The following is a 57,671-nucleotide window of genomic DNA, read 5'->3' as shown; positions in this document are numbered from 1 at the left end:
GCATTTTTTTGGCAATCCGTTGCATCGCCTCATCCCAGGAAACCCGACGCCATTTGCCGCTACCACGGCCATCCTGAACCATTGGATATTTAATGCGATCGGGGCTGTACACCCGGCGAGGATAAGTCAGTCCTTTCACGCAAGGCGTCCCGTGGGTAAATGTGGACTCCGTAGCCCCTTCCACAAAGGTGATCACATCATCTTTCACCCAGGTTTTCAGGCTGCAGGTGTCGTAGCAGTTACGTGGGCATGCATTGCGGTGAATAGTGTAAGTTTTAGGGTTAAATGGAACTGGCGGTTGCGCGTAAGCACAGCGCGATGACAATAATCCCCCCGGTAAGGCGGCTACAGCACTAAGTGCAGCCAGTCCCTTTAAAAAAGAACGTCTGTTCAGAAGTCCCTGTTCATTGCTCATATGATACTCTCGTTATTAATTCACCAAGCCAATAAGATAATTTTTCCGCTATGTTTTGCAGTGCGGCGGTTTGTGCATTTATTTTGATTTTATCGATATAATCCGGCACCCATTTCGCTATATATTCCATTACATATTGATTAAATACCGGCATATATTCAGCAGATTTTCTGGCATTGGCACTCAGTAAAACTGCCAACTCCAGGACATAAGAAATATGATCATCTGGCATGCTATTTTCTTGATTTGCAGACAATCCGAGTTTTTCCATGAACTCCCGGTGGCACAAGGTGGCTTTTCCCATCACCAGCGCCTCGTCTTCCAGGTACACCGAGGCGTAGGGTGCAGCTTTCAACGCTAACGGGCCGACAAAAAGCGCATTGAAATCGTATTCGATATCCAGCCAGTCCTGACCAGTGAAATTACCCGATTCATCAGCCAGTGAAATATAAGCAGACTTAAGTGAACCCCCGTCATAAGAAATAAAAAAATCACGTAACAACAACCCTGCCGACTCAAATTTCGTCAGAGCTTCATAATTTAAATCCATGAATGAAAAGCCCCTCATTCACATAATGAATATATGTAACAAACAGAGGCGCCATAATATCGAAAGGGCTAAATCATTCTTTGATTAAATAAATCATTCGCTACGTTAAAAACGATGTCTTATCAGATTTATTGTTTCAAGAATTGACAATAGGGGGTGGGGAAAATAAAAAAACCGCCAGTGGGTAACTGACGGTTTTGGTTTTGCAGGTGAGTCTTACTTTTCTTATGCTGTAGTTGTACGAATCAGATAATCAAAGGAGCTCAGCGATGCTTTCGCGCCCTCGCCGGTGGCGATGATAATCTGTTTGTACGGTACGGTAGTGCAGTCGCCAGCCGCGAAAACGCCCTTCACGCTGGTTTCACACTTAGCATCGATGATAATTTCACCCATGCGGTTACGTTCAACGGAGCCTTCCAGCCAGTTGGTATTCGGCAGCAGGCCAATCTGAACAAAAATACCTGACAATTCGACATTGTGGACATCGCCACTGACGCGATCGCGATATTCCAGACCGGTAACCTTGCTGCCATCGCCTTTCACTTCGGTTGTTTGTGCATTCAGAATGATATCGACATTTTTCAGGCTGCGAACTTTATTCTGCAGAACCTGGTCAGCCTTCATTTCCGGAGCAAACTCCAGCAAAGTCACATGCTCAACAATACCAGCCAGATCGATAGCCGCTTCAACGCCAGAGTTACCACCGCCAATGACTGCTACGCGTTTACCTTTAAACAGCGGGCCGTCACAGTGTGGGCAATAGGTAACGCCTTTGGTGCGATACTGGTCTTCGCCTGGAACGTTCATGTTGCGCCACTTAGCACCGGTCGCAATGATTATACTGCGCGCTTTCAGTACCGCGCCGGAAGCGGTTTCAATCTGATGCAAGCCACCTTCCGTCGCCGCCGGAACCAGTTTGCTGGCGCTCTGGCTATCAATGACATCAACATCATAATCATCAACGTGTGCTTTCAGTGCGCCTGCCAGTTTCTGCCCCTCGGTTTTCGGCACCGAGATATAGTTTTCGATATCAACGGTATCAAGTACCTGACCACCAAAGCGTTCGCCCATCAGGCCGGTTCGAATACCTTTACGCGCAGAATAAACTGCAGCAGCAGCCCCAGCAGGACCAGAACCGACGATCAGCACATCGTAAACGTCACGCTTATTTAGCTCTTCTGCTGCACGTTTCTCTGCGCCAGTGTCCACTTTTGCCACGATTTCAGTCAGCGTCATACGGCCCTGACCAAACTCTTTACCGTTCATATACACCGCCGGAACGCCCATCACGTTACGATCGGTAATCTCATTCTGGAATGTGCCGCCATCAATCGCCGTATGTTTGATACGCGGATTCAGAACCGCCATCAGGTTCAGTGCCTGCACCACGTCCGGGCAGTTATGGCAGGACAGAGAGTAATAGGTTTCAAACTCAAAATCCCCGTCGAGGGCGCTGATCTGCTCCAGCAGAGACTGCGCCTCTTTAGACGGATGACCACCGGTCCACAACAGTGCCAGTACCAGTGAGGTAAACTCGTGGCCCAATGGGGAACCGGCAAAACGCGGCCCCTGGCTGGAGCCCGGATTCGTAATCAGGAACGAGGGCTTACGTACTGCCAGAGTGTTGTCTTCTTTGAAGGTGACTTTCTCTGAAAGCTCAGCAATTTCAGTCAGCAGTTCCTTGATTTCTGCCGATTTAGCGCTGTCATCCAGCGTTGCAATCAGCTCAACAGGTTTGGTCAGTTTCTCAAGATAAGCCTTGAGCTGGGTTTTCATATTTGTGTCGAGCATTGTTCTTCCCTCTCTGAAAACATCATCATGCAAGCCGACTTCGCGGGACTGCATTAATGCAACTTGCGTCATGGTGCTGGAATGAAACAGGCGCAAATTTGCGCCTGTGGAATGCCGGATGCACTGCGTTTATCCGGCCTACAAATTATGCGACTTAAATCTTACCAACCAGGTCCAGAGATGGAGCTAATGTCGCTTCGCCTTCTTTCCATTTCGCCGGGCAAACTTCGCCTGGGTGAGAAGCAACGTACTGAGCTGCTTTAATTTTACGCAGCAGGTCAGACGCATCACGGCCGATACCTTCAGCGGTAACTTCGATTGCCTGAATGATGCCCTGCGGGTCAACAACGAAAGTTGCGCGGTCAGCCAGACCTTCATCTTCACGCATGTTGTCAAAGTTACGGGTCAGGGCGCCAGTCGGGTCACCGATCATCGCATATTTGATTTTGGCGATGGTTTCAGAGCTGCTGTGCCATGCTTTGTGAGTAAAGTGGGTGTCGGTAGAAACAGAGTAAACGTCTACGCCCAGCTTCTGCAGTTCTTCATAATGGTCTGCAACGTCACCCAGTTCGGTCGGGCAAACGAAAGTAAAGTCAGCCGGGTAGAAGAAGAAGACACTCCAACGACCTTCGGTATCTTTCTCGGTTACTTCGATGAACTCACCGTTTTTGAACGCCTGGTTTTTGAAAGGTTTAATTTTTGTATTAATCAAAGACATCTGTACTTCCTCCGTGTTTTCGTTGAGGGATAAGTTAACGAAAATCTCTTCTCAGGGCTAATGCGTTTCCTTTATCAAATCAATAAGCGTTAACTAACAACCGACTCAACCCATTTTGATAACTCTAAGCCAAAAGTAAAAAAGGCCCCCTTTGCAGGGAGCCCCATTACCCGAGTTACCCGCAGATAACTTCAGTGCCAGCAGTGCTGGCTAAGTGTTGCGCTCTACATTACCTTAACAAAGGTTGTAACAGCGATTGGGATTACATCACCCAGCGAACGAAAGGGCAATCGACAGACTGTCGGTCTTACCTATGGCTGTGATAGGTTTTACAACTCAGCCCCCTTTCCTTCTGATTTTATAAGGAAAATCAATGTTCAAACGTACATTACTCTTAGCCCTGTTACCTGCCGTCGTACACGCCGAAGACCTCCCGGACGCCGTTAAAGCGATTGAGAAACAAGGCATTACAATCCTGAAGCCGTTTGACGCGCCGGGTGGAATGAAAGGCTACCTGGGAAAATACCAGGACATGGGCGTGACTATCTATGTCACACCAGACGGAAAACATGCTATCTCCGGCTATATGTATAACGAAAAAGGCGAAAACCTCAGTAATGAGCTGATAGAAAAAGAAATCTATGCACCTGCAGGACGCGAAATGTGGCAGCGTATGGAAAAAGCACACTGGATCCTGGACGGCAAAAAAGAGGCTCCGGTTATCGTCTATGTATTTGCCGACCCTTTCTGCCCGTACTGCAAACAGTTCTGGCAGCAAGCGCGTCCATGGGTTGAATCTGGTAAAGTTCAGTTACGAACGCTGCTGGTAGGCGTGATTAAACCCGAAAGCCCGGCTACTGCGGCGGCAATTCTGGCAACCAAAGATCCGGCTAAGACCTGGCACGACTATGAGGCCTCCAGCGGTAAAATGAAACTGGACATGCCGGCATCTCCCCCTTCAGAGCAACTGAAGGCACTGAATATCAATCAAAAATTAATGGACGATTTGGGCGCTAACGTGACACCGGCAATCTATTACATGAGTAAAGACAATACATTGCAACAGGAAGTAGGTTTGCCAGATAAGGAAAAATTGAACATCATTATGGGCACTGAATAAAGATAATACGATGAGTGATTATTATCATTTTCATATCGATCGCTCATCACACTTTTTCCTCGTACAATTAACACAGGCTGTGCTACTTTAGTTTTAGTTAACTGTTCATTAAGATTTAAATGGATATGTGCTAAGAATGATTAATAACTTAGACATAATGAAACGGAATATTTCAGAGCAAAGCTAAGACAGGAATGGATATATGGCTAACCTTTACGACCTCAAAAAATTCGATCTCAACCTGCTGGTTATTTTTGAATGCATCTATCAACATTTAAGTATTAGCAAGGCAGCTGAAACGCTGTACATTACGCCATCCGCAGTCAGCCAGTCGCTACATAGATTACGCACTCAGTTTAATGACCCTCTGTTTATCCGCTCCGGAAAGGGAATTACCCCTACCGTGACAGGGATAAACCTGCATCACCATCTCGAAAATAATCTCAATAGTCTGGAGCAGACAATAAATATAATGAATAACTCCACTCTGAAGAAGAAATTTATCATTTACAGTCCGCAAATTATTACCACCACAGGCGTGATGAAGTTAGTTCAATATCTCAGAGAGGATTCGAACGTTGAAATTGAGCATCGGGATATCTTAATGTCTGCAGAAACAGCTGAAGATTTATTGGCTTACCGAAAAGCTGATCTGATAATCACGCTGTCACAGATTGCTAATCGCTCAATTATATGCACCCCATTCAAAACCATCGAAAACGTGTTAATCTGCAGCGGAAATCACCCAAGGATCAATCAATCCAGTACACTTGAACAAATACTGGAAGAGCAATTTACATTATTTCTCTCCGATGACTCAGGCATTAAAGAATTTCAATCAAGAGCGAGTTCTTTTTTAACCAATCGTAAAATCGGTTTCTACAGTGACTCTTTAATTTCCATAACTAATATCATAGCCACTACCGATATTATTGGTCTGGTACCGCGAGAGGCTTACGACTTTTATGCAGCACCGCTTAATCTTAAACAGATTAAAATTGATGTGGCATTACCCAAAGTACAGCTTTTTTTAATGTACAACCGAGCATCACTTAATAATCAGGGATTCGCTAATACCATTAAAAAAATAACGGATAGTGGAATGTGATTTGATACAACAGGTTTTTACACAATACATTCATGGAGAAAATGTCATTACGTAACAAATACAACATTTGAATATTTATATATAAAGATTGCACGATACGCAAAATAGCATATCTTATTACGAGCATTTATTATGAATATCACCCGTAATATCTCATATGGATTTGATATGTCTGTTTACAAAATCCCGCTTAAACAAAACGTACTTGAAGCGGCCCAGGAACGCATATCCTGGACGCTAGAGACTTTACCTCGCATATGTGTTTCGTTATCAGGAGGTAAGGATTCCGGGCTAATGCTGCATTTAACAGCAATGCTTGCACGCCAGTTACATAAAAAAATCAGCGTCTTGTTTATCGACTGGGAGGCACAATTTTCATGCACAATCAATCATATAGAGGAGTTACGCGAACTTTATTCTGATGTTATCGAAGCGTTTTATTGGGTGGCGTTACCGCTAACAACACAAAATTCACTCTCACAGTATCAACCCGAATGGCAGTGCTGGGAACCGAATGCACAGTGGGTTCGTCAACCTCCCGCAGATGCTATTACCGATCCGTCTTATTTTCCCTTCTATCAATCCGGCATGACCTTTGAGCAATTTGTTCGCGAATTTGCTGATTGGTTTTCTGAAAAACGCCCAGCAGCCATGATGGTAGGTATACGTTCAGATGAGTCATATAACCGCTTTGTAGCGATAGCTAACTCGCGAAAACAGCGCTTTGCCGATGATAAACCCTGGACCACCTCAGCGCCTGGGGGGCATACCTGGTATATCTATCCCATTTATGACTGGAAAACTGCTGACATCTGGACGTGGTTCGCTAAAACGCAAAAGCCGTGTAATCCCTTGTATAACCTGATGTATCAGGCTGGCGTTCCTACACGTTACATGCGTATTTGTGAACCGTTTGGACCGGAACAACGCCAGGGGCTATGGCTGTATCATGTTATAGAGCCTGAGCGCTGGGCAGCCATGTGCGCCCGCGTTAGCGGCGTGAAAAGTGGTGGTATTTATGCCGGGCAGGACAACCATTTTTACGGTCACCGGAAAATATTGAAGCCAGAGCACTTAGACTGGAAAGAGTATGCCCTGTTACTGTTGAACAGCATGCCAGTGCCAACGGCAGAACATTACCGCAACAAAATTGCGGTCTACTTACAGTGGTACAGGAATAAGGGAATAGATGACATTCCTCTGATGCAAGAGGGTGATATCGGTTCAAAAGATATTCCGTCGTGGCGGCGTATTTGCAAAGTGCTCCTGAATAATGACTACTGGTGCCGCGCCCTTTCATTTAGTCCCACTAAACCTAAAAACTACCAACGTTATAGCGATCGTATGAAAGCAAAACGTCACGAATGGGGACTCTTATGCAACATCGATTAACTCAGGAACTTACCGGGTTTCTTTCTGGTTTGTCAGAAGAAGAACGAATTGATGCCATCAATGAATTCAGAATGGCAATTCACAGCGTCAGTCCATTTCGTAATGAACCGGTAGATTGCGTGTTATGGATAAAAAACGAACATATCTCTCCAAATGATTACAACCCGAACAACGTTGCTCCTCCGGAGAAAAAACTGCTACTGAAATCCATTGAGGCAGATGGATTCACACAACCTATTGTCGTCGTTGAATCAAGCGCAGAAGAGTATGAGATTGTCGATGGTTTTCACCGCCATGAAATAGGCAAAAACAAACCTTCCCTGAAAGCACGGTTAAAAGGTTATCTTCCCGTCACCTGTTTACATCGTGAACGCCATGAACGTATGGCGGCGACAATCCGCCATAACCGTGCCCGCGGGCGGCATCAAATTCACGCCATGTCTGAAATCGTGAGAGAGTTGTCGCAACTGGGTTGGAGCGAAGAGAAAATAAGCACAGAGTTGGGAATGGATAATGACGAGGTGTTGCGACTGAAACAAATCAACGGCCTGCAAGAGTTATTTACCGACCGTCGATTTTCCAAAGCCTGGACTGTGAAATAGCTACAGCGAAGACAGGCGTTCTGCCGCCGCCAACAGCGTCGATTCTTGCTTGGCAAAACACAGACGAATCAGTTTATGTGGGAAAGGATCGGCGCAGAAAACGGACAGCGGGATTGCCGCGACACCTACCTCTTTGGTCAGCCACTGGCAAAACTCAACATCGTTGAGTTCAGAGACTGCACTGTAATCGATCAGCAGAAAATAAGTCCCTTCACAGGGCAAAATTTCCAGCCGACTGTCACGCAGCGCATCCACCAGAACATCACGTTTTTTCTGATAAAACGTCGGCAGGTCACGATAATGCGCTGGATCTGCCCGCAGCATATCCGCCAGCGCCAGCTGTGCCGGCGTGTTGACTGAAAAGGTCAAATACTGATGCACTTTGCGTAACTCTGCGCTGATGGCCTGTGGCGCAACGCAGTACCCGACCTTCCAGCCGGTCATATGATAGGTTTTTCCAAACGACGAAACGGCGACAGCTCGCTCCCGCAACTGCGGATGCGCCAGCACGCTGGAGTGCCCGTGCGCGGCAAAGCAGATATGTTCATAGACTTCATCGCTAACGACAAAAATCTCATGCCCTTTAATCGCCTGCCACAGCGCGTCGAAATCCGCATTGCACCAGACTGTCGCGGAAGGATTATGCGGCGTATTGAGAATAACCAAGCGGGTACGATCGCTGAGTAACCCGGCAAACTCCTGCCAGTCCACACGAAAATGCGGCGGTTGCAACGCAATGCGTTTCACTACGCCACCGGATAACGCCACTGCAGGCGCATAGCTATCGTAGCTGGGATCAAAACAGATAACCTCATCTCCGGGTCGAACCAAAGCTGTAATAGCGGCATACAGCGCTTCTGTCGCACCTGCGGTGATCGTAACTTCGCTATCAGCATCTGGCTTGTAGCCGTACAACCCGGCGGTTTTGTCAGCGATGGCTTCGCGAAGCGGCTGTACACCCGTCATCGGCGCATACTGGTTCGCGCCCTGCGCCACATGATATGCCAGGCGTTGTTGTAAATAGTGCGGGCCGTCAAAATCAGGAAAACCCTGGGAGAGGTTAATCGCCTGATGAGCCTGCGCCAGCGCGCTCATTTGCGTGAATATAGTGGTACCTAAATTTGGCAGTTTGCTATGCACAATCAGCGGGTTATTACTCATTATTGTTATCCCAGCGGGTGATGTTGTTGTTGAAGCCACTATAACACGATGCTAGTATTTGGCAATCAAGACGTTCAGACGTCTATATAAAAATAACCTGCCTCGACAGGACAGCCAAAAGGACAACACAACATGAGTAATACCGAGATTCGCGTCGTCACCGGCCCGGCCAATTATTTTTCCCATACCGGTAGCCTTTCCAGGCTGGAAGATTTTTTCTCTGCCGGGCAACTCGCGCGCGTCGTCTGGGTTTATGGCGAACGGGCCATCGCCGCTGCCCGTCCCTGGCTGCCCGAGGCGTTTAATCTCACCGGTGCAAAGCATCTGCTCTTTACCGGACATTGCAGTGAAACAGATGTGTGCCAACTGGCAAAAGATGCGGGAGATGACCGCAGCATAGTGATTGGCGTGGGCGGCGGAGCACTGCTCGACACGGCTAAAGCGCTGGCTCGTCGGTTGAATTTACCTTTCGTGGCAATCCCAACCATTGCCGCCACCTGCGCGGCCTGGACTCCCCTCTCTGTCTGGTATAACGATGCCGGTCAGGCACTGCATTTCGAAATATTCGATGATGCCAATTTCCTGGTGCTGGTGGAGCCGAGGATCCTACTCAATGCACCGGAGGAGTATTTACTGGCGGGTATCGGTGACACGCTGGCGAAGTGGTATGAAGCCGTCGTACTTGCGCCACAACCCGAAACCTTGCCACTAACCGTACGTCTTGGGCTCAACGGCGCACTGGCGATCCGCGACGTCCTGCTCGAAAGCAGCGAACAGGCGCTGGCAGATAAACAGCGTGGCGAACTGACCCAGGCTTTTTGCGATGTGGTGGATGCGATTATTGCTGGTGGTGGAATGGTTGGTGGTCTGGGTGAGCGTTACACTCGCGTGGCAGCAGCACATTCGGTACATAATGGCCTGACCGTGCTCCCACAGACGGAGAAATTTTTACATGGCACCAAAGTGGCGTACGGCATACTGGTGCAGAGCGCGCTGCTGGGACAAGACGATGTGCTGGCGCAATTGATTGCCGCTTATCAGCGCTTCAATTTACCTACCCGGCTGGCCCAGTTAGAAGTAGATATCACTAACCACGCCGAGATCGATAAAGTGATTGCGCATACTCTGCGCCCGGTGGAATCTATTCACGCGCTGCCGGTGACATTAACACCAGCAACCCTGCGTGCCGCATTTGAAAAGGTGGAGTCGTTTAGCGTGTGAGATGAAGAGCATTAACAGCAGCGTGCGCCGCCTTTCCCACCATAGCGCGCATCCTGCCGCTCACGGAAGAATTCCTCATAGCTCATAGGTGCCTGGTCCGGATGTGTGACGCGCATATGCTCAACATAATTGTCGTAATCTGGCACGCCAATCATTAATCGGGCGGTTTGGCCTAAATATTTGCCGGCTTTTGAGAGCGTTTCAAACATAGTAATTCCCTGTCGTACAAACGCCCTCCCCGTTCAGGAGAGGGCTTATTGGTTAAGAGAATTTTAGTGCGCGCCTTTCGCCTGCGCCACAATCTCTTCAACATTCTCTGGCATCGGTTCGTACGGTGTTTCTTTCGATGTTGGTTTGTCCTCTTTCAGTGCTGCCAGCGCTGTTTTGATGGAGAACAGACCCAGTACCACCACGACAACCATGAAGAAGACAGTCAGCCCGGCGTCAAGACGGTTGTTAAACACCAGTTGCGTGAGCTGTGACTGAGTATACTGCGCCGGAATGTTACCGCTGTCGATCATAGCCTGGAACTTGTTAGCGATAGCCAGGAAACCAATTTTCGCATCAGGGCTAAACGCTTTCTGCCAGCCAGCGGTCAGCGTACAAATCAGCAGCCACGCCGTTGGTACCAGGGCTACCCATGCGTAACGCTGGCGCTTCATCTTGAACAAGACCACGGCACACAGCATCAGCGCCATACCTGCCAACATCTGGTTGGCGATACCAAACAGTGGCCACAAAGTGTTGATACCACCTAATGGATCCACCACGCCCTGGTGCAGGAAGTAACCCCAGGCCAGTACGCATAGCGCTGTCGCCAGCAGGTTAGCAGGCAGCGAGTCGGTACGCTTCAGGCTCGGCGACACCACGCCCAGCAAGTCTTGCAGCATAAAGCGCGCGGCTCGTGTACCGGCATCAACCGCCGTCAGAATAAACAACGCCTCAAACAAAATGGCGAAGTGATACCAGAACGCAACATCCATCATGCCACCCAGCGCACCGTGCAGAATGTACGCCATCCCCACAGCCAGCGTTGGTGCACCACCTGCGCGGGAAATAATGGATTGCTCCCCGACCTCATTGGCGATTTGATGCAGAGTATCCGGGGTGATCGCAAAGCCCCAACTGCTCACTACCTGTGCTGCAGAAGCCACCACATCTACTGTACCCGCCGGAGCCAGCACCGCCATCGGGCTGTTCATCGCAAAGTAAACGCCCGGATCGATGATACAGGCGGAGACCAGCGCCATAATGGCGACAAAGGACTCCATCAACATCCCACCGTAGCCGATAAAACAGGCCTGCCCTTCATTCGCCAGCATCTTCGGCGTAGTACCGGAAGCGATCAGCGCATGGAAGCCAGACACCGCCCCGCAGGCAATAGTAATAAACAGGAACGGGAACAGGTTACCTGTCCACACCGGACCGGTACCGTCAACGAACTTGGTTAACGCAGGCATGGTCAGCGTCGGGCGCATGATCAAAATACCCACCGCCAGGCCAACAATCGTCCCGATTTTCAGGAAGGTAGAGAGGTAATCACGCGGAGCCAGCAGCAGCCATACCGGAAGCACGGCTGCCACAAAACCGTAGCCCACCAGCATCCAGGTCAGTTGCACGCCGGTAAAGTCAAAGTACGGTGCCCAGGTCGGGCTTTCAGCAACCCAACCGCCGGAAATAATGGCAAATACCAGGAACACCAGGCCAATGACTGACACTTCACCAATGCGACCTGGACGCAGATAGCGCAGATAAACGCCCATAAAGATCGCCAGCGGGATGGTGAACGCCACGGTGTAGGTTCCCCACGGGCTGTGAGTCAGCGCTTTGACGACGATCATCGCCAGTACCGCGAGGATAATCACCATAATCATGAAGCATGCCACCAGCGCAATAACGCCTGCCGTCGGCCCCATCTCTTCTTTCACCAGTTCGCCAAGGGAACGGCCATCGCGACGGGTTGAAACGAACAGCACCATAAAGTCCTGCACCGCGCCCGCCAGAACTACCCCGGCCAGCAGCCAGATCATCCCCGGCAGATAGCCCATCTGCGCCGCCAGCACCGGACCGACTAACGGACCTGCCCCGGCGATTGCCGCAAAATGGTGACCAAACAGCACTTTTTTATCGGTGGGAACATAATCCAGACCGTCGTTATGGCGCACGGCTGGCGTCATACGCGTCGGGTCAAGCGCCAGTACATTTTTAGCGATGTACAGGCCATAAAAACGATAGGCAATAAGATAGACACAGACCGACGCTACCACTATCCACAGCGCGTTGATCTGTTCACCACGGTTTAACGCAATATATCCCAGGGCAAATGCTCCCATGACGGAGAGCAATGTCCAGACGAGGTATTTCCCTGATTTGTTCATAGTTGTTATCCGTTTGCGTGTTCCAGAAAGATGTTACATTTTGTTTCTATAACATCTTTTCCGGATTTAACAACCTGACAACCACATAAACCCGAGACACTACTGACTATTTACATTGCATTGTTAACTAGATCACTTCATTTACCTGTTAACAATGCAATTTCATTTTACTCTGTCGGCAACTTCACCCCATCACCGCAGTTCCTAAACGACAGGTACAGCAGCGGCGTCCCTGCTCATCGAAAATCACGATTTCCCAGCTTTGGTTTTGACGACCGAGATGCAACGGCTGGCAAACACCACGCACTTTTCCCTGCGAAACCGCGCGATGGTGCGTCGCGTTCAACTCCGTGCCCACCACACATTGTCCGTCGCGAGTCATCAGGTAGCCCGCCATCGATCCCAGCGTTTCCGCCAGCGCCGCCGACGCGCCACCATGCAGCAGACCAAACGGCTGATGGGTACGAGCATCCACCGGCATTTCGGCTTCCAGTACATCATCACCCAGTCGGGTATAGTTGATACCTAAATGCGCAACCAGCGTGTTCTGACTGGTTGCATTCAGTTCATCAAGGGTTAAATGTCGTTTCCAGATCATCGTCATGCTCCCAGCGTAGAGCCGCCGTCCACCACGATATCCTGCAAAGTAATATGGCTGGCCAGATCGGAGGCGAGGAATAAAATGGTGTTGGCAATTTCCTGCGGACGGGCGATTTTCCCTAACGGAATACCGAGCTTAAACTGCTCGCCAAACCCACGAATACGCTGCTGTTCGGCGTCATCACTGACCCACAACGTACGCTGCATATCAGTATCGGTCGATCCAGGAGAAACCACATTACAGCGCACACCGCTGCCTGCCAGTTCCAGACCGACAGTCAGTGCCAGGCTTTTCAGCGCGGCTTTTGACGCCCCATAAGCACTCATACCGATCCGCGGCGTGTGCGCTGCATCAGAAGCTACGGTCACTATCGCCCCGCCCTGCTGGCGACGAAACTGCGCCATCGTCTGCTGAAACAGATTAAACGCGCCACCGACATTGACAGCAAACGTCTGCTGCCAGTCTTCCTGGCTCAGTGCGTCGGTTGGCCCCATACGCAAAATCCCAGCGGCATTGACCAGCACATCCAGCCGCTCACTCTTTTGCAACACGCGCTGACACACCTCAGCCACCTGCCCGGCATTTGCCACATCCAACACTTCAGTAGCAAACGGGTACACATCCTGAGAAAACTCACGATCAAACCCTGTTACCCGCGCACCGGCGTCAACAAACGCCAGTGCCGTGGTGTAACCAATACCTTTACCTGCGCCAGTCACCCAGACAGTTTTACCTGCGAAATCAAACCCGGCCATTACTTCACCTCGCGGGAAAGCAGTTTCCACCAGGCGTCAATCGTCGGATTTTTCGCCAGCATCACGAAGTCGATATCGCTATGCACTTTACGCCAGCGTGCCGCCAGCGCCATCATACGCACTGAATCCAGACCGTAGTCGATTAGATTTTCATCATCCATCGGCTCATCGGATTCATCCAGCAGCGGCAGAATAACGCTGCGTAGTGCCTCTTTACTGGTGGGAACAGGTGCCGGCAATAACTCCTGCGTCATCACCACGCGACCGGAACGCCCTGCCACATATTTCAGCGACATCATGTGTTCGTCACGACTAAAGTCCGCCAGCGCATCGGCCACCATAAACGGCTTGATATCGCGCATAAAGGCATCCGTTGCCGTAGTCATACACCCGATATGGGCATAAACGCCGGTAATAATCAGCTGATTACGTCCGGTCTCTTTCAGCATCTGTTCCAGCGGAGAGCGATGGAATGCGCTGTAACGCCATTTCACCAGAATGGTATCCGCTTCGTCCGGCGCCAGCGCATCAACGATTTTTTGCTGCTCAGGCGAGCGTGTCAGACCCGGTCCCCACATATCATTAAGCAGGGCCCGATCTTCATCGCTCTGATCTTTCGGCTGTGCGGTGTAATAGACGGGGATATTGTGTTCTTTGCAGTACTGGCGCAGCGCGGCGATGTTCGCCACCACCTGCTTCATCATCGGGCAATTTTCGCCCCAGAAGCTGATAAAGTAATCCTGCATATCGTGTACCAACAGCGCAGCACGCTCTGGTTCAAACGCCCAGTCGACTTTGTTCACCGGAACATCAAGCGCTGTGGGCAGTGCATAAGCCTGCAGTTTAGGAATCGCCATCTTTTATTCTCCTTCAGGCCAGTGAGCGTGATGCCAGCCACTGACGTAATTGTTTTTTATCCACTTTACCGACCGGGGTCAGCGGCAATGACTCAACGCACTCCACACGGTCCGGTAATTTGAACTCCGCCACGCCCTGCTCGCGCAGAAAACGACGTACCTGTACCGCACGCAGCGGCTCTTTAACCACCAGCCAGGCACAGCTTTTCTCACCCATCAGCTCATCATCCATACTGACCAACGCAGCGTGGATCACCGCCGGATGACGCAGTAACAGGTTTTCAATCTCTTCCGCGGCGATCTTCTCCCCACCCCGGTTGATCTGATCTTTCTCACGCCCTTGCACGGTGATGTAACCATCCTGATCGATAGAGATCAGATCGCCGGAGCAATAAAACCCGTTAGCATCAAACGCGCTGGCATTGTGCTCGGGGCTTTTGAAATAACCACGAAAAGTGTACGGGCCACGCGTCATCAGGCGTCCTGTTTCGCCCTGTGGTAAAGGGTTACCATCAGCATCCGCTACCCAGACTTCATCATCCGGACACATTGGCCGCCCCTGGGTATTGATGATGCGTTCCGGGCTGTCGTCCAGACGGGTGTAGTTCACCAGCCCTTCTGCCATACCAAAGACCTGCTGCAACTGGCAGCCAATTTCCGCCGGGATACGTGCCGCCAGCGTTGCGGAAAGTCGCGCCCCCCCCACCTGAAGCAGCGTCAGGGAAGCCAGTTGCGCATTGCTGCCCCACTCTCCAATCGCCTGTAGCCAAAGACTCACCGCAGGCGGCACCAGCGCCGTAACGTTAACCTGATGCTTTTCGATCAGCGGGAAGCACAGCGTCGCGCTCGGATCGGCCGCCAGTACCACGGTTCCACCCGCCAGGAATACGCCCAGCGAACCTGGTGAACTCATGGCGTAGTTATGCGCCGCCGGAATAGCGCACAAATAGCGCGTTTGCTCAGTAAAATGGCAAATCTCATTACTGCGACGCACGCTGTAGTAGTAATCGTTATGAGTGCGCGGGATCAGCTTTGGTGTGCCGGTGGTACCACCGGAAAGCTGGAAATACGCCACTTCATCGGCAGGCGACGGCGTGGCGCGAAAATCAGCAGCAGGCTGGCTTATCGCATTTTGCAGGTTGTGCTCACCCTCATCATTGAGCAACAGCACCACGCGCACGGAGTTGTGCTGCGCTACAAACGTGTTCAGAAAATCGTCACCGGCGAACAGCGCGTGCTGGCGATCGGCAATCAGCAGCGCTGGCTCAATTTGTGTCGCATAAGCATTAAGCTCAGTTCTCTGATGGCTGAATAATGCAAAAACGGGCGCAACACCCAGCTTAAGCAGCGCAAAGAAAGTGATATACAACTCGGCCACATTGCCCAACTGCACCAGCGCAGTTTCTCCGGGTTTGATCCCCTGACGACGCAGACTGCAGGCGAGATTGTCAGCCGCCTGGTTAAGCTGGCGGTAACTAAGATGGCGTTCCCCATCAATGACTGCCGTGTGATCGCTGTCGGCATGGCGGGTTAAAATGTCAGTCAGTGGCAGATCCTGCCAGTAGCCTTTTTCACGGTAGCGACGGGCAAATTCTTCCGGCCAACGGGTGAAAGGAATACTCATCATCACTCCTTAGAGCCTGTCAATAAGGCGTATATTGTTGCAGCCAGTTTGCCCCTGGGCAGTGCTCACAATCTTCACGTACTACAAGTACGATCCGGTTGCTCCGCGCTGTCCGTGTCCAAACTGGCAAATAAAATAACCTGATGGACCAGGCTCTTAATGCAGTCCAAAAACATTCAACATAGTCGAAAGCTTGGCGCCAGTTTCGCGCCACTCCGCAACAGGAGATGAGGCAGGGACAATTCCGGCACCAGCGAAGAAACGCACCTGATTGCGCAGCAGTTTCGCGCAACGGATCGTGACCACCCATTCGCCATTACCTTCGGCATCACACCAACCGACGATGCCGCCAAACAGTTCACGGTCAAATGGCTCCAGTTCAGCGATCAATTTCGTGGCGACCTGATGCGGGAAGCCGCTCAGCGCAGGTGTTGGGTGCAGCAGGCATGCCAGCGTCAGCGCATTCTCCTGGGCGTTGGCTTTACCTTCAAACGGTGTACCGAGGTGCCAAAGCGTTGGTGTCGTCACCAGTTGAGGAGATGACGGGAGTTGCAGTTCACTACTGCGTTCGCGCAGAACCGTTTTCATCGCCTGCGTCACCAGTTCATGTTCATGTCGGTCTTTCTCGGAGGCCAGCAGGCGGATACCCGCTTCCCGATCCAGTACATCATCCGGCTGACGACGAGCAGAACCCGCCAGCGGCAGTGAGCTAAAATGTTCGCCTTCTTTACGTAACAGCAATTCAGGGCTGGCACCGAGCAGGACGCCACCATCTTCTAATGGCACATGGAAGTTGTAGCTCGCCGGATTTTGCGCCACCAGACGTTCCAGCAGCGCACCGCTGTCAATGACAGCATCCGTCTCGATATCGATCAGGCGTGACAGCACCACTTTGTCAACTTCCGGAGTTGCCGTCAGCGCTGCCGCCCGGGAAACCATCTGTTCAAAAAAGTCCTGTTCCGGGATCGATTTACGCTCAATGACGCTCAGTGACTGATGCGCGGTAAAGTAACGTGATGATTTTTGCTTCTCCGTGCGGGAGAAAGTCTGCCATGACTCAGGAATAAACAGTGATGACGGCTGGCGGGTGTCAAAAGGAATAGCTCCAACCATGATGGGGTTTGCGATACCGTGCGATTTAGCATCGGCAAACAGTGCGTGCATTTTCTGTTGGAAAGGGCTGTCTGGCGAATCGCCATCAATTGCCGGTTCCGCATAGCGGGCAAAGCATCCTGACGTCGTAAAGCTACGATACGGCGACATAAAGAAAAAATTGTCGGGAGCGAGAGTTGCCATAGTCTGCGTTTTTTCCTCGGCCAGTGACGTATCCATATCATCCTCCAAAAAATGATAAAGGTTTTAATAATGATTATCATTTATATTTTCGGTCGCTAACCTAAAAGCAAAGCGACAGCATGTCAACTCTTGCGGTAGCACAATGTGCGACTTAGGCTTGCATACCTGTCCCGTAACAATGAAAATGAGAAGCATTAACTACATTGATAACAGGAAGCTTATTTGTGAGACTCCCCGCTTTTTACCGCACTGCGCTCTTACTGGTTGGACTGTCTATTTCAGGAATTTCTTTAAGTCATGCCGCTGACTGGCCGCGTCAGGTTACCGACAGCCGGGGGACGCACACGCTGGAACAAAAGCCTCAACGTATTGTTTCCACCAGCGTCACTCTGACTGGCTCTCTGCTGGCCATTGATGCGCCCATCATCGCCAGCGGCGCTACCACGCCAAACAATCGCATTGGTGACGCTCAGGGATTTTTACGCCAGTGGAGTGACGTGGCAAAAGCCCGCAAGCTGAGCCGCCTGTATATTGGTGAACCGAGCGCCGAAGCCGTCGCGGCACAAATGCCCGACCTGATTCTGATCAGCGCCACCGGAGGAGATTCCGCCCTCGCGCTCTACGATCAACTTTCCACCATTGCCCCAACGCTTATCATTAACTACGACGACAAAAGCTGGCAGTCACTGCTGACGCAGTTAGGTGAAATCACCGGTCATGAGGAACAGGCAGCGGCGCGTATTGCCGAGTTTGATAAACAACTGCTGGCGGTCAAACAGCGTATTACCCTGCCGCCGCAGCCTGTTAGCGCACTGGTGTATACCGCTGCCGCGCATAGCGCCAATCTGTGGACACCAGAGTCTGCGCAGGGCAAGCTGATGGAACAATTGGGATTCACGCTGGCACCACTGCCTGCCGGACTGCACACCAGCCAGAGCCAGGGTAAACGTCACGATATCATCCAGCTTGGTGGTGAAAACCTGGCGACAGGTCTGAACGGTGAAGCGCTGTTTCTGTTTGCGGGAGACAGCAAAGACGCTGACGCCATTTACGCGAATCCCCTGCTTGCACACCTGCCTGCAGTGCAAAATAAACGCGTTTACGCGCTGGGAACCGAAACGTTCCGTCTGGATTACTACAGCGCCACACTGTTACTACAACGTCTCGCTGGACTGTTTAGTTAAGTCGAAGCAGATTGACATCATTGCCGGGTGAAGGCTTTGCCTTACCCGGCTTAGGGCACAGGTCAGATAAACCCTCAGGCGATATCGGGTTCTGGCGGTGCCTGACGGAATCGACGTAGTTCCCCCAGTAACAGCAGCAATAACAGGCCAACAATTACCAGACCAAATCCACTGACGCTCGCCGATGCTACCGGCGTCATCATCGCGCCCAGGCCGCCTAACAGCGCCGCACCAATGGCATCTCCGGTCACATTTTGCGCGGTCCACAAACCGTTAATTCTCCCGAGCATCGCTTCCGGCGTCTGCGTCTGTAACATCGTGTACTGCAACAGAGAACTGACCGCGCTCAGCCAGCCGAACAGCGCGAGGCAGATAACGCCCAGCGCCCAGACCGGCATCAACGCAAACAATCCGATGGCGAAGAAAGAGGCCACAGTAGAGGCCAGCATAATTAAACCAGGGCGAACGCTGTGCGCCAGTTGCCCACTGGTCAATGCCCCCACTGCGGCACCCAGCGGAATGGCGGCATACAGCAGACCAATCTGTGCGGCAGACATCTGCCAGCCGATGGCCAGAGCGGGGTATAGGACACGCACCGCACTGGCCATCGTCAGAAGGCCGCCAAGCAACGCAATGCCGCCGATCAGCGGGCTGGCGAGCAGAAAGCGAAACGCCGCCAGCAGCGATTTGAGCGGGTGTTCACGTGGTTGCGGTGGCGGTGGCAATGCAGGAAGACTGAGCAGCGGTAGCAAGGTAATAAAGGTTCCCGCGGCTGCCAAACCATAGTTCCACTCAACGCCGCCGGTGGCGAGTAATACCCCGCCAATCATCGGTGAAATAACCGATCCCAGACGTACCGTCAGCATGGTAATCGCCCCGGCCTGCATCAGATTTTCACGCCCAACCAGCGCTGGAGTCGCCGCCAGCAGCGCCGTCACACCCAGCGAGGCAAAAAAACCGTCCCATAAGCCCAGAATATAAATAGCCAGCAGTGAAGGCTCCGGGAGTAGCGCATTCAGGCACAGACCAATAAACCCGATACCACAGGTTCCGCGTGCCAGCAGGATCACCTTTTTGCGCTCATAACGATCGGCCAGTACACCACCAACCATCAGACCAATAAACATTGCGCTACCGGTTAACGTCACCGACAGACCGACCTGCCAGGTAGACTGGGTCATCATCTGGATCTGTACCGGAACCGCGACACCGAGTAGCCCCAGAGAGACGATGGAAATAAAACGGGCAAGGAAGACTGCGCGAAATGCAGGATGAGTCTTTAACAGGCTGAGATTCAGCAGCCAGGGTTTTCTATTCATTACAAAGCCTTAAGATACATGCTCTCATTGAGGTCGCAGCCTGAAGAATGAGGTGCATACCTGTTTTTTTAAATATCCATTCTGTGGCTGCACATGCTAACATACCCAAATAAGATCGATAACGATAATTACTATCATTATCAGGGAAGTTGATATGTCATGCTCTGTTTCCGTGACACGCGCCTTTGCCGTGCCCGGACTATTGTTATTACTTGTTCTCTCCACCGCATTAAGTCTGGTTATTGGCGCCAGGTCGATACCCGCGTCTGTGGTTCTGGATGCGCTGACCGGCACCTGTCAAAGTGCTGATTGCACCATCGTGCTGGATGCGCGACTTCCGCGCACGCTGGCAGGACTCCTTGCAGGCGGTGCGCTGGGATTGGCTGGCGCATTAATGCAGACGCTCACACGTAACCCACTTGCCGATCCAGGCATTCTCGGTGTCAATTCCGGGGCCAGCTTTGCCATTGTGCTGGGTGCATCGCTGTTCGGTTTTTCCTCCCCGCAAGAGCAGTTGCTGATGGCCTTTTCCGGAGCGCTGGCCGCGTCGCTGATTGTGGCATTTACCGGCAGTCAGGGTGGAGGACAGTTAAGCCCGGTGCGTCTGACGCTGGCAGGTGTCGCGCTGGGGGCAGTGCTGGAGGGATTATCCAGCGGTATCGCCCTGCTCAACCCGGACGTCTATGATCAGCTGCGTTTCTGGCAGGCGGGATCGCTGGATATTCGTAGCCTGCAAACGTTGAAAGTGGTGCTGGCTCCGGTGCTTATTGCCGGTGCTGTCGCGTTGTTTCTGAGCCGTTCCCTGAACAGCCTGAGCCTGGGAAGCGACACCGCTACCGCGCTGGGTAGCAAAGTCGCCCGCACCCAACTTATTGGTCTGTTGGTGATTACCGTGCTGTGCGGTAGCGCAACCGCTATTGTCGGTCCTATCGCCTTTATCGGCCTGATGATGCCACATATGGCACGCTGGCTGGTGGGAGCCGATCATCGCTGGTCGCTACCAGTGACCCTACTGGCAACCCCCTCTTTGCTGCTGATTGCCGATATCATCGGTCGTCTGATTGTCCCCGGCGAATTGCGCGTCTCCGTAGTCAGCGCGTTTATCGGCGCACCGGTACTGATCTTCCTGGTCCGGCGTAAACAACGCGGAGGTGGTGCATGATGCATTTTCCCCGCAGATTGCTTATCAGTTGTCTGCTGCTCATTGTGGGCTGCCTCGCCGTCGGATTGTGGAGCCTACGTAGCGGCGTCGTAACGCTGGAAACCCAACAGATTATTGCCGCTCTGCTGGGCGATGCGCCGCGCAGCATTACACTGGTTGTGACCGAATGGCGTTTACCGCGCGTATTGATGGCGCTGTTGATTGGTGCGGCCCTGGGCGTTAGCGGCGCGATATTCCAGTCGCTGATGCGTAACCCACTGGGCAGTCCGGACGTAATGGGCTTCAATACCGGAGCCTGGAGCGGTGTTCTGGTAGCAATGGTGTTATTTGGTCAGCATCTTACCGCTATCGCGCTGGCGGCGATGCTCGGCGGGATCCTGACCTCACTGGTGGTCTGGGCGCTGGCATGGCGTAATGGTATCGACACTTTCCGACTTATCATTATCGGTATCGGCATTCGTGCCATGCTGGTGGCGTTTAATACCTGGCTGCTGCTGAAGGCGTCTTTAGAAACCGCGTTGACGGCTGGATTGTGGAACGCCGGATCGCTCAACGGTCTGACCTGGGCTAAAACCTGGCCTTCTGCACCGCTGATTATCGTGATGTTGGTATGTGCCGCACTGCTGGTGCGCCGTCTGCGCTTGTTAGAAATGGGCGATGACAGCGCCTGCGCGCTGGGAGTCAGCGTAGAACGCTCGCGTCTGATGATGATGCTGGTTGCGGTTGTTCTGACCGCTGCAGCCACTGCGCTGGCTGGCCCAATTTCTTTTATTGCACTTGTCGCACCGCATATTGCCCGCCGGCTTAGCGGCACGGCACGTTGGGGATTAACCCAGTCAGCACTGTGCGGAGCGTTGCTACTGCTGATGGCCGATTTATGCGCCCAACAGCTATTTATGCCTTATCAGCTTCCGGTTGGCGTTGTCACCGTAAGCCTCGGCGGTATTTATCTTATCGTCTTGTTAATTCAGGAGTCCCGCAAAAAATGACCGAATCAGTAGCCCGTTTGCGTGGCGACCAGTTAACGCTGGGTTATGGCAAATTTACCGTGGCAGAAAACCTTAATGTATCAATTCCCGACGGCCACTTTACCGCAATAATTGGCCCTAACGGCTGCGGTAAGTCGACGCTGTTACGCACGTTAAGCCGCCTGATGACGCCTGAACACGGCAAGGTCTGGCTGGACGGGGAGCATATTCAGCACTACGCCAGTAAAGAGGTCGCGCGCAGAATTGGTCTGTTAGCACAAAACGCCACCACGCCTGGCGATATTACCGTACAGGAGCTGGTTGCCCGCGGTCGCTACCCGCATCAGCCGTTATTTACCCGTTGGCGCCAAGAAGATGAAAACGCAGTGGCAAATGCTATGCAAGCCACGGGCATCACCCACCTGGCGGCACAAAGCGTGGATACCCTTTCCGGTGGACAGCGTCAGCGCGCATGGATAGCGATGGTGCTGGCACAGGAAACATCCATTATGTTGCTTGATGAGCCAACCACCTGGCTGGATATCAGCCATCAGATCGATCTGCTGGAACTGCTGAGCGAGCTAAATCGTGAGAAAGGATATACGCTGGCCGCTGTTCTGCACGACCTTAATCAGGCCTGTCGCTATGCCACGCACCTGATTGCACTTCGTGATGGAAAAATCATTGCCGAGGGTGCGCCAAAAGAGATTGTCACGGCGGAACTCATCGAAAAAATCTATGGATTGCGTTGTATGATTATTGATGATCCCGTTGCAGGAACACCGTTAGTAGTGCCGCTTGGGCGCAAGAAATAACGGGATGTAGTGTATGGCGACATTTCTGCCGCCATACAAAATCACTCACACCAACGACTGCCCCAGGAATTCTGCATTGTGTTTACGATGCATCATGGCATGGCTCAGCAACACCCCACCGCACGCTATCATTCCACCAAGCAAAGCTGCCAGAATAATGATCATCGATTTAGCCGGTCCATCTTTTTTCACCGGTAGTGAAGGTGAACGTTGATATTTAAACGGCGTAAAATTGACGTCATTCACATTCGTCGATAACAGCTGTTCAACGTGATATTGGCGATTACGTAATTCACCGTTAATTTCCGCAACATCTGTTACCGATTTTTCTATTTCTAATTTACGCGTAATGCCATCAGCACCCAATGAAATAGAGAAATCAGGGTCATCCTTCACCGCCTGGCCATTGCTGTAAACGGGTTTTTTAATTCCCGCAGCATTAGCAATCTCCAGCGAGTAGTTTAGTCGCTGAATATTCGCTTCCAGTTGATTCTTGAGCCTTACCCGATCCATTTCGAGTCTTTCTTTCTCAAAGCTGGTTTTAATGGCCAGTTTGTTGCGAATATCCTCAAGCGTTTCTTTCTCAGTAAGATCGGAAATGTACTGGATATAGCCGGTCAGTACCGCCTGTGCTTCTTCTGCTAATGGTGCAGTAAAACTCAACGTCCATGCGGTATAGAGCGCGGTTTCATTTTTTTTACTCAAATTGCTGTCAACCGCTGTCATTTTTTCACTGAGCCTTACGATCGCCCGATGAAGATCCATTTCGTCGAAATCGGCACCCTTCAATTGTTCTAATACATAGGGTGAAGAGCGCAGATATTCTTCCAAAAGTAATGGAGACTGGAATTTTTTGATAAACAGGTTAAACACATCCCCACGGCTGACGCTAATGTCCATGTCGAGCACACGTAATTTGGTTAACGTATTCTCAAGTTCCTGCCACTGAACAGGTTCTGCTGGCGTTACAACCGCCTCGCTGGTCCATTTTTGAGGAAGCAGAAAAGACACCAGAAGGCCTATGCAGGCAAATGCGAAAACGGTAGCGATGATTTTCGTCCTGGCTCGCCATAAAATCTCGATCAGGCCCACTAAATCAATTTCATTTCCATTTACTGTGGTTTGAGGATAAGCAGTGAATTCCGAATCTCTATCTTGCTTTATATTGAGTGATGACATTCTGTATAACCTGAAATCTTTGCCAAAAGAAAAATACTTCCTTAGCCGGAGTCTAACAGCTACTCAGAATTATCTGAAACAATCTTTACACGTAAATGCCTACCAAATGTTGTATTAGAAATTAATATCCTTTCCATTTACGTTTGAGACAAACAAAAAAACACACAAATTAATAACATATTTTTTACATTATGAGTTTATTCAAATATCTCCCCCCAAAATTATTCGAGTTGCTTGAAGCCAGCAACTTATCGAACCCCAGTCACTTACCTGATAAGTGACTGGGGTAACCAACACCCAAACAACTTGAAGTATGACGGGTATCTATCGCAATGCTGATTTGTTTACCGCTTATTGATCAACGCATTTATAACGGGACCTATCCTTTCAAATGCTGTCGGGGAAATAATATCGACATGCGCACAATCCTGGCTATATACCGCTAACTCCCCAACCCACGGAGCCCAGGCTGTTTGCGGATCGGCCTGGCGCGTTTTCTCGGCGACAAATAACGTTGCTCTGCCATCAAATTTTGCGCTGTGTGCCGTAGTTAACAAACGAACCGCATCGGCGTAATTACCTTCGATAGCGCTGAATAATGCCTCCGAAGCATTCCCTTGTTGTGCAGCAAGAAAGGCCTCACGCTCACGATCGATTTCCGCCAGCACGGCAGGATCCAATCCATTAGCCTCTTTTTCCTGCCAGTTTTGCGTCTCCGGTGGCCAGGTATCCAGCAGACCAAGGAACGCGACGGTTTCCCCCCGGGCTCGCAAACGCGCCGCAATACCCTGCGCCAGCGTGCCACCCAACGAGTAGCCCAACAAATAGTAGGGACCATGAGGCTGTTGGCGCAGTAGCGTTGCCAGATGATGTTCACAGACCTCGTCGAGGTTTTCCGCCGTCTGCATTGGCCCATTCGGTCGCGGCGACTGGATGCCAATAATTGACCACTGCGACGTGAGATAACGCGACAGCACGCTAAATTGCCAGGCAAAGCCCGATGCCGGATGGAAGCAAAACAGCGTCGGACCATGACTCTCGCGCAACGGTAGCAACGCTTCAAACCCCAGGCGCTGCGACTGTTCGTCATCAGCGCCGTCCAGCAATGCGCTCAGTTGTCCGACTGTGGAGGCAACCATAATCTGCCCCGGCGTAACCTGACGCGCAAAGAGCTGGCTCAGTTGCGCTGCCAGCTTCATTGCCAGCAACGAATGGCCACCAAGCGCAAAGAAGTCAGCGTCAACATCATTGACCTCACAGGCCAGCAACGCTGAGAAGGCTTGGGCAATCATTGATTCCGTGCCAGGCTGCGGCGCGCGTCCTGGCGTACGAGCCGCTAACTGCGGCATTGGCAGCGCTTTACGATCCAGCTTACCGTTAGCGCTAAGCGGCAATTCAGCCAGTTGTAACAGGACCGTCGGCACCATATGCGCAGGCAGTTTCTCGCGCAGACGCTCCTGCAAGGCAGGAATATCTAATGGTAAACCCGATTGAGACACCAGATATCCCACCAATTGTCGCGCATCGCCACCTGTCGCCGCTGCCTGGTTGAACACGCAGGCATGGGCAACAGCATGTTCAACATCGGGTAGCATCTGCATCACCCGGTCAATCTCGCCCAGCTCAATGCGCTGCCCGCGAATTTTTAGCTGGTCATCACTACGCCCAAGATACTCAACCGCTCCAGACTCAAGCCAGCGCGCCACGTCACCGGTACGATACATACGTTCACCCGGCGCAAACGGATCGGCGATAAAACGGCTCGCCGTCAGATCTGGTCGCCCCAGATACCCTTGCGCCAGTTGGATCCCCGTCAGATACAGATCCCCCGCTACGCCGACAGGCACCGGGCGCATCATGGCGTCGAGGATCCGCAAGCCGGTGTTCCAGACCGGATAGCCAATCGGCACGCTGTTGCCAGTCACTGCGGCGAGTTCTTCACCCCAGGCCGGATACCAGCTCACATCGACTGCTGCTTCAGTTGGACCGTACAAATTGTGCAGCGGAGCATGCGTCAGTTGTTCCCACTCGCGGCATAACTCTGCCGGCAGGGCTTCACCGCTGCAGAATACCTGTTTCAGCGTGGCGCAGCTCTCCCGCGCCGTTTCCGGCGTCAGCGAAGCGACAAAAGCCGCCAGCATTGACGGCACAAAGTGCGTTGTCGTTATGCCATATTGCGCAAAGAAATGTTGCATCGCTATCGGGTCACGGTGAGCCTCAGGCTCAGCCATCACCAGTTTTGCACCGGCAATAAATGGCCAGAAAAACTCCCATACCGAAACATCAAAACTGCATGGCGTTTTTTGCGCCACCACATCGTCTGCCGTCAGCGGATAGTGATTTTGCATCCATAGCAGGCGGTTAACGATAGCGGTCTGCCCTACCATCACGCCTTTTGGTCTGCCCGTCGATCCGGAGGTGAAAATGATATAGGCCGTATGGTCTGGTTGTGATAACGCCAATGGCGTGCAATCGCGTGCTGGCAGAGGCGCGTTGTAGCACAGGCTTTCCAGCCCAGGAATATCGCTAAAGCGCGCCAGCTGTTCATCGGTAGTAATTAACAGCGTGGGTTTAGCGTCTTCCAGCATCATCCGCAGACGATCGTCCGGGTATCCGGTATCAAGCGGTAGCCAGGCGGCTCCTGCTTCGACAATACCGTGCAGCGCCAGCGTAAGGAAAACGGAACGTGGTAAGGCCACCGCCACGCTGTCTCCCGGCCGCACGCCGTGTTCGCGCAGAAGTTTTGCCAGCGCAACCACCTGCTGGCGCATTTCGCGATAGCTGAACTGATAGCGGGCATCGGCCAGCGCCGGGGCATCCGGTGTTTTATCGCTTTGTGTCGCAATCAGCGCACTTAGCGTAGTGGACGGGATCTCAACTTCAGTATCGTTAATCTTCGCCAGCTGTGCGTGTTCTGTCGGCAGCAGCATCTCTGCCTCGCCGCAGCACAGCGCCGGATTTTCAGCAAACTGGTCGATAAGACCTGCTAAACGCGAGGCATGCTGTGTCAGCGTGGCTTCATCGTAACGCTGTTTATTTGCCAGGATTTCAATGCTCAGGCCACCATTTTCATCCGGAAATAGCGCCAGTTCGAGATCGTTAACCGGCCCCGTCGCCAGCGTATGGGTTTGCGCCTGTACACCGGGAATGTCTAACTGATAGTCGAAAATTTTCACGTTCAGTACAGGACCAAACAACGGCTCCTCACCGGCGGCTCGCCCGCTGTCACGCACAATTTGCTCCGCATCGTAGCGCTGATGTCGGCGCATTTTCTTTAGCTGCCCGGCAAGGCGTTTCGCCAGTTCAGGCAGGCTTTCCGCCGCATCAAGACTGACGCCGAATGGCAGAACATTCAGTACCGGACCGGTTGCCGTTAACGCTGCTGACCCCATGCGTCGCATGAAGATAAACCCGGCGGCATAATCCATCCGGCTGCATAAACGTCCCAGCCATAATGCAACCAGAGCCAGTGCTAAATCCGCGCGCTGAACGTCGGGCATACGAGCGGCAAGCTGACGGAATGAGCCGTCATGTGCTGACAATTTCATGCGAATAATATCCGCAGTGGTCGCCCGTCCCGGCAGCGGTTTACTTGACAGCGATGCCGGCGGCGGTAACTGCCGTCTCTGCTCGTTCCAGAAAGCGCCATCGCGTAGATACGCGTCACTGTCGCGATATTGTTGATACTCTTCCACCACTTCGACAAATGGCGTAAAAGGCGAGTCAGGCGTCTTTTCGCCACGCTGCCATGCGCTGTAGATTGCGACTATATGGCGGGTAATTGCCGGGAAACTGAAGCCATCGACCAGCAAGTGATGGTAACGCTGATACCAATACCAGCGGTTATCTTCCACCTGAATGAGCTGATGAAAGACCAGCGATTTCCCACTATCGACGCGTAAGTCCTGCTGCAGATCGGCCTGCATTAACGCGCATGCAGCCTCATGCGGAGCGGATTTTCCGCGCAGATCGATAATCTCAGGTTCGGCAAAAGTCAGAGCAGGATCAACCCATTGCCAAACATCACCGTTATCTTCAGTAAAGCGCATGCGTAGAGTATCGGCATGCTGCTGTCCCGCAACTACGGCCTTCGCCAGCAACGGCGCATTCAGTTCCCCGGTTAATTCTGCGTAGTGCGCTACGCTCCATGCCGAGGGTAATGTGGAGAGTTTTTCTGCCATCCAGATACCCGGCTGAGCCGCAACTAACGGTAAACGCTGAGTCATTCTGCCTCCTGTCGATCGGCATAATTTGCAGGCGTCAGCGTGGTCCAGTGCGCCTCCAGCCATTGTTGACATACTTCCTGAGATTGCGGTTCGCATATAACCTGCCAGCCAACAGGAAGTGAGCACTGCTGCGGCCAAAGGCTAAACTGACGTTGTGGGTTTTGCAGAATGTAAAACTGCCCCTGCGGGTTATCGAAGGGATTACTGAATTCCATACTCAACTCCTGTCGTGGAACATCGTCCGGTTAAATCGTGTCGATAAGCGGTTGCCAGAGCGTCATCAGCCCCTGCATCAATCCGCCGCGCCAGCAAAGCGCATCGTGTCCACCATCAACCTGACGCCAGAAAAAAGACCGTGAATCGGGAGGGAACTGGGCGTAAAGCCTCTGATTCGCGCGAAAAATAATCGGTTCGCGAGTACCGGCTTCCAGAACAATACGCAGGCCCCGAGCGCTTAACACTCCCGCCTTTAGTTGTTCAATAATCACCCCATCCTGATGACTATCACGATGAGGCCACCAGTAGGAGCCGGACTGGCTGAGCACGCAGCCAAAACGTTCGGGCCAGGTCAATCCAGCGTACATCGATGACAATCCGCCAAAACTTTGCCCGGCCACCACGGTGCGCTGCGGGTCATCGCTGAACGCGGTAGTCGCCTTCACCAGTGGCAGCAACTCCTGCTGTACTGCCAACCAAAAATCCGCATTACACGGCAACTCATGGCTGCGATGAGACGTGTCGATGGCATCGATCAGGAGATAAACGGCAGCTGGAAGCTGATTGCGGTGAGTAAGTGAAGTCAGTGCTGGCCAGACGGGCATACTTTGCGCCCAAAACTGGCCATCCAGCAGAATAGCGAGCGGGCGATCCTCAGGGCTGGCCTCGCCAGTGGTAAATACCCACACGCGTCGCGTATTACCCAGCCGTGCGCTACGCCATTGCAGGCATATCGCGGGTGTGTCAGGGGTTTCAGGATAATCCCAGCCTGGCTGGACGGGCGCATCAGGCATTTCCAGCGCCGAAACCGCATGACCACGCCCGCCTTGCCAGCTTTGGGGATTGAGGGGATCGGCAATCGCCTGCGGCAACAGTTGGCGCCAACCTTCCCGAAGAGTCGCTCTGTCTGGCGTATCACCAACAGATAACGCGGCAAAAATATCGTTTCGTTCAGAGGGGATAAAGCAGTAGCTACCGCGCCAGTGAGCGCTCATAGTGGTGCTCCAGCACCAAACATTTGTACCATCAATGCGTTGCATCGACTGGGGAATGGCATTTTGATGGTGATCGGTCACACCGGTAATGTAAACCCACACATGACGAATTGCCGACGTTTTCTCCGTTCCCTGCGGATCACGCCACCAAAAGGTCACACGGTAATCACCGCTATCCTCGCGCACCCACTCAGGGCCTTGTTTTGACTGCCACCACGCTTCGCTTCCCATCATTAACGTCGTCACCGTCATAACCCCATGTTTATTGTGCAATTTTTTATTTAGGCGTGAAATATATTGATAATATTATTGATAACTATTTGCATTTGCAATAGCGTATTACCGCGCTGTGGGAAGCGCGCGCATTATTTCACCACTTATAAACCGACCTGGCGCTGCGAACTTTTCTGGAATGGATAGTTTTCGCAGATGCGGGCGACATCAGGCCTGGTGCTTCAAAACGGCACATTGGTACTCGTGGCTAAAAGAAAGCAGGACATACAATGAACAACAAGATTCATTCACTGGCCTTATTGGTCAATTTAGGTATTTACGGGGTAGCACTGCCAGCAATGGCAGAAGATAACACCGACAGCGCCGCCGTCTCTCATGAAGACACCATCGTCGTCACTGCCGCCCAACAGAACCTGCAGGCGCCAGGCGTTTCAACCATCACTGCTGATGAAATCCGTAAGAATCCTCCCGCTCGCGATGTCTCGGAAATCATCCGTACCATGCCTGGTGTTAACCTGACCGGTAACTCAACCAGCGGTCAGCGAGGTAACAACCGTCAGATCGATATTCGCGGTATGGGACCAGAAAACACCCTGATCCTGATCGACGGTAAGCCGGTCACCAGCCGTAACTCCGTACGTCAGGGCTGGCGCGGCGAGCGCGATACCCGTGGTGATACCTCCTGGGTACCCCCGGAAATGATTGAGCGCATTGAAGTACTGCGTGGCCCTGCTGCTGCACGCTACGGCAACGGTGCGGCGGGCGGCGTGGTGAATATCATCACCAAAAAAGGCAGCAACGAATGGCACGGTTCCTGGGATACCTATTTCAACGCCCCGGAACACAAAGACGAAGGCTCGACCAAACGTACCACCTTTAGCCTTAATGGCCCGATGGGTGGGGATTTCAGCTTCCGCCTGTACGGTAATCTCGATAAAACCCAGGCCGACGCATGGGATATCAACCAGGGACATCAGTCAGAGCGTACCGGCACCTATGCCAACACGTTACCTGCCGGTCGCGAAGGTGTGATCAACAAAGACATCAACGGCGTTGTACGCTGGGATTTCGCTCCACTCCAGTCACTGGAACTTGAAGCCGGTTATAGCCGCCAGGGCAACCTGTACGCTGGCGACACCCAAAACACCAACACCAACCAACTGGTGAAAGATAACTACGGTAAAGAGACCAATCGTCTGTACCGTCAAAACTACTCCCTGACCTGGAACGGCGGCTGGGATAACGGCGTTACCACCAGCAACTGGGTGCAGTATGAACATACGCGTAACTCCCGTACGCCGGAAGGTTTAGCCGGGGGTACAGAAGGGATCTTTGACCCGAACGCATCGCAAAAATATGTTGATGCCGATCTGAACGATGTCATGCTGCACAGTGAAATCAGTATTCCGCTGGATCTGCTGGTTAACCAAAATCTGACGCTCGGTACCGAATGGAACCAACAGCGTATGAAAGACATGCTGTCCAACTCGCAAACCTTTATGGGCGGCAACATCCCTGGCTTCAACAGCACCGATCGTAGCCCGTATTCCAAAGCGGAAATTTTCTCCCTGTTTGCTGAAAACAATATGGAGCTGACCGACAGCACCATGCTGACACCGGGCCTGCGTTTCGACCATCACAGCATTGTGGGCGATAACTGGAGTCCTTCTCTGAACCTGTCACAAGGTCTGGGTGATGACTTTACCCTGAAAATGGGGATCGCTCGCGCCTACAAAGCACCAAGCCTGTACCAGCTCAACCCGAACTATATTCTGTACAGTAAAGGTCAGGGTTGCTATGCCACCGGAGCCGCCAGCGGCATTGGTTGCTATATGATGGGCAACGATGATCTAAAAGCAGAAACCAGTATCAACAAAGAGATTGGCCTGGAGTTCAAGCGCGATGGCTGGCTGGCCGGCGTAACCTGGTTCCGCAACGATTACCGTAACAAGATCGAAGCCGGTACCACGCCATTTGACAGAACGTCCATCACCAATAAAGGCAAGACAACTTACACCGATATCTATCAGTGGGAGAACGTGCCTAAAGCTGTGGTCGAAGGTCTGGAAGGGACGTTGAACGTACCAGTGAGCGAAACCGTTAACTGGACGAACAACATCACTTACATGCTGCAAAGCAAGAATAAAGAGACCGGCGAGCGCCTGTCGATTATTCCAGAATATACGCTGAACTCTACCTTAAGCTGGCAGGCTCGCGAAGATTTGTCATTGCAGTCTACCTTCACCTGGTATGGCAAACAGCAGCCGAAAAAATACGATTACCAGGGTAAACCGGTTACCGGCAGCTCCGCAAATGAGGTGAGTCCGTACAGCATTGTCGGCCTGAGCGCGACCTGGGATGTGATGAAAAATGTCAGCCTGACCGGCGGCGTGGATAACGTCTTCGACAAACGTTTGTGGCGTGCAGGTAATGCCCAAACCACTGGCAGCACGACCGACGTTTCTTATATGGCTGGCGCAGGTGCGTACACCTATAACGAACCGGGTCGTACGTGGTACATGAGCGTTAACACGCGCTTCTGATAATATTTTTCCCTCTCCTCCTGGTGAGGAGAGGGAATTTGTCAAAGACAATGCGCACAACACACGCACCACTTCCCTTTGCAGACCACACGCTGCATCTTGTCGAATTTGAGCCCGACAGCTTTCACGAGCACGATTTACTCTGGCTCCCCCATCACGCACAGCTAATCTCTGCCGGACGGAAGCGAAAATCAGAACACCTGGCGGGGCGTATTGCCGCAGTCCATGCCCTGCGTGAATATGGCATCAAAAACATCCCCGGCATCGGCGACCGTCGCCAGCCCCTGTGGCCAGAAAGTTTGTTTGGCAGTATCAGTCATTGCGAACACACGGCGCTTGCCGTCGTATCTTCATATCCGGTTGGCGTGGATATGGAACGCATTTTTACGCCACAAACCGCAGCGGAGCTGGCAAGCAGCATAGTGACTGATGAAGAAAAAGCATGGATGGTAGAGAGTGGACTGCCCTTTGAACAGGCGCTCACACTGGCTTTTTCCGCCAAAGAGAGCGCCTTCAAAGCGACCCCAGCTTTACAACAGGTAAACGCCGGGTTTTTGCAATATCAAATTGTCAGCGTTCAGAAACAGCAGTTGCTCCTGCTGACACCCGCCCGGACATACCGTGTGCAGTGGCTGTTTTCAGACAGCCACGTTATCTCCCTGGCGACAGATTAGTATTCAAAGTATTTCACGTGCCAGAGTGGCAATCGCCTGCGCGTCAAATCCGTGGTACTGACGCAGCCAGCCACGATCGGCTGCTGCAGCATACTCACCATCAGGGATCCCTAACCGCCTCAGAACCGCTCCCTCCCCTGCTTCTGCCAACACTTCTGCCACCAGACTTCCCAGACCACCATTAACGTTATGCTCTTCCACGGTAATCACCGCTTTACAGCCCTGTAATGCAGATAAAAGCGCTTTCGTATCACACGGTCGAATTGAAGGTACACTGACCACCGTCGCCTGAATACCGGAATCAGCCAACAGCGCGGCAGCATCAACGATTTCATGCACTGTCGAACCTGTCGCCACCAGCGCTACATTGCCTCCTTCACGCAGCGTCACCACCGCCCCTGGAACAAAACGATAACTCTCGTCATGGAGCTCCGGAAGTGCTTTCCCGTCAAGACGGATATAAACCGGCCCCTGATAACCGATGGCGTAGTCGATAACCTGACGACATTCACGCGGCGAAGATGGGGCAAAAATCTGAATGTTGCCGAAGCCGCGCATAATGGCAATATCATCAATCGAGTGGTGAGTACTCGCCAGCGGACCATAGCTGGCACCTGCGTTAAGACCAAATAACTTCACATTAGTATTGTTGTAACAAACGTCGACCTTAATTTGCTCATTGGCACGTGAGATCAGGAATGGCGCGGCATTACAAGTGACAGCCACCTTACCGCCGAGGGCCAAACCAGCCGCCGTTCCAACCATGCTTTGTTCGGCAATACCCACATTCACCAAACGCCCTGGAAACTGCTTAATGAAGGGGGCGATTTTTGCGGTTGATGTAGAGTCGGCGACTACCGGCACCAGATCGACACCACGTTCTACTGCGTCAATAAATGCCTGGACCATAACGTTTGCGAGGTGCTCTGCATTACTCATCTTTCAGTTCCTCCAGTGCCAGTTCAATCTCTTCACCTTTCGGTACGCGGTGGTGCCATTCGGGACGCCCCTGAATAAAGGAGATACCTGCGCCTTTCGTGGTATTGGCAATAATGACATTAGGTTTCCCCTCCTGCTTCAGGCCATCCAGCGCAGCGACAACAGACGTCATGTCATTCCCCTGACATTCCATAACATTCATGCCAAAAGCCAACCATTTATCTGCCAGAGGATCGGTATTCATAATTTCTCGGGTCGGCCCAGCCAACTGGAGATTATTTTTGTCGTTGATAATGATTAGATTATCCAGACCATAATGAGCCGCAGCCAGTGCCGCCTCCCAGTTACTTCCCTCAGCTAGTTCACCGTCACCGGTAATTAAAAAGATACGGCGGGTGCTGTTGCTCTTCTTCGCTGCTAACGCCAATCCGACCGCAACAGGTAAACCATGGCCCAACGCGCCTGTATTCAGTTCAATGCCCGGTGTTTTCTGGCGAACGGGGTGTCCGGGGAGATGGGAATTGGCATGTTGATACGTTTCCAGCCAATCGATGGGGAAATAACCCGCCTCCGCCAGGACACAGTAGTAACACCCTACCGCATGCCCTTTAGACTGGATATAAACGTCGCGCTCTTCATCATTGATACGATCCGGGGCAACATTAAGAATTCGGAAATAGAGCGCTGTCAGCAGTTCGACCTGAGAGAGGTCTGCGCCAGTATGTCCCCCTGCAGGGCTGTTAGCATTCAGTCTAACGATGTGGCGGCGTACAGCTCGCGCTTTGCGCTCAAGTGTCTGGACATCATAGTTGTAGGGATTCATTTAATACCTCTGAATTTATTTTCAATATGGAATATTTATTCCATCAGGAACTAAAAAAACCAGAAATCCCCAGGCGTTGCATCACAAGGCTTGCGCGCTGCGTCATACTCAGGAACATTCTGCCTCCTTACCGCATGCAAACTGATGCCGGGTAATATTCAGTTGACCTGAAATCATCATGAATATATATTCACAGATGACTCTTTATTCAATTATGCGACCAATTTTCCATTTTTGTCCATAGCTGTTTTTGAGTATTGGTTAAAGTTAGAGCTTTATCACACTTAACTGTCTTCATTTTTCGCGTATGATAAAACACTCTAAGATAATGGCGGTACGTAAATGATTTTCGGGGAAATATATGGCTAAGCAGGATGAACAACGGCTATTGGTTAAAATCGCAACCCTTTACTATCTTGAGGGACGCAAACAATCCGATATTGCTCAGCTTCTCTCGCTTTCTCAGTCGTTTATATCCCGAGCCATCACTCGCTGCCAAAAAGAAGGTGTGGTAAAAATCAGCGTCGTCCAGCCCTCAAATATCTTCCTGAATCTTGAGAAAGGCATCGAAGAACGCTACGGGCTGAAGCAGGCAATTGTGGTGGATACGGAAGAGGATGCCAGTGATTACACCATCAAGCGGGCCATCGGCTCTGCCGCTGCACACTACCTGGAAACACGCTTGCGGCCCAAAGATCTGGTAGGGGTGTCTTCATGGAGTTCAACAATTCGCGCCATGGTTGATGAAGTCCACACCCAAAATCTTAAAGCAGGCGGCGTTATTCAACTACTGGGTGGTGTAGGACCTAACGGTAACGTACAGGCTACCATTCTGACACAGACACTTGCTCAACATTTGAACTGTGAAGCCTGGTTACTTCCATCACAAAGCATCGAAGGCTCGGTCGAAGAGAAAAATCGCCTCATCGCCAGTAAAGACGTCGCTGACGTCATTTCTCGCTTCGATAATGTCGATATCGCTATTGTTGGTGTCGGTATTCTGGAACCTTCTCAGTTACTGAAAACCTCAGGTAACTACTATCACGAAGATATGCTGCAAGTCCTGGCCGATCGCGGTGCCGTTGGCGATATTTGTCTGCACTACTATGACAAAAATGGTCAACCGGTATTAACGGATGATGAAGATCCGGTTATCGGTATGGCCCTCGACAAAGTGAAAAAATGTCCGAATGTGGTGGCACTGGCAGGAGGAACGGATAAGGTTGCCGCGATTAAGGGTGCGCTGAATGGCGGCTATATCGACGTTCTGATCACCGACTATCCTACCGCCCGCATGTTGATAACAGGCTAATCTTAACTTCCAACCAGGCCTGTGTGTTGTGAGCACCTGACACAAAGGCCATCATAAAACTCTTTAATTTCAATAAACTGAAAGGATTCACCTTCTCATAATTTTTGCTGCGAGTGGGTATTCCCTGGTCAGGCTAAGTGTGATTACCAGCACAATTGATGATTTTTTCTGTAGCTCAACAGCCAGATTGTGGCTAAGGTATTAAATAAATAATCAATACCGAATATATATTCACAAGTTAAAGATTCGATATGTCACAACTGAACCTGATGAAGTAATGACGCGACAATGAGGGAGAATTTCCCTACAACGCCGGGACGCAATGTGACTCAGGAGATAATCTATGTGTGCAGCGAAGAAAGAGTTCATTATTGCGCTGGATGAAGGCACGACCAATGCGAAAGCAATAGCGCTTGATGATCAGGGCAATGTCGTCGCAAAGTTTTCCCAACCACTGGCCATTCATACTCCGCGAGAAGGTTGGGTTGAACAATCCGGCGAAATGTTGATTGACGCTTCTATTGACGTCATTGCCAAAGCGGTGAATCACGTTGGGGCAGAAAACGTGGCGGCACTGGCGATCAGTAATCAGCGAGAAACCGCGATTGGCTGGTATCGTCATACAGGTAAACCACTGAATTCAGCCATCACCTGGCAATGTACCCGCAGTGCAGCTTACTGCGAGGCACTGCGCCAGGATAATAAAGAGCAGTTGATTAAAACAACGACAGGCCTGCCAATAGCCCCATTGTTCTCAGCATCTAAAATGCGCTGGCTGCTGGAATCGGTGACTGATGGCCCACTGCTCGCGAAACAGGGACTAATTTGTCTTGGAACAATCGATAGCTGGCTGCTGTGGAACTTAACCGGCGGTGAAGCTTTCTCCTGCGACTATTCCAATGCTGCACGCACACAGTTACTCAATCTGCACACCGGAGAGTGGGATGACACAATGCTGTCATTGTTCCATATTCCTCGCGCCGCATTGCCGGAAATCAAACCATCGAGCGGGTTATTTGGTCACACCCGTGGACTGAATGGGATCCCGGACGGCATTCCGGTGATGTCGATGGTCGGTGACTCACACGCCGCTTTGTTCGGCCATGCTCTCGGTGAGATGGGATGCGTTAAGGCCACGTACGGCACAGGTTCTTCTGTAATGGCTCCGGTGAAATCCGCGCAGAGTGATATTGGTGCGCTGGCTACCACTATCGCCTGGCACGATGGCGACAGCATCATTTACGGCCTTGAAGGAAATATTCCACACACCGGCGATGCAGTTGCGTGGATGGCGGAAAGCACCGGACTCAGCGAACTGCCTGACGCCGAACTAACTCACGAGTTGAATACCCTTCCAGAGTCTGTTGAATCAACGCTCGGCGTGTACTTTGTCCCTGCCCTCACCGGGCTAGGCGCGCCCTGGTGGAATGACAGCGCCCGCGGCGTTATCTGCGGACTCAGTCGGGGTGTAAAGCGGGCGCATTTAATTCGCGCCGCGCTCGAGTCGATTACTTACCAAATCGCCGACGTCGTGGTCACTATGCAACAGCATAATGATTTTAGCCTGTCAGCATTGATGGTTGATGGCGGACCAACCAGGAATGACTGGTTAATGCAATATCAGGCAGATCTATTGGGTTGCCCTGTGATGCGCAGCGATGTACCGGAACTTTCGGCCATTGGCGCAGCATTACTGGCGCGTAAAGCACTTCACCCTGGATCGCTCACTGATTTAAAAGCCTTTTTAACCGTACACAGCAAATTTCAGCCCGACATGGCCCGTCATCACCGTCTGCAAAAAAGGTGGCAAGAATGGCGTCATGCGGTAGACAGAACATTATGGAAACCGGCCTCGTCCGTCTGACGCCTTACCAGGGAAAATACGTGACGATTTTTTACCAACGATAAAAGGAGAACTCCGGCCCATAAAAGAATTAAGGCTTTACGTTGTTTCACCGTACCCGACAATAACAACACAGAGAGAACATTGTCATGAAATTACGTTTAACGCTGCTAACCGCTGCAACCCTGACTGCTTTGTCTTTTACTGCCCATGCCGCAGATAAAGGGACAATCATGATTATGGTTAACTCACTGGATAACCCTTATTACGCCTCTGAGGCAAAAGGTGCCAGTGAAAAAGCGCAAGAGTTAGGTTACAAAACCACGATTCTTTCGCACAGTGAAGATGTTAAAAAACAGAATGAATTAATCGATACCGCCATCGGCAAAAAAGTCCAGGGTATTGTGCTGGATAATGCAGACTCAACCGCCAGTGTTGCGGCAATTGAAAAAGCAAAAAAAGCAGGTATTCCTGTCATATTAATCAACAGGGAAATTCCGGTTGATGATGTTGCGCTTGTACAAATCACCCATAATAACTTCCAGGCTGGTTCTGAAGTGGCCAACGTATTTGTTGAGAAGATGGGCGAAAAAGGCAAATATGCCGAATTGACCTGTAACCTGGCTGATAATAACTGCGTTACTCGCTCTAAGTCCTTCCACCAGGTTATTGATCAGTTCCCGGACATGACCAGCGTCGCCAAACAGGATGCAAAAGGTACGCTTATCGACGGTAAACGTATTATGGACAGCATTCTGCAGGCACATCCGGACGTTAAAGGTGTCATCTGCGGTAACGGTCCTGTAGCGCTTGGCGCCATCGCCGCGCTCAAAGCTGCCAACCGTAACGACGTTATTGTCGTTGGCATTGATGGCAGCAACGACGAACGCGATGCGGTAAAAGCAGGAACACTACAAGCCACGGTGATGCTTCAGGCTCAGGCGATCGCTGCACAGGGCGTCACGGACCTGGATAACTACCTGCAAAATGGCGTAAAACCAACTAAACAACGCGTCATGTTCCGCGGCATTCTCATCACTAAAGATAACGCAGATAAAGTACAGGATTTCAATATCAAATCCTGATCTCGGGTTATTGCGCCTCTCGCGAGGCGCAAAGGAGAATATTATGACTAAAAAAGCCTGGCTGGCGCTGGCCGTATTGACCGTCGGAGGATGTCGCATCGTCTCTCAGCAAGAGCTGGCGGATCTCAAATCTCCACCAAACCCAAATATGGCGAATATAGACCAAACGTGGCAAAGCAAAATTGTCCCACAAATTGTTGGACAGGCTCGTCCGGTAGCTGAATTAATGGCCGCGTTGCAAACCGAGCCAGACATTGATAGCGCCTGTAAAAATCTTGGCTACCGTTCCCAGGAAGAAAACCCCTGTATCTTTTACGTGAAAGTAGAGGGGCCAATTAGTCATCTTGATACCACTTCCCGCAGTGGAAAAATGACTATCACGGATAAAAGCGGCAGCAATATTATCGTACAGATAGGCCCAACCCTGCGTGGTACGCAATTACGCGATGCCTATAAAGGTGCCAGCTATGGCGACTTCAACGACCAGGTATTATTTGGCGAATATGGTCGGGCCATTAACGAACAAGCGATAAAGATGATTCAAGCGTCGCAACTTAAAACTGGTGAATTAACACAAGTCTATGGTGTTTTTTCTTCATGGGATATTCCGCAAACGCTCCCGGATATTACACCGGCAAAAATAGAAAAGATGAGGGGACAGTAAAATGCAACAGCAAGATATCGTCGCTCCCCATCCAGTCGAATCAGAAGTTATTATCGAAACCCGCGATCTGTCACGCGTCTACCCTGGGGTAGTCGCATTAGATAGCGTTAATTACCGGGTATATCGTAATAAAGTAAACGTGCTGATCGGAGAAAATGGTGCCGGTAAATCCACCATGATGAAAATGCTTGCTGGTGTTGAAAGCCCATCGTCCGGTCAAATCTTTCTGGACGGTAAGCCAGTTTCCCTGAACTCAACTCATCAGGCTGAAAAACAGGGTATTAGCATTATTTTCCAGGAATTGAATCTATTCCCAAATATGAACGTCATGGACAACATCTTCATGGCTAATGAGTTCTTTCAGAAAGGGAGAATTAACGAAAAGTACCAGTATGCATTGGCTAAATCTTTACTGGAAAGACTTGAGCTGGAAGTTGATCCGTATACGCCCCTGGATGAACTCGGGATTGGCCACCAGCAACTGGTTGAGATTGCCCGTGCCCTTTCAAAAGATACGCGCGTTCTAATTATGGACGAACCAACGTCAGCCCTCAGCCAGTCTGAGGTAAAGGTGTTGTTCAATGTGATTGAGCAACTCAAGCGGCGTGGCGTTACCATCATCTATATATCTCATCGTCTTGAAGAACTGATGGAAATTGGTGACTACATCACTATCTTCCGTGATGGTCGATTTATCAGTGAAAGAACGGTCAGCGATGCCAGCATTCCATGGATCATTGAGCAAATGGTTGGCGATAAGAAAAAACATTTCGATTATCAGCCTGCACCAAAAGGTGACACGATCCTTTCTGTTCAGGGACTCACAGCGCTCCATCCCAGCGGCGGCTATAAGCTCAATGACGTAACATTTAGCTTAAGTAAAGGTGAAGTGATTGGAATCTACGGTCTGCTGGGCGCAGGACGTACAGAACTGTTCAAAGGCCTGGTTGGACTGATGCCTTGCCAGAGTGGGAATGTTCAGCTCAACGGTGAATGCATTAATAAAGCCCACTTTCAGTCCCGACTGAAAAAAGGGCTGGCGCTGGTACCAGAAGACAGACAGGGCGAAGGAGTCATTCAGATGATGTCAATTCAGTCCAACATGACGCTGTCTGACTTCAGCCTGAAAGGATTTCGCCGTGCCTGGAAATGGCTCAACCCGCATAAAGAACAGGCCAGCGTGAAGAATATGATCCAGCAGTTGGCCATCAAAGTCAGCGATCCCGAGCTGCCTATCACCTCATTGAGTGGAGGCAACCAGCAAAAGGTTGTGCTCGGCAAAGCATTAATGACGCAACCACAAGTGGTCTTCCTCGATGAACCTACTCGCGGCATCGATGTAGGCGCCAAAACTGACGTATATCACCTTATCGGCAAAATGGCTCAGCAAGGGCTGGCGGTGATGTTCTCCTCATCAGAGCTGGACGAAGTGATGGCGCTGGCGGACCGCATTCTGGTGATGGCCGATGGCCGCATTACCGCAGATGTCCCTCGCCATGCGGTCACTCGCGAGAAATTGATCGCAGCTTCTACACCTCAAGATTAATCAGGCTGGAATCCATCATGAACCAGAAATATATGATTTATATGTACCTGCTGAAGGCCAGAACGTTTATCGCTCTGCTGCTGGTGATCGCATTCTTCAGCGTGATGGTACCGAATTTCCTGACCACATCTAACCTGCTGATTATGACCCAGCATGTTGCGATCACCGGGTTACTGGCGATTGGTATGACGCTGGTGATCCTGACAGGAGGCATTGATCTGTCAGTCGGAGCCGTCGCCGGGATCTGCGGCATGGTCGCCGGAGCCTTGCTTACCAATGGACTGCCCATCTGGGGCGGCAATATCCTCTTTTTCAACGTGCCAGAAGTTATTCTCTTTGTCGCTATCTTCGGCATCATTGTTGGATTTGTTAACGGCGCGGTAATCACTCGCTTCGGAGTTGCACCCTTTATCTGTACCCTCGGCATGATGTACGTCGCCAGGGGGTCCGCCTTGCTGTTTAATGACGGTAGCACCTACCCCAACCTTAACGGTATAGAAGCACTGGGTAACACGGGCTTTGCCACGCTGGGTTCAGGCACGCTACTGGGGATTTATCTGCCCATCTGGTTGATGATTGCTTTCCTGATATTGGGCTATTGGATCACCACCAAAACCCCGCTTGGTCGCTATATCTACGCTATCGGGGGGAACGAATCTGCTGCGCGCCTGGCTGGCGTACCTATCGTAAAAGCGAAAATCTTCGTGTACGCCTTCTCCGGGTTGTGTGCCGCTTTTGTCGGTCTGATTGTGGCATCGCAACTGCAAACTGCACATCCCATGACCGGAAACATGTTTGAAATGGATGCCATTGGAGCCACCGTCCTGGGCGGAACCGCTCTTGCTGGCGGACGCGGACGGGTATCTGGCTCCATTATCGGTGCCTTTGTAATCGTCTTTCTGGCGGATGGCATGGTGATGATGGGTGTCAGCGATTTCTGGCAAATGGTGATTAAAGGCGTTGTTATCGTCACTGCTGTGGTCGTCGACCAGTTCCAGCAAAAGCTACAGAACAAGGTCATTCTGATGCGTCGCCATGAAGAAAAGCAGACGGCGGCACCCTCGGCAAACACGATATCCAGCTAATCAGCATCATTCCGCCGGGCATCTGATGCCCGGCTTATACAGGGGAAAGAAATATGCAACGTGATTTTCATGGTAAGACAATCGTCATCACAGGCGCATGCCGGGGAATTGGAGCCGGTATCGCCGAACGTTTCGCCCGAGACGGCGCAAATCTGGTGATGGTATCCAATGCCGAACGTGTCCACGAAACGGCTGAACAACTGCGTCATCGTTACCAGGCCGACATTCTGTCTTTGCAGGTTGATGTCACCAATGAGGCGCAGGTGCAATCACTGTATGAACAGGCCGCCGCGCGCTTTGGCACCATTGATGTATCCATCCAGAACGCAGGTGTTATCACTATCGATTATTTCGACCGCATGCCGAAAGCGGATTTCGAAAAGGTCCTCGCCGTAAACACTACCGGTGTGTGGCTCTGCTGCAGGGAAGCCGCAAAATATATGGTTAAACAAAACCAGGGCTGCCTGATTAACACGTCCTCCGGTCAGGGACGCCAGGGTTTTATCTACACCCCGCATTATGCCGCCAGCAAGATGGGCGTGATCGGTATTACTCAAAGTCTGGCGCATGAGCTGGCACCGTGGAATATCACCGTCAATGCTTTCTGCCCGGGAATTATCGAAAGTGAAATGTGGGATTACAACGACCGCGTATGGGGAGAGATCCTTAGTACCGATGAAAAACGCTATGGTAAAGGTGAACTGATGGCGGAATGGGTTGAAGGCATTCCCATGAAACGAGCGGGCAAACCTGAGGATGTCGCCGGACTGGTCGCTTTCCTGGCCTCTGACGATGCTCGTTATCTCACCGGACAAACCATCAATATCGATGGCGGCCTGATTATGTCGTAACGCCCGCAAGGGTATTCGCAGGGAGAGTCATCACTATGATCGCAAAAGATTTTGCTCAACAACTGTTTAACCTTGAAGGGCGCGTCGCTTTCGTGACCGGCGCAGGCAGCGGTATTGGTCAGACTATCGCGTATGCCCTCGCCAGTGCGGGTGCTCGCGTAGTTTGCTTTGACTTGCGCGAAGACGGCGGACTAAAAGAGACCGTCAATAATATCGAAGCAATTGGCGGGCAGGCTGCACTCTATTCGGGCGATGTCCGGCAGCTTAACGACCTGCGCGCCGCAGTTGCGCTGGCGAAAAAGCAATTCGGTCGTCTGGATATTGCAGTGAATGCGGCAGGTATCGCTAACGCCAATCCCGCGCTGGAAATGGAGAGCGAGCAGTGGCAACGCGTAATTGACATCAATCTCACCGGTGTATGGAACTCCTGTAAAGCCGAAGCAGAATTGATGATTGAATCCGGCGGCGGTTCGATCATCAACATCGCTTCCATGTCCGGGATTATCGTTAACCGGGGACTTGAACAGGCGCATTACAACAGTTCCAAAGCAGGCGTCATTCATCTCTCAAAAAGCCTGGCGATGGAGTGGATTGAAAAAGGTATTCGCGTGAACTCAATCAGCCCAGGCTATACCGCCACACCGATGAATACCCGTCCGGAGATGGTTCATCAGACACGGGAATTTGAAAGCCAGACGCCCATTCAGCGAATGGCTAAGGTGGAAGAAATGGCAGGCCCGGCGTTATTTCTTGCCAGCGATGCCGCCTCATTTTGCACCGGTGTAGATCTGGTGGTGGACGGCGGCTTTATCTGTTGGTAAATGCCAATTCGCCCGCAGATATCACAAACTGCGGGCGTTAACTTAAATCGCTCTACATGCCACCAGCGTTTTTCGCTGTCGCCCTTTTTCGTCAAAGTTTTCCGGGGCCAGCCAGCGCTGCAAAACGGCGTCACATTGCGGCCACTCGCCGTCAATCATCGATAGCCAGTCGCTGTCGCGATTGCGTCCCTTACGCACAATTTTCTGGCGAAAGCGTCCTTCGTGAACAAACCCTAAACGCTCCGCCGCCCGACGGGACGCGACATTCAGCGAGTCACATTTCCACTCCACGCGACGGTAGCCCATAGCAAATGCCTGGTTCAGCAACAGCCAGATGGTTTCGGTGCCCAGCACCGTATTTTTCATGCGTGGCGACCATGTCACATGACCAATTTCCACCGAGCCGTTTACAAGATCGATCGCCATAAAACACACCAGACCCACGGCACGTCCTGAGCGTAAATCAATCACCGCATAGGGAACCAGCGACGCATCTGTTGATTTCCCCATAATCCAGCGCACGGTCTCCTCAACGTTCGATGGACGTGTGCTGGCAAGCCAGGTCCAGTCACGCTCATCAGGAGCCTGCGCGTAGGCGTCAAACAGATCGGCTGCATGGCTGTCGGCATCCAAAGGCTCAAGACGGCAATAATGCCCTTCCAGCAAAATCCGAGTCAGTGCTGACGCGCCATTCCAGTCTGGAAGTGCGTCTCCTACCGTCTGCCCATAAACATTTATTTCCGGCACAGTTCACCCCTGTATAAAAAGTAAAAAACAGTTATAGCATCGGCCATTTTACGGTCAAAGCGCAGGTGCGCGATTTCTGACACTGAACGAAGAACCCCCTGCCCTTCTATACTGATTAAAAATCAACGCAGAAGGGAAAGCGCTATGTCACTACCCGATTTTCACGTCTCCGAACCGTTTACGTTAGGGATTGAACTGGAAATGCAGGTGGTCAACCCTCCAGGTTTCGATCTGAGTCAGGACTCTTCTCGGCTGATCGACGATGTTAAACCACAACTCACCGCCGGAGAGGTGAAACACGATATCACCGAAAGTATGCTGGAGATGGCGACCGGCGTCTGTCGCAACATTGATCAGGCAGCGGCGGAATTTTCCACTATGCAGCAGGTCATTATGCGATCTGCCGGTAAATACCACCTCGAAATTTGCGGCGGGGGTACACATCCCTTTCAAAAGTGGCAGCGCCAGGAAGTGTGTGATGACGAGCGCTACCGGCGTAACCTGGAAAACTTTGGCTATCTCATTCAGCAGGCGACAGTGTTTGGCCAGCATGTCCACGTTGGCTGTGAAAACGGTGATGACGCGATTTACCTCCTGCACGGCCTGTCGCGGTTTGTTCCCCATTTTATTGCACTCTCAGCCGCCTCACCTTACATGCAGGAAGCCGACACACGATTTGCCTGCGCGCGCCTTAATATTTTCTCCGGATTTCCCGATAACGGCCCCATGCCATGGGTTAAAACCTGGCAGGAATTTGAAGGACTGTTTCGCCGACTGTCCTGGACCAGCATGATTGACAGCATTAAAGATCTGCACTGGGATATCCGCCCAAGCCCGCACTTTGGCACAGTAGAAGTTCGGGTGATGGACACCCCACTGACCCTTAACCATGCCGTTAATATGGCAGGATTAATTCAGGCCACCTCCCACTGGTTATTAACCGAACGTCCGTTCAAACACCAGGAGCGTGATTACCTGCTTTACAAATTTAATCGTTTTCAGGCCTGCCGTTTTGGTATGGATGGGGTATTAACCGATGTGAACACCGGGGATCATCATCGTCTGGCGGATGACACGCTACGGCTGCTGGAAAACGTTGCATCCTCGGCGAAAAAAGTGGGCGCTACCAGCGCGATTACCGCCCTACGACAGCAGGTGAAAAATGGTCATAATGAAGCGCAACAGATGCGTGATTTCGTCGCGAAAGGCGGGTCATTAAGCGGTCTGGTGAAGAAACATTGTGAGATCTGGTCTGGGCTTTAAGCAGGGTTTGCGTTAGCGGAAGATATCCCGGACAATGGGTTTTTAACTCAAGTTTAACAATGTTATGAAACACCCGCTTGAATCACTAATGACCGCCGCCGGGATCCTGCTGATGGCGTTTCTTTCCTGCCTGCTGCTACCTGCGCCCTCGCTCGGCCTGGTGCTGGCACAAAAGTTCGTCGCCGCCTTTCATTTAATGGATCTCAATCAGTTTTATACTTTGCTGTTTTGTCTGTGGTTTTTACTGCTGGGGGTGATTGAGTATTTTGTTCTGCGCTTCATCTGGCGACGCTGGTTCTCGCTGGCAGATTAATCCCGCGAGAACCCTTGCTGCGCTAGTGGGTGCGACTGTGATTTTCTTTACGATAAGCGCCGGGCGGCTGGCTAAACGTACGAGTGAAAATCCGTGTAAAAGTCTGTTGTGAATCGAAGCCATACTTCAGACAAATATCGTACACCTTCTGGTCGGTATCACGCAGGTCACGCGCCGCCAGTAATAGCTTACGTTCACGGATGTAACGCCCGAGGCTTTCACCTTTGTACTGCATAAACAAACGCTGCAAGTGCCATTTTGAATATCCCGCGTGGCGGGCAATATCATCAATGCGCAATGGTTGATTTAAATTATCATCAATCCATTCGACAATTGTTTCGATAACCTGAGCAGAAATCGTCATCGTCATCTCCCTGTGTTCATTGGGCCGTTTGCTGCCACCAGGCCGTAAACTGTTGGTCTGGTTCGGACAGTACTACCTGCTCACCCAGCATAGGCGTCAGCAAACGGTAATCTTTGAGGCGACTGGCAAGCGCCAGGCGTTTGTAGGGATCGTCCCAGGTGTGTTTTGCCAGAACGAAGCGACCGGCATGTCCCGGTAAAACGGCTTTCGCATGGAGATCCGCTGCCGCCTGCGCAGTCTCTTCCGGCATCATGTGGATAAACTTCCAGTCCTGGTCATATTGACCATTTTCCATGATGGCTAAATCGACCGTACCAAACTGCTCGCCAATCGCTTTAAAATGCGGTCCGTAGCCGGAGTCTCCGCTGTAATAAACGTTCTGTTCTGGCGTTTCAAACATGAAACTTGCCCACAGCGTTTGATTACGTTTAATGCCTCTACCCGAAAAATGGCGCGCCGGCAGTACATGGACAATCAGTGAATCAGTCACTCTGACGGACTGATTCCAGTCACGCTCCTCTATTATCTCGCTGTTCATCCCCCAGTAACGCAGGTGTGAACCAACGCCAAGCGGGGTAATCACCCGTTTAATCTTTGGCATCAACGCCTTGATGGTTGCATGATCCAGATGGTCATAGTGGTCATGTGAGATGATCAGCAAATCGATTTCCGGCATGTTCTGCGCCGTCCACGGGTAATCCCCGACAAAGGCTTTATTCAGAAACGAAAACGGCGCTGCGTAATTGCTGAACACCGGATCAATAAGGATGCGTTGGCCAGCCAACTGTAAGTACCACGAGGAGTGGCCCAGCCAGACCAGGGTATCTTGCTCCGGTAATAAACTCGCGAGATGGGTCGCCACCAGCGGTAGCGGCTGTGCAGGCCGCGCATTTTCACGTTTAGCAACCAGAAACTCCCACCACGCCGCCAGCATACTTTTGTTGCCGGTATAGCCCGGTGTAGGCACCTGGTTATGAAACTGTCCATCACGATAGTGTGGCGACTGTTCAACCTGGCTTAGTTGTGCCCCTTGCGGCGCCTGACCAAATCCAGCATTGAGTACGAATGGTAAACTTGCAGTAGCGGCAATGAGCATAATAACAACCACACAAACTGTGAGACGCTTCATATCCTGACCTTAAACGCGCCTCCTTTCCGTTGGTTTGCGCGACTGACTCTTGATTATGAGTGAGTAAGCACTCATTATAGAAATCGAAAGTTCGCCGTCAAGATGATTTTCAATCTTTGACATTCGCCGTTGCGGTACTGCAAAGGCCGTGATTCAATCGTGTTTTTTACAGACTTAAGGGTAAAGTGTAGTGGCTCGTCCGAAGAGTGAAGACAAAAAAATGGCATTACTGGAAGCTGCAACCACAGCATTTGCACAATCTGGCATTGCGGCCTCTACCGCCGTCATTGCCCGTAATGCTGGGGTTGCGGAGGGAACGTTGTTTCGCTATTTCGCGACAAAAGATGATCTCATCAACGAGCTTTATCTCTATCTAAAGCACGATCTCTGTCAGTCGATGATGGCTAATCTGGACCGTTCGGTGACCGATGCCAAAACTATGACTCACTACATCTGGAACAGCTACATTAGCTGGGGTTTGAATCACACTACCGGGCACCGTACCATTCGCCAGCTTGCCGTCAGCGAGAAAATCTCCAAAGAAACCGAACAACAGGCTGACGATATGTTCCCGGAACTACGCGATCTTTGTCATCGCTCCGTGCGGCCCGAGTTCATGTCTGACGAGTATCGCGCCTTCGGTGACGGGCTTTTTCTGTCGCTGGCGGAAACAACAATGGAATTCGCCGCCCGCGATCCTGCCCGTGCAAATGAATACATTGCTATGGGATTTGAAGCTATGTGGCGTGCGCTCACTCGCGAGGAAAAATAATGGACGGTCAGACATTACACGCTTGTGCGAAACGTGTTGCGCTTGAACTCCCTTTTACCGAGCTCTGCTGGCCATTCGGCCCTGAGTTTGACGTCTTTAAGGTCGGCGGCAAGATTTTTATGATTGTCTCCGAGCAACGCGGACGCCCTCTGGTCAACCTGAAGTCTGAACCGCAAAAATCGCTGTTAAATCAGCAGATTTACCGCAGCATCGAGCCAGGCTATCACATGAATAAAAAGCACTGGATCTCGGTCTATCCTGGTGACGATATTAGCGAGTCATTACTAACAGAGCTGGTGAATGACTCATGGCATCGGGTTGTTGACGGTCTTCCTAAACGGGATCAAAAACGCCTGCGCCCCACCTGATTTATCGTTAGCGCCGATAAGTGTTTTTGCATTTTTCCGTCTTATCTTTTTTTCGCTAACCCTGTACCCTGCTGAAACTAAAACGCACCCGCAGGGTACGAAAAACCACCAGGAGTTTTTATGGATATTGTTTCTGTCGCCTTAAAACGTTACTCCACTAAGGCATTCGATCCGAGTAAAAAACTGACCGCTGAGCAGGCAGAAAAATTAAAAACGCTGCTGCAGTTCAGTCCGTCCAGCACCAACTCCCAGCCGTGGCATTTCATCGTTGCCAGCACTGACGAAGGGAAAGCGCGCGTAGCAAAATCCGCCGCCGGTAACTTTGTGTTCAACGAGCGTAAAATGCTTGATGCTTCTCACGTCGTGGTGTTCTGCGCCAAAACAGCTATGGACGACGCGTGGCTGGAGCGTGTCGTGGATCAAGAAGAGATCGATGGTCGTTTTGCGACCCCGGAAGCCAAGGCGGCTAACCACAAAGGGCGCACATTCTTTGCTGACATGCACCGCAAAGAGCTCAAAGATGACAACCACTGGATGGCAAAACAGGTGTACCTGAACGTAGGTAACTTCCTGTTGGGCGTTGCGGCGATGGGCCTGGATGCCGTGCCGATCGAAGGTTTTGATGCCGCTGTTCTCGACGCAGAGTTTGGCCTGAAAGAAAAAGGCTACACCAGCGTGGTTATCGTCCCGGTGGGCCACCACAGCGTAGAGGACTTCAACGCCGCACTGCCAAAATCACGCCTGCCACAGGAAACGACGCTGACGGAAGTCTGATTTCCCCATACAGCCCGGGAGGCTTACGCCATCGGGCTTTTTACTGCTTATCCAGCCACGCTAATGCTTGCTCCCCGGCTGCATCCATCGGTAAATAAACCAGCAGTCGCGAACCGTTACGAGGTGCTGAATACCAGTACATCTGCTGCAAACTAAAACGCCCCAACTGCGGATGGTGAAAGTTTTTCACCTGATTTTCCACGCCCCGAACCTCATAACGCTGATGCCACAACGCTTCGAACTCAGAAGACGCGGCAAAAAAACGCGCCAATTTATTCTCCCAGATCGGATCGCCCCGATGCTCCGCCATTGCTGCACGAAAGTACGAGACAAACGTCGGTAATACATCGCAATTTTCGATACGGCTTCGCCAGGTTTCATTGGTGAGATAGAGGTAAATACAGTTGCGGTCTTCGTCCGGAAGCGTAGCAAAATCAATCCCCATTAAGCGGCAAAAACTGTCATTCCACGCCACAATGTCAAAACTGGGTTTCTGGATGCTGGCAGGCTGCGGCATCAGACTGTCTAGCATCCGCCGGGCGCCTGGACTGATGCCTTCACACACCGTAGCCGCCGTCGATTCCGGCGGTGTCAATCCTACCAGCACAAACAGGTGACGGGTTTCCAGAGGGCTGCATTGCAGTGCATTCGCCACGCTCAGCAGTACCGTTTGCGACGGGTTCACCTCGCGCCCCTGCTCCAGCCAGGTGTACCAGGTTACACCAACATTAGCCAGCATCGCGACCTCTTCGCGGCGCAGGCCGGGTGTTCGCCGCCGCCCGATTCTCGGCAGCCCCAGTCGTTGCGGGTCAAGGCTTTCTCGTCGCACACGCAAAAACGCACCGAGCTGTTTGCGGCTGTCATCAGGAAGGATAGCCACAGATTCAGGTTGTGCCATTACCGCCATATACACTCCAGCATGGTAGTACCAATACCCGTATAACCAGGAACTGGTACCCGTTTAATTATTCAGTGATGCTACGTCCATCTGCTGAATGACGCAATGGAGTTACCATGAATACCTCAGTTGTTTCACCCGGTCGCGTAGGGTTACTGCTGTTACTCACAGGCCAAATGCTGCCGCTTATTGATACATCAATTACCAATGTCGCGTTGGATTCCATTACGCAGTCGCTACAGGCTACCACGACCCAGCTTGAGTTGATTGTTGCCTTATACGGTGTGACCTTCGCCGTCTGTCTGGCGTTAGGAAGCAAACTCGGCGATAACTACGGTCGCCGCCGCCTGTTTATGTGGGGCGTCGTCGTGTTTGGGTTAGCATCCCTGTTTTGCGGTTTGGCAAACTCCATAGACATGTTACTGAGTGCCCGTGTTTTACAAGGTGCGGGGGCTGCGCTAATCGTACCGCAGATTCTCGCCACCCTTCACGTCACGTTGAAAGGTACAGCACATGCGCGAGCCATCAGTTTGTACGGGGGTATTGGCGGTATCGCTTTTATCGTAGGCCAGATGGGTGGGGGATGGTTAGTTTCAGCAGATATTGCCGGACTGGGCTGGCGCAACGCGTTTTTTATTAATGTCCCGATCTGCCTGTTGGTGCTGATTTTCAGCCGCCGTTATGTCCCCGAAACTACCCGAGAAACCCGGGCCGATATTGACTGGCTGGGAACCACCGGTCTGGCAGCTATCCTCTGTTGCCTCCTTTTTCCGATGGCATTAGGCCCGGAAACCGGCTGGCCATGGCAGACACAGGTAGCACTTGTCGCGATCCTGCCGTTGGGGTGGTGGATGCGGAGCAATGCATTACGCCAGGAACAACGTCAGCGACAGCCTCTTTTGCCACCACGCCTGTTGAGGCTCAGCAGCATCCGGTTCGGTGTCCTGATTGCATTACTGTTTTTTAGCGCCTGGTCAGGTTTTATGTTCTGCATGGCTCTGACCCTGCAAGCAGGTCTTGGTATGGCACCGTGGGAATCCGGCAATAGCTTTATTGCCCTCGGCGCGGCCTATTTTATCTCAGCGTGTTATGCGCCGCGATTGATTGCCCGCTATAGCACAGGGCGTATTCTGTTAACCGGCCTGGTCATTCAAATTACAGGATTAACAGGGCTCATACTGACCTTCTGGCATTCGGGCCTGCAAACTTCAGTGTTCACGCTGATCCCGGCGACAACGCTTATCGGTTACGGCCAGGCGCTGATTGTGAACAGTTTTTATCGTATCGGTATGCGCGATATCACCACACATGATGCAGGTGCCGGAACGACCATTTTGAGTACGCTACAGCAGGCTACACTCGGGCTCGGCCCCGCCATGTTAGGCGCGTTGTTTTTGCATCTGCAGCAGCATAACCACGGTGATTACACGCGGTCGGTTATCGGTTTTTTGGCCGTCGAAGCCGCAATGATGATTGTTCTGCTTCTGGCAACGTTATTTTTCCGTCGCACGCTGAATGTCGTACAACCCCGTGCCTGTGTCGCCTCAAAATAGAGAGTGAGGAGTACGCATTTGCATAACCTCTGCACAGCGGTCATCATAGACCGCTGTTTATTAAGGAGACGTTATGCAGGAATTGATATCTCAGGTAGAAGAACTCGGCATTGAAATGAATCACACCACTTCGCTGGTGATGATTTTTGGCATTATTTTTATCACCGCCATTATTGTTCACGTTATTTTGCACTGGGTGGTACTACGCGCATTTGAAAAACGTGCCAACGCCAGCTCCCGTCTGTGGCTACAAATCATCACGCAGAACAAATTATTTCATCGTCTGGCGTTTACGCTGCAAGGTATCATCGTCAATATCCAGGCTGCGCTCTGGTTACAAAAAGGAAGCGAAGCCGCCGAAATATTAGTGACCTGCGCACAGCTGTGGATCATGATGTACGCTCTGCTATCCTTATTCTCCCTGCTGGACGTTATTCTCAATCTGTCGCAGAAACTCCCTGCCGCATCACAGCTACCGTTAAAAGGTATATTTCAGGGCATCAAGTTAATTGGTGCAATTATCATCGGTATTTTGATGATTTCCCTGTTGATTGGCCAGTCACCAGCAATACTCATTAGTGGCTTAGGTGCAATGGCCGCCGTCTTAATGCTGGTATTTAAAGATCCAATCCTCGGTCTGGTCGCCGGAATACAACTTTCTGCCAACGATATGCTCAAACTGGGCGACTGGCTGGAAATGCCGAAATACGGCGCAGATGGCGCGGTGATCGATATCGGTTTAACCACTGTCAAAGTACGTAACTGGGATAATACCATTACCACTATTCCAACCTGGTCGCTGGTATCGGACTCCTTTAAAAACTGGAGCGGGATGTCAGCGTCCGGCGGTCGCCGAATTAAACGCAGCATCAATATTGATGCCACCAGCATTCATTTTCTCGATGAGGATGAACGCCAGCGACTGCATAAAGCGCACTTGCTTAAACCGTATTTAACGACACGCCATCAGGAAATTAATGAATGGAACCAGCAGTTAGATGCGCCTGAATCCGTACTAAATCACCGTCAGATGACCAATATCGGGACGTTTCGCGCCTATCTGAACGAATATTTACGTCACCATCCACGCATCCGCAAAGATATGACGTTGATGGTTCGCCAGTTGGCCCCGGACGATCACGGTTTACCTATTGAGATTTATGCCTTCACCAATACGGTAGTGTGGCTGGAATACGAAAGTATTCAGGCTGATATCTTCGACCATATTTTTGCCGTGGTCGAAGAGTTTGGTTTACGCATTCATCAGTCCCCTACCGGGAATGATATTCGTGCGCTGTCAGGCGCATTTCAGCGGTAGTCCTCAGGTGCTGGCGCGTGAAATATAGCGCCAGTCCATCATGACCCTTTCGGCAGGGGCATCTGGATTTTCAATTCTATTTAGCAATAACCCTACCGCCTTGCGGCCAATATCGCGCGAGGGTTGCTCAATGGTCGTAAGCTGTGGGGAGACCATTTCCGCCAGTTCCGTGCCGTCAAATCCAACCACGGCAATGTCCTGTGGGATCTGTAACCCGGCGTTGATAATCGCGCGCATGGCTCCGGCTGCCAGCGTGTCGGACACGGCAAATACCGCATCGGGTTTCACCTCTGCCGCCAGTAAGGTTTCCATCGCGGCAATACCAGCGCTGGAACTTAATTCACTGGCGTACTCCACCGCCTGATACTCAAGCGACAGCGCATGCAGCGCCGCTTTGTATCCCCGTTCACGCAAACGCGCGTATTTATAGCTCAGATCATGGTTGATCAACGCAATGCGCCGGTAGCCCTTGTCCACCAGATGCGATATCACCGACTGCGCGGCATCCACATCGTTGATACCCACACAGGAAACCGCACCTTTATCGGCATATTCCGCACACTGCACCCAGGGCGCATCGCCAATCAACGTAGTCAGTTCTGGTAATTTAGAAAACGCATCCATGGTGATGATGCCGTCAACGATTTTACCTGACAGCAGTTTCAGTGCTGATTTCGAGCGGGCCGTATCAGAGCCAGAATTACACAGCAAAATGCGATAGCCGTTCTTCTCAGCCTCCTCCTCAATGCCTTTCACCACCTCGGCACAAAAAGGGTTGGCTATGTTGGAGACCATCACCAGGATCATCGAACTTCGTGCCGTGCGTAGTTGGCGGGCAAGCAGGTTGGGCTGATAATTGCTTTCCTTGATAGCCTGTAGCACGCGCTCGCGGTTTTTGGCTTTGACGGTATCACTGTTATTCAGCACTCGTGATACCGTCGCCACCGATACACCGGCAAGCTGGGCGATTTTTTGAATAGACATAACGACGACACATCCTGCGGTTTTCGCTTTGCGTTGAGGCTACCATAAAATCACCGCCCGGCGAACCGGGTGCGTATTTAACGCTGTACCGACACCCAACGCTGCTGCTGATGGCTTTTTATAATAGCATCAATGACATACATCACATCAGCGCCATCCGTGAACGAAGCAAAACGACGGGCCTCAGGCGCAGGCATTTTCCCTGCCTGCACCGCCTGGTAAAACTGCAGCATCATATTTTTGAACGCATCTGGCCACCCCTCAATATGTCCGCCCGGAAAATGCGCACTTGCGGCTACCTCGGCATTCATCAGTCCCGGATCATCCGTCAGGATCTGATTCGCCTGCTGGCGATGTCCCACCCATAGTTGCTGCGGTGTTTCCTGGTCCCAGCTCAAAGAATGTTGGCTGCCGTTAATCTCAAAACTCAGATGGTTCTTTCGCCCGGCGCTGACCTGAGAAACACTAAAACAGCCCTTGCTACCATCCTCAAAACGCACCAGCACCGATCCACAGTCTTCGGTAGTAACCGGTTTATCTTCAAGCTGTCGGTCTGCGGTCTGCTGATTAAAGGTCGCACCACCGGTAATGCTGGCTTTGCGTGTTGGCCAGACGATAGCAAGATCGGCCATCACCTCCACAATACGCTTGCCAGTAACGAACTGCACCGTGTCGCACCAGTGCGAGCCGATATCTGCCACTGCCCGCGAGCCACCGCCAAGTGCTGCATCGACGCGCCAGTTGTAGTCAGTTTCCAGCAGCATCCAGTCCTGCAAATAGCAGCCCTGCACGGCAAACAGACGCCCAACGCTGCCGTTGCGTACCATGCTGGCCGCCTGCTGTACCATTGCAAACTGGCGATAAACAAAGCTAACACCATGCACCACGCCCGCCTGCTCAGCCAGATCCACCAGTTCATGAGCCTCATCAGGCGTCATACAGAGCGGCTTTTCAGAAAATACATGCAGCCCGGCACGCAAAATCTGTCGATTGATGTCAGCATGCAGATGATTCGGCGTGCAGTTATGCACCACCTGTAGCCCCGGATGCGCCAGCAACGCTTCAACGCTACCGTACGCATGGGGAACATGTAACGAACGAGCCCGTTCATCAGCAACGGCCTGTGAGCTGTCGCAAAGTGCCACCACGTTCACATTACCCAGCCGACGCAGCGCCTCAATATGCGCAGGCCCAATAAATCCGCTACCAATAATACCAACCTGTATCATTTGCGTACCTCATCGCCAGCGGCGAAATCATCAAATGCGCGAGATGAAACCGGAATAATATGGCGTTGAATAAACCCGCTACCTTCACTGGCCCCCGTTTCTGCCTCTTTCAAACAGCATTCCCACTCCAGGACTGCCCAACCATGATAATCATATTGCGTGAGTTTGCTGAAAATCGTTTTGAAATCAACCTGTCCATCCCCCAGCGAGCGGAACCGTCCGGCGCGGTCAATCCATGGCTGATAGCCGCCGTACACGCCGCTTCGGCTATTGGCACGGTACTCAGCATCTTTAACGTGAAACGCTTTGATGCGCGAATGGTAGATATCGATAAACCCGAGATAGTCCATCTGTTGCAGTAGCAGGTGGCTGGGATCGTAAAGGATATTGCAACGCGGATGATCATCAACCAGCGCCAAAAAACGTTCGAAAGTGACACCATCATGCAGATCTTCGCCTGGATGGATCTCATAACAAACATCCACGCCGTGTTCATCAAAACAGTCAAGAATGGGCCGCCAACGACGTGCCAGTTCCTGAAATGCCTCCTCAAAACGCTGGCGATTATGCGGTGGCCACGGATAAAAATAGGGCCAGGCGAGAGAACCAGAAAACGTCGCGTGCGCCGTCAGCCCCAGCCTTTGTGAAGCGGCCGCAGCCTGTTGTAACGTCTGTGTCGCCCACGCCTGGCGGGCCTGGGGATCGGCGCGTAATGACTGTGGTGCAAATCCGGCAAAAGCATCATCGTAGGCAGGATGGACCGCAACCAGTTGACCTTCGAGATGAGTGGATAACTCGCTGATCGCCAGCCCATGTTCCGCCAGCATCCCGCGAATATCATCGCAGTAGGTCTGGCTTACCGCAGCCTGTTCGACATCAAACAGCGACTTGTGATTACACGGGATCTGTAATGCCTTATAGCCTAATCCCGCCGCCCACTCAGCCAGCCCTTTCAGGGTGTTAAACGGAGGTTGCCCACCGATAAACTGTGCCAGAAAAATCCCCGGTCCCTTAATGGTTCTCATAACCCCTCCTGAATATTACGCGCGCTCTTTCTCGTCATACTTGAAAGAGAAAAGGAAAATCACAGCAATTACTGCGGCGGCTACTGCCGGGATCCACCAGAAAGTAGTCCATGCCTGAGGCACGGTCTGTCCCGCGACCAGTCGGTTATACAGCGCACCGGAAATTTGCGAACCCAGCAGCATGCCAATCCCGTAGGTAAACATGACGATCATGCTTTGCGCCTGACCTTTTACTTTTTCCCCGGCAATACGGTCGGTGTAGATAAAACCAACCACAAAGAAGAAGTCGTAACACACCCCATGTAACAAAATACCGAGATAAAGCAAGAAACGCCCCTCTTCACTGATGCCAAGCGCAAAGAAGGCATAACGCACAAACCAGGCGCACATGCCGATAAGCAGCATGTATTTCACGCCCAGTCGTCGGAACAAGAACGGGATCACCAGCATGAAGAAAATTTCAGACATCTGGCCGAATGACATGGCCGTGCTGACATCACCAACGCCCGCATCCGCCAGAAACGACGCGGTGTACGCATAGTATGTCCCCAGCGGCACTGAGATTAACGTCGCGCAGAGAGAGAAGACAAAGAAGTGGCGAGTTTTGAGTAAAGCAAAGGCATCTGCGCAAAACAGATCACGCACTTTTACCGGCAGCCCTTTCGCCGGAGCGGGTGTATTGGGCAACGTCAGACTATAGAGCGCCAGAATCACTGAAATAACCGCAGCCAGCGTAAAGATGCCTGTCGTATCTGAAATGCCGGTTACGCCGATGAAGATCCCCGCGACAATCCAGCCAATAGTGCCAAACACCCGCACTACCGGGAAAGTTTTGTCTTTATCGGACAAGCTATGAAATGC

Annotated in this window: 53 protein-coding genes (2 of these 53 only partly in view); 26 read left to right on the top strand and 27 right to left on the bottom strand. The window is 51.6% G+C overall.

The window, feature by feature from the left end; translation table 11 throughout:
- The 4 genes from OGY01_RS13475 to ahpC form a co-directional block, all read right to left on the bottom strand.
- Positions 1–415, bottom strand: partial view of a molybdopterin-dependent oxidoreductase gene (locus tag OGY01_RS13475; RefSeq protein ID WP_286493229.1) — the beginning only. 1,862 nt of this gene lie to the left of the window's left edge; only the first 415 of its 2,277 coding nucleotides appear in the window; it begins with the start codon at positions 413–415; the stop codon falls past the left edge of the window.
- Positions 405–965, bottom strand: a complete 561-nt coding sequence (locus OGY01_RS13470; RefSeq protein WP_286493227.1) for a TorD/DmsD family molecular chaperone — start codon at positions 963–965, stop codon at positions 405–407. Before OGY01_RS13470 ends, OGY01_RS13475 begins: the two co-directional genes overlap by 11 nt.
- A gap of 225 nt (positions 966–1,190) precedes the next feature.
- Positions 1,191–2,756: an alkyl hydroperoxide reductase subunit F gene (gene ahpF / locus OGY01_RS13465; RefSeq protein ID WP_286493225.1), complete on the bottom strand. Its 1,566-nt coding sequence runs from the start codon at positions 2,754–2,756 to the stop codon at positions 1,191–1,193.
- 154 nt (positions 2,757–2,910) lie between these two features.
- Positions 2,911–3,474 (bottom strand): alkyl hydroperoxide reductase subunit C, encoded by a 564-nt coding sequence (ahpC, locus tag OGY01_RS13460; RefSeq protein ID WP_002894394.1) that lies wholly within the window; start codon positions 3,472–3,474, stop codon positions 2,911–2,913.
- Positions 3,475–3,847: 373 nt separating this feature from the next.
- On the opposite strand from ahpC, the gene dsbG reads away from it, so the two are divergent.
- The 4 genes from dsbG (at position 3,848) to OGY01_RS13440 (ending at position 7,696) form a co-directional block, all read left to right on the top strand.
- On the top strand, positions 3,848–4,594 hold the full coding sequence (dsbG, locus tag OGY01_RS13455) for a thiol:disulfide interchange protein DsbG (RefSeq protein ID WP_284097103.1): 747 nt from the start codon (positions 3,848–3,850) through the stop codon (positions 4,592–4,594).
- Between the two features lie 202 nt (positions 4,595–4,796).
- A complete protein-coding gene (citR, locus tag OGY01_RS13450) occupies positions 4,797–5,702 on the top strand; it encodes a DNA-binding transcriptional repressor CitR (protein WP_045440998.1) in 906 nt (301 codons plus the stop codon).
- 168 nt (positions 5,703–5,870) lie between these two features.
- Complete coding sequence (locus OGY01_RS13445) at positions 5,871–7,094, top strand: phosphoadenosine phosphosulfate reductase (protein ID WP_045440996.1); 1,224 nt, start codon at positions 5,871–5,873, stop codon at positions 7,092–7,094.
- On the top strand, positions 7,079–7,696 hold the full coding sequence (locus tag OGY01_RS13440; RefSeq protein WP_045440994.1) for an IbrB-like domain-containing protein: 618 nt from the start codon (positions 7,079–7,081) through the stop codon (positions 7,694–7,696). Before OGY01_RS13445 ends, OGY01_RS13440 begins: the two co-directional genes overlap by 16 nt.
- Here the strand turns inward: OGY01_RS13440 and OGY01_RS13435 are convergent, their stop codons facing one another.
- Entirely contained in the window at positions 7,697–8,857 is a 1,161-nt protein-coding gene (locus OGY01_RS13435) for a pyridoxal phosphate-dependent aminotransferase (protein WP_286493223.1), read from the bottom strand.
- A 132-nt stretch (positions 8,858–8,989) separates the two neighbouring features.
- On the opposite strand from OGY01_RS13435, the gene OGY01_RS13430 reads away from it, so the two are divergent.
- Positions 8,990–10,078, top strand: a complete 1,089-nt coding sequence (locus OGY01_RS13430) for an oxidoreductase (protein WP_286493222.1) — start codon at positions 8,990–8,992, stop codon at positions 10,076–10,078.
- Positions 10,079–10,089: 11 nt separating this feature from the next.
- Here OGY01_RS13430 and OGY01_RS13425 read toward each other — a convergent pair whose 3' ends face one another.
- The 7 genes from OGY01_RS13425 to entC form a co-directional block, all read right to left on the bottom strand.
- A complete protein-coding gene (locus OGY01_RS13425; RefSeq protein WP_045440988.1) occupies positions 10,090–10,287 on the bottom strand; it encodes a YbdD/YjiX family protein in 198 nt (65 codons plus the stop codon).
- Between the two features lie 63 nt (positions 10,288–10,350).
- The gene (gene cstA / locus OGY01_RS13420) at positions 10,351–12,456 is read right to left on the bottom strand and encodes a pyruvate/proton symporter CstA (RefSeq protein WP_045440986.1); all 2,106 of its coding nucleotides are present in this window, start codon (positions 12,454–12,456) and stop codon (positions 10,351–10,353) included.
- Between the two features lie 184 nt (positions 12,457–12,640).
- The gene (gene entH / locus OGY01_RS13415; protein ID WP_045449489.1) at positions 12,641–13,054 is read right to left on the bottom strand and encodes a proofreading thioesterase EntH; all 414 of its coding nucleotides are present in this window, start codon (positions 13,052–13,054) and stop codon (positions 12,641–12,643) included.
- Positions 13,055–13,056: 2 nt separating this feature from the next.
- The gene (gene entA / locus OGY01_RS13410) at positions 13,057–13,812 is read right to left on the bottom strand and encodes a 2,3-dihydro-2,3-dihydroxybenzoate dehydrogenase EntA (RefSeq protein WP_286493220.1); all 756 of its coding nucleotides are present in this window, start codon (positions 13,810–13,812) and stop codon (positions 13,057–13,059) included.
- Positions 13,812–14,669, bottom strand: a complete 858-nt coding sequence (locus tag OGY01_RS13405) for an isochorismatase (protein WP_225760634.1) — start codon at positions 14,667–14,669, stop codon at positions 13,812–13,814. The genes entA and OGY01_RS13405 overlap by 1 nt, the downstream gene beginning before the upstream one ends.
- A gap of 13 nt (positions 14,670–14,682) precedes the next feature.
- The gene (gene entE, locus OGY01_RS13400; RefSeq protein ID WP_286493394.1) at positions 14,683–16,293 is read right to left on the bottom strand and encodes a (2,3-dihydroxybenzoyl)adenylate synthase EntE; all 1,611 of its coding nucleotides are present in this window, start codon (positions 16,291–16,293) and stop codon (positions 14,683–14,685) included.
- A 156-nt stretch (positions 16,294–16,449) separates the two neighbouring features.
- On the bottom strand, positions 16,450–17,625 hold the full coding sequence (entC, locus tag OGY01_RS13395) for an isochorismate synthase EntC (RefSeq protein ID WP_045440978.1): 1,176 nt from the start codon (positions 17,623–17,625) through the stop codon (positions 16,450–16,452).
- Between the two features lie 188 nt (positions 17,626–17,813).
- Between entC and fepB the strand changes: the two genes are divergently transcribed.
- Positions 17,814–18,773 (top strand): Fe2+-enterobactin ABC transporter substrate-binding protein, encoded by a 960-nt coding sequence (fepB, locus tag OGY01_RS13390; protein ID WP_286493219.1) that lies wholly within the window; start codon positions 17,814–17,816, stop codon positions 18,771–18,773.
- Between the two features lie 74 nt (positions 18,774–18,847).
- On the opposite strand, the gene entS is transcribed toward fepB, so the two are convergent.
- On the bottom strand, positions 18,848–20,092 hold the full coding sequence (entS, locus tag OGY01_RS13385; protein ID WP_045440974.1) for an enterobactin transporter EntS: 1,245 nt from the start codon (positions 20,090–20,092) through the stop codon (positions 18,848–18,850).
- 154 nt (positions 20,093–20,246) lie between these two features.
- On the opposite strand from entS, the gene fepD reads away from it, so the two are divergent.
- From fepD to fepC, 3 genes are read left to right on the top strand one after another with little or no spacing between them, the layout of a single operon-like run.
- Positions 20,247–21,254 carry a Fe(3+)-siderophore ABC transporter permease gene (fepD, locus tag OGY01_RS13380; protein ID WP_045440972.1) on the top strand — a complete coding sequence of 336 codons (1,008 nt, stop codon included), beginning with the start codon at positions 20,247–20,249 and terminating at the stop codon, positions 21,252–21,254.
- Complete coding sequence (gene fepG / locus OGY01_RS13375) at positions 21,251–22,243, top strand: iron-enterobactin ABC transporter permease (protein ID WP_045440970.1); 993 nt, start codon at positions 21,251–21,253, stop codon at positions 22,241–22,243. The genes fepD and fepG overlap by 4 nt, the downstream gene beginning before the upstream one ends.
- Complete coding sequence (gene fepC, locus OGY01_RS13370) at positions 22,240–23,037, top strand: iron-enterobactin ABC transporter ATP-binding protein (protein WP_045440968.1); 798 nt, start codon at positions 22,240–22,242, stop codon at positions 23,035–23,037. The genes fepG and fepC overlap by 4 nt, the downstream gene beginning before the upstream one ends.
- A gap of 45 nt (positions 23,038–23,082) precedes the next feature.
- Here the strand turns inward: fepC and wzz(fepE) are convergent, their stop codons facing one another.
- From wzz(fepE) to fes, 4 genes are all read right to left on the bottom strand, one after another.
- A complete protein-coding gene (wzz(fepE), locus tag OGY01_RS13365) occupies positions 23,083–24,216 on the bottom strand; it encodes an LPS O-antigen length regulator Wzz(fepE) (protein ID WP_045440950.1) in 1,134 nt (377 codons plus the stop codon).
- A gap of 344 nt (positions 24,217–24,560) precedes the next feature.
- A complete protein-coding gene (gene entF / locus OGY01_RS13360) occupies positions 24,561–28,442 on the bottom strand; it encodes an enterobactin non-ribosomal peptide synthetase EntF (protein ID WP_286493218.1) in 3,882 nt (1,293 codons plus the stop codon).
- On the bottom strand, positions 28,439–28,657 hold the full coding sequence (locus OGY01_RS13355) for an MbtH family protein (protein WP_045440946.1): 219 nt from the start codon (positions 28,655–28,657) through the stop codon (positions 28,439–28,441). The genes entF and OGY01_RS13355 overlap by 4 nt, the downstream gene beginning before the upstream one ends.
- Before the next feature lie 30 nt (positions 28,658–28,687).
- Positions 28,688–29,905, bottom strand: a complete 1,218-nt coding sequence (gene fes, locus OGY01_RS13350; protein ID WP_286493217.1) for an enterochelin esterase — start codon at positions 29,903–29,905, stop codon at positions 28,688–28,690.
- A 251-nt stretch (positions 29,906–30,156) separates the two neighbouring features.
- Here fes and OGY01_RS13345 point away from each other — a divergent pair, with 251 nt between their 5' ends.
- Entirely contained in the window at positions 30,157–32,430 is a 2,274-nt protein-coding gene (locus tag OGY01_RS13345; protein WP_045440945.1) for a TonB-dependent siderophore receptor, read from the top strand.
- 50 nt (positions 32,431–32,480) lie between these two features.
- Positions 32,481–33,104, top strand: a complete 624-nt coding sequence (entD, locus tag OGY01_RS13340; RefSeq protein ID WP_286493392.1) for an enterobactin synthase subunit EntD — start codon at positions 32,481–32,483, stop codon at positions 33,102–33,104.
- 3 nt (positions 33,105–33,107) lie between these two features.
- Here entD and OGY01_RS13335 read toward each other — a convergent pair whose 3' ends face one another.
- Both OGY01_RS13335 and OGY01_RS13330 read right to left on the bottom strand, forming a co-directional pair.
- Positions 33,108–34,043, bottom strand: a complete 936-nt coding sequence (locus OGY01_RS13335) for a transketolase family protein (RefSeq protein ID WP_045440940.1) — start codon at positions 34,041–34,043, stop codon at positions 33,108–33,110.
- Entirely contained in the window at positions 34,036–34,866 is an 831-nt protein-coding gene (locus tag OGY01_RS13330) for a transketolase (RefSeq protein WP_045440938.1), read from the bottom strand. The genes OGY01_RS13335 and OGY01_RS13330 overlap by 8 nt, the downstream gene beginning before the upstream one ends.
- Before the next feature lie 361 nt (positions 34,867–35,227).
- On the opposite strand from OGY01_RS13330, the gene OGY01_RS13325 reads away from it, so the two are divergent.
- The 8 genes from OGY01_RS13325 to OGY01_RS13290 all read left to right on the top strand — a co-directional run bounded on the left by OGY01_RS13325 (position 35,228) and on the right by OGY01_RS13290 (position 44,073).
- Positions 35,228–36,178 (top strand): sugar-binding transcriptional regulator, encoded by a 951-nt coding sequence (locus OGY01_RS13325; RefSeq protein WP_045440936.1) that lies wholly within the window; start codon positions 35,228–35,230, stop codon positions 36,176–36,178.
- A gap of 343 nt (positions 36,179–36,521) precedes the next feature.
- On the top strand, positions 36,522–38,042 hold the full coding sequence (locus OGY01_RS13320) for an FGGY family carbohydrate kinase (RefSeq protein ID WP_200041963.1): 1,521 nt from the start codon (positions 36,522–36,524) through the stop codon (positions 38,040–38,042).
- Between the two features lie 128 nt (positions 38,043–38,170).
- Positions 38,171–39,106 carry a D-ribose ABC transporter substrate-binding protein gene (locus OGY01_RS13315; protein ID WP_286493216.1) on the top strand — a complete coding sequence of 312 codons (936 nt, stop codon included), beginning with the start codon at positions 38,171–38,173 and terminating at the stop codon, positions 39,104–39,106.
- Between the two features lie 43 nt (positions 39,107–39,149).
- Positions 39,150–39,770 (top strand): DUF2291 family protein, encoded by a 621-nt coding sequence (locus tag OGY01_RS13310; protein ID WP_045440931.1) that lies wholly within the window; start codon positions 39,150–39,152, stop codon positions 39,768–39,770.
- Position 39,771: 1 nt separating this feature from the next.
- Positions 39,772–41,316: a sugar ABC transporter ATP-binding protein gene (locus OGY01_RS13305; protein ID WP_286493215.1), complete on the top strand. Its 1,545-nt coding sequence runs from the start codon at positions 39,772–39,774 to the stop codon at positions 41,314–41,316.
- A gap of 17 nt (positions 41,317–41,333) precedes the next feature.
- Positions 41,334–42,401 carry an ABC transporter permease gene (locus tag OGY01_RS13300; RefSeq protein WP_045440927.1) on the top strand — a complete coding sequence of 356 codons (1,068 nt, stop codon included), beginning with the start codon at positions 41,334–41,336 and terminating at the stop codon, positions 42,399–42,401.
- Positions 42,402–42,454: 53 nt separating this feature from the next.
- Positions 42,455–43,252, top strand: a complete 798-nt coding sequence (locus OGY01_RS13295; protein WP_200010485.1) for an SDR family oxidoreductase — start codon at positions 42,455–42,457, stop codon at positions 43,250–43,252.
- 35 nt (positions 43,253–43,287) lie between these two features.
- Positions 43,288–44,073: an SDR family oxidoreductase gene (locus OGY01_RS13290; protein WP_045440923.1), complete on the top strand. Its 786-nt coding sequence runs from the start codon at positions 43,288–43,290 to the stop codon at positions 44,071–44,073.
- Between the two features lie 42 nt (positions 44,074–44,115).
- Here OGY01_RS13290 and OGY01_RS13285 read toward each other — a convergent pair whose 3' ends face one another.
- Entirely contained in the window at positions 44,116–44,820 is a 705-nt protein-coding gene (locus OGY01_RS13285) for a GNAT family N-acetyltransferase (RefSeq protein ID WP_200010481.1), read from the bottom strand.
- A 144-nt stretch (positions 44,821–44,964) separates the two neighbouring features.
- Between OGY01_RS13285 and OGY01_RS13280 the strand changes: the two genes are divergently transcribed.
- Positions 44,965–46,083 carry a YbdK family carboxylate-amine ligase gene (locus OGY01_RS13280; RefSeq protein ID WP_286493213.1) on the top strand — a complete coding sequence of 373 codons (1,119 nt, stop codon included), beginning with the start codon at positions 44,965–44,967 and terminating at the stop codon, positions 46,081–46,083.
- 64 nt (positions 46,084–46,147) lie between these two features.
- A complete protein-coding gene (locus OGY01_RS13275; protein WP_045440916.1) occupies positions 46,148–46,396 on the top strand; it encodes a DUF1158 domain-containing protein in 249 nt (82 codons plus the stop codon).
- A gap of 22 nt (positions 46,397–46,418) precedes the next feature.
- Here the strand turns inward: OGY01_RS13275 and OGY01_RS13270 are convergent, their stop codons facing one another.
- Entirely contained in the window at positions 46,419–46,760 is a 342-nt protein-coding gene (locus OGY01_RS13270) for a RamA family antibiotic efflux transcriptional regulator (protein ID WP_045440915.1), read from the bottom strand.
- A 16-nt stretch (positions 46,761–46,776) separates the two neighbouring features.
- Positions 46,777–47,889, bottom strand: a complete 1,113-nt coding sequence (locus tag OGY01_RS13265; protein ID WP_286493212.1) for an MBL fold metallo-hydrolase — start codon at positions 47,887–47,889, stop codon at positions 46,777–46,779.
- A 190-nt stretch (positions 47,890–48,079) separates the two neighbouring features.
- Between OGY01_RS13265 and OGY01_RS13260 the strand changes: the two genes are divergently transcribed.
- The 3 genes from OGY01_RS13260 to nfsB all read left to right on the top strand — a co-directional run bounded on the left by OGY01_RS13260 (position 48,080) and on the right by nfsB (position 49,803).
- Positions 48,080–48,661 carry a TetR/AcrR family transcriptional regulator gene (locus OGY01_RS13260; protein ID WP_048221892.1) on the top strand — a complete coding sequence of 194 codons (582 nt, stop codon included), beginning with the start codon at positions 48,080–48,082 and terminating at the stop codon, positions 48,659–48,661.
- A complete protein-coding gene (locus OGY01_RS13255) occupies positions 48,661–49,029 on the top strand; it encodes an MmcQ/YjbR family DNA-binding protein (RefSeq protein ID WP_045440911.1) in 369 nt (122 codons plus the stop codon). The genes OGY01_RS13260 and OGY01_RS13255 overlap by 1 nt, the downstream gene beginning before the upstream one ends.
- 120 nt (positions 49,030–49,149) lie before the next feature.
- Positions 49,150–49,803 (top strand): oxygen-insensitive NAD(P)H nitroreductase, encoded by a 654-nt coding sequence (gene nfsB, locus OGY01_RS13250; RefSeq protein ID WP_045440910.1) that lies wholly within the window; start codon positions 49,150–49,152, stop codon positions 49,801–49,803.
- 40 nt (positions 49,804–49,843) lie between these two features.
- Here nfsB and OGY01_RS13245 read toward each other — a convergent pair whose 3' ends face one another.
- Positions 49,844–50,710, bottom strand: a complete 867-nt coding sequence (locus OGY01_RS13245; protein WP_286493211.1) for a helix-turn-helix transcriptional regulator — start codon at positions 50,708–50,710, stop codon at positions 49,844–49,846.
- A 107-nt stretch (positions 50,711–50,817) separates the two neighbouring features.
- Between OGY01_RS13245 and OGY01_RS13240 the strand changes: the two genes are divergently transcribed.
- Both OGY01_RS13240 and OGY01_RS13235 read left to right on the top strand, forming a co-directional pair.
- The gene (locus OGY01_RS13240; RefSeq protein WP_286493210.1) at positions 50,818–52,254 is read left to right on the top strand and encodes an MFS transporter; all 1,437 of its coding nucleotides are present in this window, start codon (positions 50,818–50,820) and stop codon (positions 52,252–52,254) included.
- Positions 52,255–52,327: 73 nt separating this feature from the next.
- A complete protein-coding gene (locus OGY01_RS13235) occupies positions 52,328–53,572 on the top strand; it encodes a mechanosensitive ion channel family protein (protein WP_045440904.1) in 1,245 nt (414 codons plus the stop codon).
- 3 nt (positions 53,573–53,575) lie between these two features.
- Here the strand turns inward: OGY01_RS13235 and OGY01_RS13230 are convergent, their stop codons facing one another.
- From OGY01_RS13230 to OGY01_RS13215, 4 genes are all read right to left on the bottom strand, one after another.
- On the bottom strand, positions 53,576–54,556 hold the full coding sequence (locus OGY01_RS13230; protein WP_045440902.1) for a LacI family DNA-binding transcriptional regulator: 981 nt from the start codon (positions 54,554–54,556) through the stop codon (positions 53,576–53,578).
- 77 nt (positions 54,557–54,633) lie between these two features.
- Positions 54,634–55,785 carry a Gfo/Idh/MocA family protein gene (locus OGY01_RS13225; RefSeq protein WP_286493209.1) on the bottom strand — a complete coding sequence of 384 codons (1,152 nt, stop codon included), beginning with the start codon at positions 55,783–55,785 and terminating at the stop codon, positions 54,634–54,636.
- On the bottom strand, positions 55,782–56,810 hold the full coding sequence (locus tag OGY01_RS13220; protein ID WP_048221896.1) for a sugar phosphate isomerase/epimerase family protein: 1,029 nt from the start codon (positions 56,808–56,810) through the stop codon (positions 55,782–55,784). Before OGY01_RS13220 ends, OGY01_RS13225 begins: the two co-directional genes overlap by 4 nt.
- 15 nt (positions 56,811–56,825) lie before the next feature.
- On the bottom strand, positions 56,826–57,671 hold the 3' portion of the coding sequence (locus OGY01_RS13215) for an MFS transporter (RefSeq protein ID WP_045440896.1). 396 nt of this gene lie beyond the right edge of the window; only the last 846 of its 1,242 coding nucleotides appear in the window; its start codon lies beyond the right edge, outside the window; its stop codon occupies positions 56,826–56,828.

Origin of the sequence: Citrobacter sp. Cm038 (assembly GCF_030333105.1) — a bacterium.
GTDB classification, from domain to species: Bacteria; Pseudomonadota; Gammaproteobacteria; order Enterobacterales; family Enterobacteriaceae; genus Citrobacter; species Citrobacter murliniae.
Note: the sequence above shows the minus strand (reverse complement) of the source record. Positions and strands in the feature narration are given on the sequence as shown.

Excerpts from the sequence above, each read along its gene's own strand:
- ahpC (WP_002894394.1), bottom strand. The coding sequence starts at position 3,474 with ATGTCTTTGATTAATACAAAAATTAAACCTTTCAAAAACCAGGCGTTC.
- entC (WP_045440978.1), bottom strand. The coding sequence starts at position 17,625 with ATGGATACGTCACTGGCCGAGGAAAAAACGCAGACTATGGCAACTCTC.
- fes (WP_286493217.1), bottom strand. The coding sequence starts at position 29,905 with ATGACGGTGACGACGTTAATGATGGGAAGCGAAGCGTGGTGGCAGTCA.
- OGY01_RS13305 (WP_286493215.1), top strand. The coding sequence starts at position 39,772 with ATGCAACAGCAAGATATCGTCGCTCCCCATCCAGTCGAATCAGAAGTT.
- OGY01_RS13235 (WP_045440904.1), top strand. The coding sequence starts at position 52,328 with ATGCAGGAATTGATATCTCAGGTAGAAGAACTCGGCATTGAAATGAAT.
- OGY01_RS13270 (WP_045440915.1), bottom strand. The coding sequence starts at position 46,760 with ATGACGATTTCTGCTCAGGTTATCGAAACAATTGTCGAATGGATTGAT.
- OGY01_RS13330 (WP_045440938.1), bottom strand. The coding sequence starts at position 34,866 with ATGAATCCCTACAACTATGATGTCCAGACACTTGAGCGCAAAGCGCGA.
- nfsB (WP_045440910.1), top strand. The coding sequence starts at position 49,150 with ATGGATATTGTTTCTGTCGCCTTAAAACGTTACTCCACTAAGGCATTC.
- entE (WP_286493394.1), bottom strand. The coding sequence starts at position 16,293 with ATGAGTATTCCTTTCACCCGTTGGCCGGAAGAATTTGCCCGTCGCTAC.
- OGY01_RS13240 (WP_286493210.1), top strand. The coding sequence starts at position 50,818 with ATGAATACCTCAGTTGTTTCACCCGGTCGCGTAGGGTTACTGCTGTTA.
- OGY01_RS13345 (WP_045440945.1), top strand. The coding sequence starts at position 30,157 with ATGAACAACAAGATTCATTCACTGGCCTTATTGGTCAATTTAGGTATT.
- OGY01_RS13355 (WP_045440946.1), bottom strand. The coding sequence starts at position 28,657 with ATGGAATTCAGTAATCCCTTCGATAACCCGCAGGGGCAGTTTTACATT.
- citR (WP_045440998.1), top strand. The coding sequence starts at position 4,797 with ATGGCTAACCTTTACGACCTCAAAAAATTCGATCTCAACCTGCTGGTT.
- OGY01_RS13300 (WP_045440927.1), top strand. The coding sequence starts at position 41,334 with ATGAACCAGAAATATATGATTTATATGTACCTGCTGAAGGCCAGAACG.
- OGY01_RS13220 (WP_048221896.1), bottom strand. The coding sequence starts at position 56,810 with ATGAGAACCATTAAGGGACCGGGGATTTTTCTGGCACAGTTTATCGGT.
- OGY01_RS13315 (WP_286493216.1), top strand. The coding sequence starts at position 38,171 with ATGAAATTACGTTTAACGCTGCTAACCGCTGCAACCCTGACTGCTTTG.
- fepC (WP_045440968.1), top strand. The coding sequence starts at position 22,240 with ATGACCGAATCAGTAGCCCGTTTGCGTGGCGACCAGTTAACGCTGGGT.
- OGY01_RS13440 (WP_045440994.1), top strand. The coding sequence starts at position 7,079 with ATGCAACATCGATTAACTCAGGAACTTACCGGGTTTCTTTCTGGTTTG.
- entS (WP_045440974.1), bottom strand. The coding sequence starts at position 20,092 with ATGAATAGAAAACCCTGGCTGCTGAATCTCAGCCTGTTAAAGACTCAT.
- entF (WP_286493218.1), bottom strand. The coding sequence starts at position 28,442 with ATGACTCAGCGTTTACCGTTAGTTGCGGCTCAGCCGGGTATCTGGATG.
- OGY01_RS13245 (WP_286493211.1), bottom strand. The coding sequence starts at position 50,710 with ATGGCGGTAATGGCACAACCTGAATCTGTGGCTATCCTTCCTGATGAC.
- OGY01_RS13335 (WP_045440940.1), bottom strand. The coding sequence starts at position 34,043 with ATGAGTAATGCAGAGCACCTCGCAAACGTTATGGTCCAGGCATTTATT.
- OGY01_RS13320 (WP_200041963.1), top strand. The coding sequence starts at position 36,522 with ATGTGTGCAGCGAAGAAAGAGTTCATTATTGCGCTGGATGAAGGCACG.
- OGY01_RS13275 (WP_045440916.1), top strand. The coding sequence starts at position 46,148 with ATGAAACACCCGCTTGAATCACTAATGACCGCCGCCGGGATCCTGCTG.
- OGY01_RS13405 (WP_225760634.1), bottom strand. The coding sequence starts at position 14,669 with ATGGCGATTCCTAAACTGCAGGCTTATGCACTGCCCACAGCGCTTGAT.
- ahpF (WP_286493225.1), bottom strand. The coding sequence starts at position 2,756 with ATGCTCGACACAAATATGAAAACCCAGCTCAAGGCTTATCTTGAGAAA.
- entH (WP_045449489.1), bottom strand. The coding sequence starts at position 13,054 with ATGATCTGGAAACGACATTTAACCCTTGATGAACTGAATGCAACCAGT.
- OGY01_RS13225 (WP_286493209.1), bottom strand. The coding sequence starts at position 55,785 with ATGATACAGGTTGGTATTATTGGTAGCGGATTTATTGGGCCTGCGCAT.
- OGY01_RS13290 (WP_045440923.1), top strand. The coding sequence starts at position 43,288 with ATGATCGCAAAAGATTTTGCTCAACAACTGTTTAACCTTGAAGGGCGC.
- OGY01_RS13280 (WP_286493213.1), top strand. The coding sequence starts at position 44,965 with ATGTCACTACCCGATTTTCACGTCTCCGAACCGTTTACGTTAGGGATT.
- OGY01_RS13445 (WP_045440996.1), top strand. The coding sequence starts at position 5,871 with ATGTCTGTTTACAAAATCCCGCTTAAACAAAACGTACTTGAAGCGGCC.
- OGY01_RS13230 (WP_045440902.1), bottom strand. The coding sequence starts at position 54,556 with ATGTCTATTCAAAAAATCGCCCAGCTTGCCGGTGTATCGGTGGCGACG.
- OGY01_RS13435 (WP_286493223.1), bottom strand. The coding sequence starts at position 8,857 with ATGAGTAATAACCCGCTGATTGTGCATAGCAAACTGCCAAATTTAGGT.
- OGY01_RS13295 (WP_200010485.1), top strand. The coding sequence starts at position 42,455 with ATGCAACGTGATTTTCATGGTAAGACAATCGTCATCACAGGCGCATGC.
- dsbG (WP_284097103.1), top strand. The coding sequence starts at position 3,848 with ATGTTCAAACGTACATTACTCTTAGCCCTGTTACCTGCCGTCGTACAC.
- OGY01_RS13325 (WP_045440936.1), top strand. The coding sequence starts at position 35,228 with ATGGCTAAGCAGGATGAACAACGGCTATTGGTTAAAATCGCAACCCTT.
- cstA (WP_045440986.1), bottom strand. The coding sequence starts at position 12,456 with ATGAACAAATCAGGGAAATACCTCGTCTGGACATTGCTCTCCGTCATG.
- entD (WP_286493392.1), top strand. The coding sequence starts at position 32,481 with ATGCGCACAACACACGCACCACTTCCCTTTGCAGACCACACGCTGCAT.
- OGY01_RS13470 (WP_286493227.1), bottom strand. The coding sequence starts at position 965 with ATGGATTTAAATTATGAAGCTCTGACGAAATTTGAGTCGGCAGGGTTG.
- fepG (WP_045440970.1), top strand. The coding sequence starts at position 21,251 with ATGATGCATTTTCCCCGCAGATTGCTTATCAGTTGTCTGCTGCTCATT.
- OGY01_RS13255 (WP_045440911.1), top strand. The coding sequence starts at position 48,661 with ATGGACGGTCAGACATTACACGCTTGTGCGAAACGTGTTGCGCTTGAA.
- OGY01_RS13310 (WP_045440931.1), top strand. The coding sequence starts at position 39,150 with ATGACTAAAAAAGCCTGGCTGGCGCTGGCCGTATTGACCGTCGGAGGA.
- OGY01_RS13425 (WP_045440988.1), bottom strand. The coding sequence starts at position 10,287 with ATGTTTGAAACGCTCTCAAAAGCCGGCAAATATTTAGGCCAAACCGCC.
- entA (WP_286493220.1), bottom strand. The coding sequence starts at position 13,812 with ATGGCCGGGTTTGATTTCGCAGGTAAAACTGTCTGGGTGACTGGCGCA.
- fepD (WP_045440972.1), top strand. The coding sequence starts at position 20,247 with ATGTCATGCTCTGTTTCCGTGACACGCGCCTTTGCCGTGCCCGGACTA.
- OGY01_RS13430 (WP_286493222.1), top strand. The coding sequence starts at position 8,990 with ATGAGTAATACCGAGATTCGCGTCGTCACCGGCCCGGCCAATTATTTT.
- OGY01_RS13265 (WP_286493212.1), bottom strand. The coding sequence starts at position 47,889 with ATGAAGCGTCTCACAGTTTGTGTGGTTGTTATTATGCTCATTGCCGCT.